Genomic DNA, 57671 nt, shown 5'->3' with positions numbered 1-57671 from the left:
ATCTAAGTGTGCAACAAGACGCCGAAAGGATAAACCTTTCCGCGCCTGATTTTGACTAAAAAAGCATCATTTATTGATGGGGTGTTCGGAACACATTGTGGGCCGGATAAGCGCTAGTACTCGGAGTTAACGATCACTTCTTCGTTAAACGCACCCGCCTGCGGCAGTGGGCGATAGGTTGAGTTAGAGGCGCGCAGGACGCGGATACCGCGGGCTCCCACTTCACGCGCGGCGGTGATATCGTTATCGGAATCACCGTAGAACACCCTGATATTTTTCTCTTTCAGCCACTGGGTCTTCGTGTTCTGACCGGGATGGTCACCGGCAAAAATAACCGGGTTCATGTTCGCCCCGGGGATCAGGAAATCATCCTGCAGGGTCTTCGACACCGTCTCGGTTTTGGTCTGGCTGCGCCCGGTAATGAAATAGATGCTGTCGCCGCGCTTGATGTGCATGGCAATCAGCGAACGGGCGACCTCTTTTGGAATGCTGAACGCATCCCAGCCGTTATTCATTTTTTCCCAGAACTCGGCATTCTTTAAGTAGTCCTGGCTGTCCGGAGAATACGTTTTCTGCCCGCGCCAGAAGCCGGGGCTGGAGAACAGCACGGTATCGTCGATATCAAAGCCGACGGCCATCGGCGGATGGCTCAGCAGACTGTTTTCAATCTGCGCCACGGATACCCAGTGGATTGGCGCCTGTTCAGCCAGTTTCGCCACATCGGTACCGGGGTAAAGCGGAGAAGGTGACGAAGCGTGAGCCGTCACCGTTGAATTCAGTGCAAATAACAAGCAGACGGCACTGAGAGCTTGCGTGATCTTGCGCATGTTTTCCCTTAATTCGTCGAGTCGTTATTGTAATAAAGTGAGTGCTACTTCAAATAAAGCCTCTGGGACCTTACCGTCTGAGGGGGGTGAAAGAAAGGAATTTCTAAGATTAATCCTGAAATAAATAGGGTGATCACATTTTGCTTCTTAAGAATCACTCTGGCTCAGCATAACGTTCCGAACCAGAGTGAGCACTTGCTTACATCACAGCAGCAAAGGCTTTTGCCACGCGCTGGACGTTGCGGCTGTTCAGTCCCGCCACGCACATACGCCCGCTGGCGATCAGGTAAATACCGAACTCATCGCGCAGACGATCGACCTGAGCGGCGCTCAGCCCGGTGTAGCTGAACATCCCACGCTGCTTAAGCAGGTAATCGAAATTACCGTTCGGCATCTCTTGTTTCAGCACGTTCACCAGCGCCTGGCGCATGTCGAGAATGCGCGTACGCATGCTTTCGACTTCCGCCAACCAGTTTGCCTTCAATTGCTCGTCGCCGAGCACCGCGGCAACCACCTGCGCACCAAAGTTTGGCGGGCTGGAGTAGTTGCGGCGGACGGTAGCTTTTAGCTGGCCCAGCACGCGCAGCGCCGTTTCGCTGTCGTCGCAGATAACCGAGAGGCCGCCAACGCGCTCGCCGTAAAGGGAGAAGATTTTTGAGAACGAGTTGCTGACCAGCGCCGGCAGGCCCGCATCGGCAATTGCGCGAATAGCATACGCGTCGTCGTCCATCCCCGCACCAAAGCCCTGGTAGGCAATATCAAGGAACGGAATCAGGTCGCGCGCCTTCAGCACGTCAACCACGCCGTCCCATTGCGCAGGGGTGAGATCCGCGCCGGTTGGGTTATGGCAGCACGGATGCAGCAGCACGATGCTGCGCGGCGGCAGCGCATTCAGCGCCTCCAGCAGCGCATCGTAGCGTACGCCGTTGGTCTCGTTGTCGAACCACGGATAGGTGCCAACGGTGAAGCCTGCCCCCTCAAAAATAGCGATGTGGTTTTCCCACGTCGGATCGCTGACCCAGACGCCGGAGTCCGGGAAATAGCGTTTGAGGAAGTCTGCGCCAATCTTCAGCGCGCCGGAGCCGCCGAGGGTTTGAATGGTGGCCACGCGCTGTTGCTGAAGAACCGGGTGCTCCGCGCCAAACAGCAGCGGTGCCACGGTGTGACGATAGCTGTTCAGCCCTTCCATCGGCAGGTACAGCGAAGCGCCGTGCGGCTGCGCGTTAAGGTGCGCTTCGGCATCCGCTACCGCCTGTAGCTGCGGAATGATGCCATCTTCGTTGTAATACAAGCCGATGCTGAGGTTAACTTTGTCGCTGCGCGGATCCTCTTTAAAACGTTCCATTAAAGAAAGGATAGGGTCGCCCGCATAGGCGTCAACTTTTTGAAACACGCGATGGTTCTCCAGGTTTACAGAAGGCAGGAAATAACACAATAAACCGGATAGGAAGGAAGGTCGAGCGGTTGTTGCGGTTGATGAAAAGATTGCCGGATGGCGGCGTAAACGCCTTATCCGGCCTACGACCTCTGCGCGATGGAGGCCAAATAAACTCAGCCACCACCCGGCCCACGAGCCATGCGCGATGTAGGCCGGATAAGCGCAAGCGCCATCCGGCACCCTACAGCACTAATCGATATACTTCATCGCCACCCGAGACGTCAGGCGCGTAATAAGTTCGTAAGCACTCACTTTCGTGATTTCGGCAATGCGTTCAACCGGCAGGCCCTCGCCCCACAGCGTCACCGGATCGCCGGCTTTGTCCCGCGCTTGCGGACCTAAATCGACGCAAATCATATCCATGGCGACGCGGCCAACCAGCGGCACTTCGCGGCCGTTGACCAGCACCGGCGTACCGGACGGCGCAGCGCGCGGGTAACCATCGCCGTAGCCCATCGCCACCACGCCAAGACGGGTATCGCGTTCGCTGATCCAGGTACCGCCGTAGCCGACAGGTTCGCCCGCTTTATGCTCGCGTACCGCAATCAGGCTTGAGGTCAGTGACATGACTGGCTGCATACCGAAATCCGGCCCCCAGGGCTTTTGCTCCAGCGGCGACACGCCGTAGAGGATGATGCCCGGGCGCGCCCAGTCAAAGTGCGATTGCGGCCACAGCAAAATGCCGCCGGAGGCCGCGATGGAACGCAGGCCGGGCTTGCCGTCGGTAAAGGCGGTGAAAATCGCGAGCTGCTTTTCGGTCGCGCCGCATTCCGGTTCGTCGGCACGAGCAAAGTGGCTGACGACGTTCACCGGCTGGCGCACGTTTTTGCAGGCGCTCAGGCGCTGGTAGAAGGCCTCGGCGTCTTCCGGGCGTACGCCCAGACGGTGCATGCCGGTGTCGAGCTTCATCCAGACGGCGACCGGTTCGCTCAGTTCGGCGCTTTCCAGCGCCTCAAGCTGTTCCATGTTATGCACGGCGGTATGCAGATGCTGTGCGGCAATCGTCGGCAGGTCGGTCGCGTTAAAGAAGCCTTCCAGCAGCAGAATCGGCTGGGTGATGCCGCCCTCACGCAGGCGCAGCGCCTCTTCCAGGCGGGCAACGCCAAAAGCATCGGCGTCGGGGAGCGTTCGCGCGGTCTCGAGGAGGCCGTGTCCGTAAGCGTTCGCTTTCACCACCGCAACCAGCTTGCTGGCAGGCGCCAGTTCGCGCAGACGTTGCAGGTTGTGTCGCAGAGCGCGGCGGTTAATGACTACAGTAGCCGCTTGCATTTTTATTCCTTGATAAGTATTTGCTTGAGTCACCAGATTCAGCGTTGTTATTCGTCGTCGTACTGCGGGCCAGCGTAGTTATCGAAGCGCGACCACTGGCCGTTAAACGTCAGGCGCACCGTGCCGATCGGGCCGTTACGCTGTTTACCGATGATAATCTCAGCGATGCCTTTTAAGTCACTGTTTTCGTGATAAACCTCATCACGATAGATAAACATGATTAAGTCAGCATCCTGCTCGATGGAGCCGGATTCACGCAGGTCGGAGTTGACCGGGCGCTTGTCCGCGCGCTGTTCCAGAGAGCGGTTAAGCTGCGACAGCGCCACCACCGGCACATGTAATTCTTTCGCTAACGCTTTGAGTGAACGTGATATTTCGGCGATTTCCAGCGTACGGTTGTCAGAGAGCGACGGCACGCGCATCAGCTGGAGGTAGTCGATCATGATAAGCCCGATGCCGCCGTGCTCACGAGCGATACGGCGCGCGCGGGAGCGCACTTCCGTCGGCGTCAGGCCGGAAGAGTCGTCAATGTAAATATTGCGTTTTTCCAGCAGTATCCCCATGGTGCCAGAGATGCGCGCCCAGTCTTCATCATCGAGCTGGCCGGTACGGATTTTGGTCTGGTCCACCCGAGACAGCGAGGCCAGAGAACGCATCATAATCTGTTCCGATGGCATCTCAAGAGAGAAGATAAGGACCGGTTTATCCTGCAACATCGCCGCATTTTCGACGAGGTTCATTGCAAATGTCGTTTTACCCATCGAGGGACGAGCAGCGACGATAATCAGATCCGACGGCTGTAAACCAGCGGTTTTCTTGTTGAGATCGTCGTAGCCGGTGTTCACCCCGGTAACGCCGTCGTGCGGCTGCTGGAATAGCTGTTCGATACGCGCGACGGTAGCGTCGAGCACATCGGTAATGTTTTTCGGGCCTTCGTCTTTATTGGCGCGGCTCTCGGCGATTTTAAACACCCGGGATTCAGCGAGATCCAGCAGGTCCTCGCTGGTGCGCCCCTGCGGGTCGAAACCGGCTTCGGCAATTTCATTGGCCACCGAGATCATTTCGCGAACGACTGCACGTTCGCGAACAATGTCGGCATAAGCGCTGATGTTTGCCGCACTTGGCGTATTTTTTGACAATTCCGCCAGATAGGCGAAGCCGCCGACGCTGTCCAGTTGCCCCTGTCGCTCCAGCGATTCCGCGAGCGTAATCAGGTCTATCGGGCTGCCGCCTTCCTGTAAACGCCCCATCTCCGTAAAGATATGGCGGTGCGGACGGGTGTAGAAATCCTCCGCAACCACGCGTTCAGCGACGTCGTCCCAGCGCTCGTTATCCAGCATCAAACCGCCCAACACCGACTGTTCCGCTTCAATCGAGTGCGGCGGTACTTTCAGCCCTGCCACCTGCGGATCGCGGTCGCGAGCTTCGGCTTGAGGTTTGTTGAAGGGTTTATTTGCTGCCATAGTGAATGGTATTACCGAGATAAAGAGTGGGTCGAAAGATTACCACATAATTGTTCAGGAGGAAGCATGGCAACCCGTATTGAATTTAGCAAACATGGCGGCCCGGACGTGCTCAACGCCGTTGAATTCACCCCTAACGCCCCTGCCGAGAACGAAGTGCAGGTAGAAAACAAAGCTATCGGCATCAACTACATTGATACCTATATTCGCAGCGGGCTCTATCCGCCGCCATCGCTGCCGAGTGGCCTGGGTACCGAAGCCGCTGGCGTAGTCAGCCAGGTGGGCAGCAACGTTAAGCATATCAAGATAGGCGATCGCGTGGTCTACGCGCAGTCGGGCCTTGGCGCTTACAGCTCGGTGCACAACGTCGCGGCGGATAAAGTGGCTCTGCTTCCGGCAGCCATCTCCTATGAACAGGCTGCAGCTTCCTTCCTCAAAGGGCTAACCGTCTACTATCTGCTGCGTAAAACCTATGAAATTAAGCCCGGCGAACCGTTCCTGTTCCACGCTGCGGCGGGCGGCGTGGGGCTGATTGCCTGCCAGTGGGCGAAAGCGCTGGGGGCGAAGCTGATTGGTACCGTCGGCAGCGCAGAGAAAGCGAAGCGCGCGCTGCAGGCAGGTGCCTGGCAGGTGATTAACTACCGTGAAGAGAACATTGCCGAACGCGTCAAAGAAATAACCGGCGGTAAAAAGCTGCCGGTGGTGTACGACTCGGTGGGGAAAGATACCTGGGAGGCCTCGCTCGACTGCCTGCAGCGTCGCGGTCTGATGGTCAGCTTCGGCAATTCATCCGGCCCGGTGACCGGCGTGAATCTGGGGATCCTCAATCAGAAAGGCTCGCTGTTCGTGACCCGTCCTTCCCTCTACGGCTATATCACCACCTACGACGAGCTGAAAGAGGCCAGCCACGAACTGTTCTCACTGATCGCCAGCGGCATTATCAAGGTAGACGTGGCGGAAAGTCAGAAGTACCCGCTGAAGGAAGCGCGTCGCGCGCATGAGATTCTGGAAAGCCGGGTAACGCAAGGCTCAAGCCTGCTGATTCCTTAAGTGTTTTCACTGCACAAAAGACTAGGGCTTCCCGCAGGAAGCCCTTTCTTTTTTTAGTTCGGCTGTATGTAGGGTACAGCGCGATGAATTCGTTATCGGCGGTAATAGTGACAGATTTATTACGCGGATCCTACGGAGATTTATGCAAAAATATCGAGGTTGTGACACACCCCTCAATACCTCCGGTAATTGCTGCGGTACGGTGGATTTTTCGGCCCCTTGATCGCCCGGATAATCCACACCGCTGCCACCGCCAGAATTAACCACGGCAGCAGCTTGATCATCATCGCAAACAATCCGCCGACGAACATCAGTACCGCCGCCACAACAAGTGCGGCGAGAATGCCAAGCAGGGAAATCCCCGTCACCAGCAGCATCACAAAAAAGCCAATCACAAATAACAGTTCCAGCATGGTCGTGCCCCCGGAAAATAGACGTTTCTCTGATGTCACTATTACAAAAACCGTGCCAAAAATAACTTATTGATTATCAAAAAAAACGCCCCGCGACAATGCGCAGGGCGTGGTGAATTTGACCAGATTTTAGCGAAAAATTTAGCGCTTATCGGCCACCAGCTTCAGCGCATGCTCCAGTACGTTAATATCGGCCCCGGCCTTGTGCGCGTTTTCGCTCAGATAGCGACGCCATTGGCGCGCACCGGGGATGCCCTGGAACAGCCCCAGCATGTGACGAGTGATATGTCCAAGATAGGTGCCGTTGCTCAGCTCACGCTCGATGTACGGATACATCGCGCGCACCACCGCCACCGGGTCGGCATCAACGTCGGTGGCGCCGAAGATTTCACGATCGACCGACGCCAGGATACCCGGGTTTTGATAGGCTTCACGGCCCACCATCACGCCGTCCATATGTTCCAGATGCGCCCTGGCCTCTTCCAGCGATTTAATGCCACCGTTGATGGACATCGTCAGATGCGGGAAATCGCGCTTGAGCTGATACACTCGCGGGTAGTCCAGCGGCGGAATTTCGCGATTCTCTTTCGGGCTCAGGCCTGAAAGCCAGGCTTTACGGGCGTGGATGATAAACATCTCACATTCGCCGCGGCCGGAAACCGTGTCGATGAAATCGCAGAGGAATTCATAGCTGTCCTGATCGTCAATACCAATACGGGTTTTCACCGTCACCGGAATGGACACCACGTCGCGCATCGCCTTGACGCAGTCTGCCACCAGCTGCGCGTTGCCCATCAAGCAGGCGCCAAACATACCGTTCTGTACGCGATCGGACGGGCAACCGACGTTAAGGTTGATTTCGTTATAGCCGCGTTCCTGCGCAAGCGCAGCACACTGCGCCAGCGCCGCCGGGTCGCTGCCGCCAAGCTGCAGGGCAACCGGATGCTCTTCTTCGCTATACGCCAGGTAATCGCCCTTACCGTGAATAATTGCCCCGGTCGTCACCATTTCGGTATACAGCAGCGTGTGCCGGGACAGCAGGCGCAAGAAGTAGCGGCAGTGCCTGTCGGTCCAGTCGAGCATCGGCGCGATGGAGAAACGGTGAGCGGGGAAAGTAGCGGTCGAGGATTCTGACAACATGGTGATTATTTAAGCATCCGGAAAAATGGGCGGCTACTATAGCACAAACCTTGAGCGCGGATGTAGCGAATCCCCGGTGGGTAACACGCTGGCAGCTGGGGTAAGCCTGATAAGCACAGCGCCATCAGGCGGTCCAGCGCACGTTGCCGGATGGCGACGTAAACGCCTTATCCGGCCTACAAGATCCGTGGTCAGAACATGACGCTAAGCTGCATCCCTGCCCCCCAGGTTTGCTCTTCGCCGTACAGTCCCATCAGATCGACGTGCACCCGATTAAAGGGCGCAAAGCCGACGCCGCCAGTAAAGACGTTGCTGTCGTTATTTTTTACATCAGCGCGATAACCCGCGCGCACCGCCAGCCAGTCCAGCGGGCGCACTTCTGCGCCAACGCCTACGTACTGCGACGCCTCTTCACTTTTAAAGCCCTTGGTTTGCGTCAAATCACCATCGACGCTTAAGGTCACGAGATCGGTGTGCCAGGCCACCCCAGCGGTCACCAGTGGACGTATCTGGTAGGTATCGCGCACGCCGGCCACTTCTTTGGTATCAATATCGCGCGAGAACAGGTTTTGCCCGCTGAGCCCCACCGTCCAGCTCTCGCCAAAATCGGCAGTCATCCCGGCATCGACGTTAAAGCCCGTATCATCATTGCGATAGCGGCTGCTGTTGATGTCGTCGCTGCTGAAGTTGTAGATAGAGACGGTGTAGTTATAGAGCCAGGTTTGCTGGAGCTTCGGCGTAACGCCCAGTGAAATCGGTACGCCGCCAGGATTAAACTGACGGGCCATCGCCACGCCGTAGTCAGAGACGATCGCTGCGCGGCCAAATCCCTGTGATTTCAGATTGTTGGGATCGACCATCAGCACGCTGGCCGGCACCGCCTGCACGCGGCGCAGCGTGTCGATGTCACCCTGGTCGATATACGAGCTGAGGCGCGCGCGCGCGTTGGCCTTTGCCACAAACGCCACCGCCAGTACATCGTTCGGCACTGCCACCACCATCCCTGCCCCCGCTTTCGCGCTGGCAGTTTTGCCCTTCAGGGATGATAGCCGATCCGCCAGATCCCCCGCCGCACCGGATACCTGACGATAACCCGGGCTGCCGGGGACAAACAGCTGCACAGGATTCACACCGTTGAGCGCTTTACGGTAGCCATTCACATCGTCGCTGATATCGTCGATTTCGCTGCGCAGATCGTCCTTATCGGATATCTGCGCGCCGATCGTCGGAAAAACCAGCGTCACCGCGTCGTCAGGCTGCGACCTGGCCAGCAGCGCGGGGTTAATCAGCGCCCCGCTGGCGTACGGCGCCGAAGCCACCCCCGTGCCACCCATCGCATCGCTTCGGGCCTCAACCCAGCCGTTTGCCGCCTCTGCCTGCCCTGCCATAATGAAAGAGACAGCGATCCCCATCAGCGAAAATTTGTCGTTTTTTTTCACAGTTTGCTCGTCTTATTGTCTGTTATGAAACAATCCCCCCTTCGTTATCACCTGAACGGGGGCGAACTATTGCTGTGAATAACGGGACAAAAAGCGTTCTGTTCCCTTAACTGAAATTTTCTACAAGCTGGTTATTATTAATAAGCACCCTAATCTTTTATAGAAGATAAGATTACTTTCGCCCAGGTTTTCCGTCGTGCGGGCCAAAAAATTGCGGTGGGTGATCCACCCAGCGGTCTTCGCGCGTGACGGCATAAGCAGCGTTCAACGGGTAGTAAATACGGTTATGCTTTTTGTTGGCTTCACCCACCACCAGCAGCCGTACCTCTTCGCTGGTGTTGTTGATGAAGGTATGGCATACGCCGGTTCCGGCCGGAAAACCAACGCTGTCACCCGGTTCAAGTTTCCACAAATAGCCGTTAATCCACGCCTGTGGATAGCCTTCCAGCACGTAGATAAACTCTTCCTCGTCGCTTTCGGCGTGCGGATACGAGGTGCGGCGGCCGGGCGGTAATCGTTCGTGGTGAATGCCGATATGCCTGAGCCCCAGCGCACGGGCCAGCGGCGCACCGATGGCAAAACGCTCGTCGCTGTCGGGGTAAGTGGAGTCGTCGGGTCCTTCAACATCGCGCCAATGGCGAATACAGTCGGATCTTTTCATCATTTTTCATCCTGAGTGTGAAGTTCACCTGCTATAACACACCTATAGCACACCTGTGGAAACTCGGTGTTTCCGGCATAACATGGTAAAGTAGGGGTTTATTTCACCCGTAACCCGAGGACGCCAATGGATAAGACCACCACGCAAGAACTGTTAGCGCAGGCTGAGAAGCTGTGCGCGCAACGCGGCGTGCGCCTGACTCCGCAACGTCTGGAAGTGTTGCGCCTGATGAGCCTGCAGGAAGGGGCGATTAGCGCCTATGACCTGCTGGACCTGCTGCGCGAGAAAGAACCCCAGGCCAAACCGCCAACCGTCTATCGCGCGCTGGAGTTTCTGCTTGAGCAAGGCTTCGTACACAAGGTGGAATCCGCCAACAGCTACGTGCTCTGTCATCTGTTCGATCAGCCGACGCATACCTCCGCGATGTTTATCTGCGATCGCTGCGGCGTGGTGAAAGAAGAGTGTGCAGAAGGGGTGGAAGATATCATGCATACGCTGGCGGCGAAAATGGGCTTTGCCCTACGCCACAACGTCATTGAGGCCCATGGCCTATGCTCTGCCTGCGTCGAGGTTGAAGCCTGCCGCGCGCATGAGCACTGTCATCACGACCATACCATTCAGTTGAAGAAAAAGGCCCGCTAACCGAGCGATTAGCGGGGGGAGTACATCCGTGTACTCCGGGCAGGAGAAGCGCGTTACCAGCGGATATTGTGGCGTTTATCCCAGCTGTCGACCTCTTTTTCCGCCTGATCTTTCGCGTATCCGTAGCGTTCCTGAATTTTACCGACCAGTTGGTCGCGTTTGCCTTCGATCACCGTCATATCATCGTCGGTGAGTTTGCCCCATTGCTCTTTCACTTTACCTTTAACCTGTTTCCAGTTACCGCCGATTTCGTCTTTATTCATCGTCGAATCCTCGATCGTCAGTGAGTGAATAGCGAAAGAGACACGTTCTTTTTCGCTAAGCGTGAGGTTAATTGTAGTCAGTCATTCTGGGTTCATTTCACTATTCGGAATCTTTAACCATTTCTCAGGAAAACCAGCTATTGTTTCGCCAATGGCGACGCCAGATATACGCCAGCGACAGCCCGCGCAGCGCGAGGAATACAGCCAGCGCCAGCCACAGCCCGTGGTTGCCGAGCAGCGGCAGCGCCAGCAGCGTTAGCGCAAAGCCTAAGGCGGCCACCGCCATACTGTTTCGCATTTCAGCGCCGCGCGTTGCGCCGATAAACATCCCGTCCAGCAAATAGCACCACACGCCGATCGCCGGCAGCACAACCTGCCAGAGCACATAGCGATCGGCAAGCTGCTGCAGTTCAGGTAGCGACGTTAACAGCGCGACAATCTGTTGCCCCAGCAGCGCGTACACCAGCGCAAACGCCAGCGCGACCACGCCCGCCTGACGGCATGCGGCGTGCCAGACCTCCAGCAGCTTGCTGCCATCGCGCGCCCCGAAAGCCTGCCCGGAATGGGCCTCCACCGCGTAGGCAAAGCCGTCCAGCGCATAGGCTGTAAACGTCAGCATGGTCATCAGCACCGCGTTTACCGCCACCACGTCGCCGCCGAGGCGCGCACCGAAAACGGTCACCGCACCAAAGCACAGCTGTAACAGCAGGGAACGCAGCATAATGTCGCGGTTCAGCGCCAGCAGACGGCGAATGTTGCCGCGCCAGGCGTTTTTCAGCATCAGCCAACTGATGCCCCGCATCACCAGCACCTTGCGGACCATCACCAGCCCGACCAGCAGCGTGGCGTATTCGGCAAGCGCCGTCGCCAGCGCCGCCCCCTGTACGCTCATGTGCAGCCCCATCACCAGCCATAGGTCGAGCACGATATTCAGGACATTGCCCACCACCAGTAAAACAACCGGCGCACGAGCGTACTGTACGCCCAGCAGCCAGCCCAGCAGCACAAGGTTAGCCAGCGCCGCGGGGGCGCTGAGCCAGCGGATGGTCAGAAAACGCCGCGCCTGCTCCAGCACCTCGCCGCTGCCGCCAACGATGGAGAGCGCCAGATTGATCAGTGGCGTTTTCAGCAGAATAATCAGCAGCCCGGCCCCCAGCGCCAGCATGAGCGGCTGCACCAGCGCGCGAGCCAGCGCCTGCGGATCCTTCGCACCAAACGCCTGTGCCGTCAGACCGGTCGTGCTCATGCGCAAAAACAGCAGCAGCATAAACAGGAAGCTGGTCGCGGTCGCGCCAATCGCCACGCCGCCCAGATAAACAGGGCTATCGAGATGACCAATCACGGCGGTGTCCACCAGCCCGAGCAACGGGACGGTAATGTTGGAGAAAATCATGGGTAGCGCAAGGCGCCACAGGGCCTTATCGGCGGAGGTAAGTAGCGGCATGAGTGTCGACCAGAAAGGAAAAAGACGGCGATACGGGGCGTATCGCCGTCATGAGAAAGCGGGTGTTACAGCCATTCGCCGTTGCGAATAACGCCAACGGCCAGTCCTTCGATCGAGAAATTCTGCTGGCGCAGATCGACCACGATAGGTTTAAATTCGCTGTTTTCCGGCAGCAGTTCGACGACGTTACCCTGTTTTTTCAGGCGTTTCACCGTCACTTCTTCATCAATGCGCGCGACCACAACCTGGCCGTTACGCACGTCCTGCGTTTTATGCACGGCAAGGAGGTCGCCGTCCATAATACCGATGTCTTTCATCGACATGCCGCTGACGCGAAGCAGGAAGTCGGCGCTGGGTTTAAACAGCGAGGGATCGACCTGATAATGACCTTCGATATGCTGCTGCGCCAGCAACGGCTCACCCGCCGCGACGCGGCCCACCAGCGGCAGGCCCTCTTCTTCTTCCACCAGCAGGCGGATACCGCGAGAAGCGCCGGATACAATCTCAATGACACCTTTACGCGCCAGCGCTTTCAGGTGCTCTTCAGCCGCGTTCGGGGAACGGAACCCCAAGCGCTGAGCAATTTCCGCACGCGTCGGCGGCATGCCCGTCTGGCTGATATGATCCCGGATGAGATCAAACACCTCTTGCTGCCTGGTCGTTAACGCTTTCATTCCGCCCCCTGGGTGTATATACAGTTATGCTGTGAGTATATACAGCTAGTGTCTATTTTGAAACCATAAAACGCACGAAATCAGGCAGTTTTCACAGCTTTAGTGGAAATGCGCCCACAGCAGCATGCCCCAGGTGATCAGCGCGACAAAAATCGCCAGCAGCACCGCCGCCGACCCCATGTCTTTTGCCCGTCCGGACAGTTCGTGATACTCCGAGCCAATGCGATCGACTACGGCTTCCAGCGCACTATTGAGAATTTCCACTATCATCACCAACAGGACGGAACCGATAAGCAGCACGCGGGTAATCGCATCGACATCCAACCAGCAGGCGATGATAATCGCCAGCACCGACGCGACGCCCTCCTGGCGGAATGCGGCTTCGTTGATCCACGCCGCGCGAAATCCTTTCCAGGAATAGCCCGCTGCTTTGATGATTCGGGTGAGCCCGGTGGTATTATTGGCCATCTCAAGAACCTTTTTTGTTATTACGTCAATGACAATGCGAGTTATGCAGCGGTAGAACAGAAATTCTGCTGACTTTCTGATATTCTTGCCGCGCATTTGCATGATTAACCAGAGGCTTTACATCGTTTATGTCCGGCTGGCCACGAATTTACTACAAATTACTGAATTTACCATTAAGCGTACTGGTAAAAAGCAAGTCTATTCCGGCAGAACCTGCCCAGGAACTGGGGCTCGATACGTCGCGCCCGATTATGTACGTCCTGCCTTATAACTCTAAGGCCGACTTGCTGACGCTGCGCGCCCAGTGCCTGGCGCATGATTTACCCGATCCGCTTGAACCGTTGGAAATCGACGGCACTCTGCTGCCGCGCTACGTGTTTATTCACGGCGGCCCGCGCGTGTTCACTTACTACACGCCGAAGGAAGAGTCGATCAAGCTGTTCCACGACTATCTCGATCTGCACCGCAGCAATCCGGACCTGGATGTGCAAATGGTGCCGGTTTCCGTGATGTTCGGGCGCTCTCCGGGCCGCGAAAAAGGCGAGGAAAATCCGCCGCTGCGTATGCTCAACGGCTTCCAGAAATTCTTCGCCGTCTCCTGGCTTGGTCGCGATAGCTTCGTGCGCTTCTCGCCGTCTGTGTCGCTGCGCCGCATGGCCGACGAACACGGCACCGATAAAATCATCGCCCAGAAGCTAGCACGCGTTGCCCGCATGCACTTTGCCCGTCAGCGCCTGGCTGCGGTTGGCCCGCGCCTGCCGGCACGTCACGACCTGTTCAAAAAGCTGCTGGCTTCGAAAGCCATTGCGAAAGCGGTCGAAGATGAAGCGCGCAGCAAAAAAATCTCCCATGAAAAAGCACAGCAGAATGCGATTGCGCTAATGGAAGAGATTGCGGCCAACTTCTCCTACGAGATGATTCGCCTGACTGACCGTATCCTCAGCTTCACCTGGAACCGTCTGTACCAGGGCATTAACGTCCATAACGCCGAGCGCGTACGCCAGCTGGCGCACGACGGCCATGAAATTGTCTATGTGCCCTGCCACCGTAGCCACATGGACTACCTGCTGCTCTCTTACGTGCTCTATCATCAGGGCCTGGTGCCGCCGCATATTGCCGCCGGTATCAACCTGAACTTCTGGCCAGCCGGTCCGATTTTCCGTCGTCTGGGCGCGTTCTTTATTCGCCGTACCTTTAAGGGTAACAAGCTTTACTCCACCGTGTTCCGTGAATACCTTGGCGAGCTGTTCAGCCGCGGCTATTCCGTCGAGTACTTCGTGGAAGGCGGGCGCTCGCGTACCGGCCGTCTGCTGGACCCGAAAACCGGCACCCTGTCGATGACCATTCAGGCGATGCTGCGCGGCGGTTCCCGACCTATCACCCTGGTGCCGATTTACATCGGCTACGAGCACGTGATGGAAGTGGGTACCTACGCCAAAGAGCTGCGCGGCGCGACGAAAGAAAAAGAGAGCCTGCCGCAGATGCTGCGCGGGCTGAGCAAGCTGCGCAACCTCGGCCAGGGCTATGTCAACTTCGGCGAACCGATGCCGCTGATGACCTACCTGAACCACCACGTGCCGGAATGGCGCGAGTCTATCGACCCAATCGAAGCCGTGCGTCCGGCATGGCTGACGCCGACCGTCAACAAGCTGGCAGGCGAGCTGATGGTGCGTATTAACAACGCCGGTGCGGCGAACGCGATGAACCTGTGCTGCACCGCGCTGCTGGCCTCGCGCCAGCGTTCGCTCACCCGCGAGCAGCTGACGCAGCAGGTAGAATGCTACCTGGCACTGATGCGCAATGCGCCGTATTCACCGGATGCCACCGCACCAAAAGCCACCGCCAGCGAGCTTATCGACCATGCTCTGCAGATGAATAAGTTCGAAGTCGAGAAAGACACTATCGGCGACATCATTATTCTGCCGCGCGAGCAGGCGGTGCTGATGACCTATTACCGCAACAACATCGCGCACATGCTGATCATGCCGTCGCTGCTGGCGGCCATCATGACCCAGCATCGTGAGATCTCTCGCGAGCAGGTGCTGAGCATCATTGGTACGCTGTACCCGATGCTCAAAGCCGAGCTGTTCCTGCGCTGGGATCGCGAGGCGCTGCCGTCGGTGATGGACACCCTGATTGCCGAAATGGTCCGTCAGGAGCTGATTACCGAGCAGAACGGCAACCTGCGGATTAACGCTTCGCACTCCCGCACGCTGCAACTGCTGGCCGCTGGCGCACGCGAAACGCTGCAGCGCTATGCGATCACCTTCTGGCTGCTGAGCGGCAACCCGTCGATGAACCGCAGCACGCTGGAGAAAGAGAGCCGTACGCTGGCACAGCGTTTGTCGGTGCTGCACGGCATCAACTCGCCGGAGTTCTTTGATAAAGCGGTGTTCTCCTCGCTGGTGCTGACGCTCCGCGATGAGGGTTATATCAGCGACAGCGGTGACGCCGAGCCGGAAGAGACGATGAAGGTTTACCAGATGATGGCGGGCCTGATTACCTCGGACGTGCGCTTGACGATTGAGAGCGTAACGCAGGAAGAGGCGGCGCAGTAAAAACAAAAATCCCCGGTCAGAAAGCCGGGGATTTTTTTATCGCGTGGTGACCGAATGCCACGCCTGATGGCGCTGCGCTTATCAGGCCTACACACGCGAGTGGCAGCGTAGCCCGAATAAGGCGTTTACAGGCCGCATTTAAAACTGCCAGTAGCTCATCGCCAGGCCAATAAACAGCACCAGCCCCACGTAGTTATTGTTCATAAATGCCTGGAAGCACGGGCCGCGTTCGCGGTGGCGAATCAGTTTCTGCTGGTACACAAACAGCGCACCGGCGATCAGTATCGACCAGTAGAACGCCCAGTGCAGGCCGTTGAGCCAGCCAATCGCCACCATCAGCACCAGCACGCATGTCTGCAAAATACCGATAATCAGGCGGTCATTGTCGCCGAACAAAATCGCCGTGGATTTGATGCCGATTTTCACGTCATCGTCACGGTCTACCATCGCGTACTGCGTGTCGTAAGCCACCGCCCACAGAATATTCGCCAGCAGCATCAGCCAGCAGCTCAGCGGCAGCGTCTCGCTCACCGCCGCGAAGGCCATCGGAATCGACCAGCCAAACGCCGCCCCCAGCACCACCTGCGGCAGGTGGGTATAACGCTTCATAAACGGGTAAACCCACGCCAGCGCCAGCGCCGCGATTGACAGTAAAATGGTCATCGCGTTGAGCGTCAGCACCAGCAGGAAGGAAAGCGCCACCAGCACGATAAACAGCGTACGGGCCTCTTTCTCCGTGACCGCCCCGCTCGGCAACGGTCGATTTGCCGTCCGTTTGACGTGACCGTCAAATTTACGATCCGCATAGTCGTTCACTACGCAGCCCGCGGCGCGCATCAGCCATACGCCCGCCACAAAGACCGCCAGGATCCACAGCGGCGGCACACCCGGCGAGGCGACCCACAGCGCCCACAGCGTCGGCCACAGCAGCAGCAGCGCGCCGATCGGTTTGTCCGTGCGCATCAGCCGATGGTAGGCCAGCAGCTTATTCTGCTTCAGACTCCACTCCATTCTTTTTTTCCTCTCAGTACAGCGGCGATGCCGGTAAAAACAGCTCGGTTAACAGCAGCGGTTTACCGCTTAAGCGGAGGCGGGAACGACGCCCCCACAGCGCATCATGACGACCTATCTCAATAAAATCTCGCGTCAGCGTTGACGACGTAAACAGGTAGCGACCCAGCGGCGTTTGCCCCAGGTTTTGCAGCGCCAGCTCCGGCCCGCAGAGGGTCGACTCTGGCACCACGGTGCGCCCGGCAAGCCACGGTTCACCGCCGACGCACAATAATATTTCCCGCAGCCAATAGCGAGCCTCTTCTGGCAGCAGATGCTGCTCAGCCGCCAGCGAGTCGCGGCTGACAAATTCTTCATTTAATAGCGTGACGCTGACGGGTTTCCCGAACTGCTCAAACCGTTTGGTCATGGAATCTTCCAGCATCAGCCAGTCGCGCTGAGCGGGTTCAAGCGGGGGAATGACGTCAAAATAGCGCAGCGCGCGTAGTTGCGTCAGTGCAGAGTGCGACATGCCTGTCTCTCCAATACAAAGCGTTTCGCCATTGTATCGCAGAAAGTCGCGTGAGGGGGTGCAGGAATGGTCAAATACGATCATTAGCGCAACAGCAGTGCAACAGTTTGCGTTGCGCGATAAAAAAGGTGCGCCCACAAGGGCACACCGAAAGGCTTCGCCTAAACATCAGCGCTGCGGGGAGAACTTACCCCTTGCCTTTTACAGCGCCGATAAAGGTGGAACGAGCAGATTTAGAGCCCAGGCGCTCGGCTTCATTCATCAGCTTGAGGGCTTTGTCGATATCCCCTTTCGCTACCGCCTGTTTAATGCCGTTGTTGAAATAGCTTTCCGTATCATCCAGCATCGGTTCCGCCTTCGCCGCTGGCGCTGGCGCAGGTGCTGCGACTGGGGCTGCCGCTGGCGCGCTGTAGGCCGGTGCCGCCGTGTTGCCGACGGTGACCGGCGCCGGGCCGGAAGAGCCGAACAGCGGGCCAACCAGCACGCTGGAGCTGCTGTTGGTTTTCACTTTCAGCTTCACTAAGCCGTCGGTAATGTGTTTGGCTACCGGGTCCGGAATATCCGGTACGGCATTACCGGTGCCTTTCGCGTAGGCTTTTGCCGGGTCCAGCAGAGTCGTGGTCTGCTGGAGATCTTTCTCGGTCGTAAAGACCAGGACATACAGCTTCTGCTGGCCCAGCGCTGGCGTCAGGCGCATCACCCCTTCCAGACGGTCGGCGCTCATCACGCCCGGTGCCTGGTAGGTGAAGTAGCTGCTGGGGAAGAAGGCAGAAGGCGTCATGTTCTGATCGAGAATCAGCACGTTTGGCGCAAATACGTTAGTTTGCTTGTTGACTTCACTGGTCAGGGTCAGCGTCAGTTCACCGATGTTAGCCGGGACGCTGTAGGCCGCCACGTTGCCGGTGATACCAGGAACGTTCAGGCTCTGACCGCCGGTCGCAAGCTGGGTGGACTGCACTTTGGATTGGTCTACCGGCGTCCAGGTCAGCTGCTGAAGCGCAGAGGTTGGAATCGTCGGGGCGGCGCTGGTGTTTTGTGGCACATAGTTGACGTCGGCGAGGCTGATGCCCGGGACGCTCGCCATTAATCCAGCAGATAAGCAGAGAGCAACGAGACTTTTTTTCATTTTCATTATGATGACCTCAGAATGCGGAGTTCTAGCGGTAGCCAGGCAATAGCGCGCTAAACCTCAAGGAACAGAGGGGCTTACGCCCCTCGTCGGTTGTTACGTCAGGTTAGTGCTGAATTACCACCAGATTTCCATCTGAGCACCGAAGGACCACTCATCGCTGTCGCCACGGCTGTAGGTTTTCGCGCTGGTATCTTTGTAAGCAATACCGTTGTCATAACCCCATTTCTCATCCCACTTCGCGTAGGTTGCGAACACGCGGATGGCCGGACGGGACCAGATGCTGTCGCCAGCCTGCCACTGTTGCGCCAGGGTGATTTTGTACTGGTTGTTGGTGTCGCCGGTACGCTGAGACTTCACGTTGTCGTAACCCACTTCCATCAGGGTACTCATGATTGGCGTCCATTTGTACATTGGACGAACGCCGACGGTCCACCACTTGGTGCCGTTACCGTCGTCACGGTCGATATTCTGGTACATACCGACGTACATCAGGTCAACTTTGTCGCCCAGGGAGATTGCGCCGTGGTCGAGGATACGCCACATGTCGCCATCGTTATTGATCTTGTTGTTTACAATACCGATTTCGGTATCTTTGTTGTAATCGTTACCGGTGAAGGAGCCCTGAGACTGGCCTTTACCCTGAGTGGTCATCGAGTCAGTTGCGTACTGAACAACAAACTTGTTGTAGCCTTTCAGCATGCTCTGAGTGTGTTCTGCAGTGAACATCCAGCCGTCTTTTGACGCGCCGTCAGCGAGGCTGTAGCCGTCGGTGTAGTTCGCACGACCGTAGTCAACGCCCAGCTCCAGCACGCCGTCCGGGTTGGTTTCCAGACCGGCTAAACGAACGTCAAACACGTCGTTGGCAGTATCTTTGTAGTTCTTGTAGGTGTTGTTGCTGGTGAAGATGTAAGAACCACCGGCTTCCTGAGAACGGGTCGCTGCCAGAGACAGTTTACCAAAGCCCAGATCGACGTTTTCAATACCTGCACCAGGACCCGAGATATCCCAGTAGTAGAAGTCGATCATGTGAACGTCATGACGCTGGTAGAAACGCTTACCGGCCCAGATGGTGGAGCCTGGCAGCCAGTCAATCAGGTTTTTACCCTGGACGTTCGCTTCACGGAACGCCGGGTCAGTCGCTTCCCAGTCGTTCTGCTGTGCGACGGAGTAAGCCACGTTGGTGTCGAAGTAGAAGCTCTTATCGCCTTCTTTCCACACTTCCTGGCCTAATTTCAATTCGGCATAGGTTTCACATTCGTTACCCAGACGGTATTTACTTTGAGCACCGGTTGCCTGGAAACACTGTTGTTCGCCACCGCTACCCGTCCAGCCGATGCCGGAACGCGCGTAGCCATGAAAATCTACGGCCATTGCCTGAGCAGACATAATGCCTGCTGCGACGGCAACCGCCACGGGGAGTTTGCGCAGAGTAATCATCATTCTATCTCCTGAGATCATTGCTTTTCTTTTTTAACATTTCACCCCGTATCGCCTTATCGCTAGCGACGTGGGGGTTAGATGTTTACTTTTTATGGGGCCTTTAAACGCCGGGCTCTTTATGCAGCCGACGACATGCGGTGCCATCCTCACGGAACAGATGACAGCGCTCTGGCGGCAAGCCAATGGCGAATGTGGCACCCTCTTCTACCAACACCACGTCGTTCTGGCGGTAAACCAGGTTCTGACGAATGGCGGGGATCTGGATATGAATTTGCGTTTCGTTGCCCAGCTGCTCGACAACATGCACCACGCCTTCCAGCGTCACATCGGCGATGTGGCTCGGCATCAGGTGCTCCGGGCGAATGCCCAGCGACATGTTGGCGCCAACCTGCACGTTGTTACTCTCAACCGGCAGCCAGATTTGCTGATGGTTTGGCAGCTCAACCTGGACCTGTTCGATGGCGGTGGCGGTGACTTTGACCGGCAGGAAGTTCATCTTCGGCGAACCAATAAAGCCCGCGACAAAGCGATCGGCCGGATAGTGATACAGCTCAAGCGGTTTACCGACCTGCGCAACGCGACCCGCGTCCAGCACCACGATTTTGTCGGCCAGGGTCATGGCTTCGACCTGATCGTGGGTCACGTAAATCATCGTGCGGCCCAGACGTTTATGCAGACGGGAGATTTCAATACGCATCTGTACGCGCAGCGCGGCGTCCAGGTTAGAAAGGGGTTCATCCAGCAGGAACACGCGCGGCTCGGCCACCAGCGTACGGCCGATAGCGACACGCTGACGCTGACCGCCGGACAGGGCCTTCGGTTTACGTTCCAACAGATGGGCTAATTGCAGAACTTCAGAAACCTGATTAACGCGCTGGTTGATCACTTCTTTTTTAGCGCCGGCCAGCTTCAGGCCAAAAGACATGTTCTCGGCAACGGATAAATGGGGGTACAGCGCATAAGACTGGAACACCATCCCCACGCCGCGTTCGGCGGGCGGAACATCGTTCATGCGGGTTTCACCGATGAACAGATCGCCGCTGGTGATGGTTTCGAGACCCGCGATCATACGCAGCAACGTCGATTTGCCGCAGCCGGACGGCCCGACAAACACCACGAACTCCCCTTCCTGGATATCGAGGTTGATATCTTTTGATACCACCACGTCGCCCCAGGCTTTCGTTACATTGCGTAGCTGTACGTTCGCCATGCCCTTCTCCCTCGTTACAACTTGTCACCAAACGACACATTCAAGATGAACCTGACTATGCAACACACATCATTGAGGTGAATCCTCCACCCCCCCTGTTTTTTATGGGGGAGGAGACGGGAGGATGAGAAGGCGCGCTCTGCCCCCGGCGGCGCAGCCTCCGAACGAAAATCGTGACGGGGCCGACAAAAAACGGCGCTTTTTTTTGTGCGCTGGGACTCATAACCGGGGTTTATGTTACAGCGATCACATTAATCACCCTCGGGGCGTAGAGGTCAGGAGGATGGAAAGGGGTTGCTAAAAAAGGAAACTCAACGACGTTAAACCACCTCTGTGTATCCACGAGTACATCACCTAGAAAGGACGGGATATATGAAAATCAAAACTGGCGCTCGCATCCTCGCGCTGTCCGCATTGACCACGATGATGTTTTCCGCCTCTGCTTTGGCAAAAATTGATGAGGGAAAGCTGGTTATCTGGATCAACGGCGACAAGGGCTATAACGGCCTGGCCGAGGTAGGTAAGAAATTCGAGAAAGATACGGGCATTAAAGTGACCGTAGAACATCCGGATAAGCTGGAAGAAAAATTCCCACAGGTTGCCGCAACCGGCGACGGCCCGGATATCATCTTCTGGGCGCATGACCGCTTTGGCGGCTACGCGCAGTCTGGTCTGCTGGCCGAAGTCACCCCGGACAAAGCCTTCCAGGACAAACTCTATCCGTTCACCTGGGACGCCGTACGCTACAACGGCAAGCTGATTGCTTACCCGATTGCAGTAGAAGCGCTCTCCCTGATTTACAACAAAGACCTCGTGCCTAACCCGCCGAAAACCTGGGAAGAAATTCCTGCGCTGGATAAAGCGCTGAAGGCGAAAGGTAAATCTGCGCTGATGTTTAACCTGCAAGAACCGTACTTCACCTGGCCGCTGATTGCCGCCGACGGTGGCTACGCGTTCAAATTTGAGAACGGCAAGTACGACGTCAAAGACGTGGGCGTGGACAACGCTGGCGCGAAAGCGGGCCTGACCTTCCTGGTTGACCTGATCAAAAACAAACACATGAACGCCGATACCGATTACTCCATCGCTGAAGCCGCCTTCAACAAAGGCGATACCGCGATGACCATCAACGGTCCGTGGGCGTGGTCAAACATCGACAAGAGCAAAATCAACTACGGCGTGACGCTGCTGCCAACCTTCAAAGGCAAGCCGTCTAAACCGTTCGTCGGTGTTCTGAGCGCCGGTATCAACGCCGCGAGCCCGAACAAAGAGCTGGCGAAAGAGTTCCTCGAAAACTACCTGCTGACCGATCAGGGCCTGGCAGAAGTGAACAAGGACAAGCCGCTGGGCGCCGTTGCGCTGAAATCCTTCCAGGATCAGTTAGCCAAAGACCCGCGTATCGCGGCCACTATGGATAACGCCCAGAAAGGCGAAATCATGCCGAACATCCCGCAGATGTCTGCATTCTGGTATGCCGTTCGTACCGCCGTCATCAACGCCGCCAGCGGTCGTCAGACCGTCGATGCTGCACTGAAAGACGCACAGGGTCGTATCACCAAGTAATGCTGTCGATGTGCCTGATGGCGCTTCGCTTATCAGGCCTACGGAGGATTGTAGGCCGGATAAGGCATTTATGCCGCCATCCGGCACTTCTCCGGCCAGGAAGTTTCACCGTTGTAGAGGAAGATCCCCATGGATGTCATTAAAAAGAATCATTGGTGGCAAAGCGACACGCTGAAATGGTCAGTGATTGGTCTGCTGGGCCTGCTGGTGGGTTACCTTGTAGTTTTAATGTACGCACAAGGGGAGTACCTGTTCGCCATCATGACGCTGATTTTAAGCTCAGCGGGCCTGTATATTTTTGCCAACCGTAAAACCTACGCCTGGCGCTACGTTTACCCTGGCATGGCCGGGATGGGGCTGTTCGTCCTGTTCCCGCTGATTTGTACCATCGCCATCGCCTTTACCAACTACAGCAGCACCAACCAGCTCACCTTCGAGCGCGCCCAGCAGGTGCTGATGGACCGTTCTTATCAGGCGGGCAAAACCTATAACTTCACCCTCTTCCCGGCGGGCGATGAGTGGCAGCTGGCCCTCACCGACGGCGAAAGTGGTAAAAATTATCTGTCCGACGCTTTTAAAATTGGCGGCGAGCAGAAGCTGCAGTTAAAAGAAACCGACGCCCTGCCAACCGGCGAGCACGCGCCGCTGCGCGTCGTTACCCAGAACCGCCAGGCGCTGAATCAGCTCACCGCGGTACTGCCGGATGAAAGCAAAGTGACCATGAGCTCACTGCGCCAGTTCTCTGGCACCCAGCCGCTGTATACGCTGGCCGACGACGGCCTGCTGACCAACAACCAGAGCGGCGTCAAATATCGCCCTAACAGCGATATTGGTTTCTATCAGAGCGTTAACGCCGACGGCAGCTGGGGCAGCGAACAGCTGAGCCCGGGCTACACCGTCAGCATCGGCTGGGACAACTTCACCCGCGTCTTTACCGACGAGGGCATCCAGAAGCCGTTCTTCGCTATCTTCGTCTGGACCATCGTCTTCTCGGTGCTGACCGTTATTCTGACCGTGGCCGTTGGCATGGTGCTGGCCTGTCTGGTGCAATGGGAAGCGCTGAAGGGCAAAGCTATTTACCGCGTGCTGCTGATTCTGCCGTACGCCGTGCCGTCCTTTATCTCGATTCTTATTTTCAAAGGGCTGTTCAACCAGAGCTTTGGTGAAATCAACATGATGCTGAGCGCGCTGTTCGGTATCAAACCGGCCTGGTTCAGCGATCCGACCACCGCCCGCTCGATGATTGTTATCGTCAACACCTGGCTGGGTTACCCGTACATGATGATTCTGTGCATGGGCCTGCTGAAAGCGATTCCGGACGACCTGTACGAAGCCTCGGCAATGGATGGCGCCGGTCCGTTCCAGAACTTCTTTAAAATTACGTTCCCGATGCTGATTAAGCCGCTGACGCCGCTGATGATTGCCAGCTTCGCCTTTAACTTTAACAACTTCGTGCTGATTCAGCTGTTGACCAACGGCGGTCCGGATAGACTCGGCACCACCACACCGGCCGGCTATACCGACCTGCTCGTGAGCTACACCTACCGTATCGCCTTCGAAGGCGGCGGCGGTCAGGACTTCGGCCTGGCGGCGGCGATTGCCACGCTGATCTTCTTGCTGGTAGGGGCACTGGCTATCGTGAACCTGAAAGCCACGCGCATGAAGTTTGATTAAGGGAGACAACGAACATGGCTATGGTACAACCCAAATCTCAGAAACTGCGTCTCTTTACCACGCACCTGCTGCTGCTGATTTTCATCGCGGCGATTATGTTCCCGCTGCTGATGGTTATTGCTATCTCGCTGCGCGAAGGGAACTTCGCCACCGGCAGCCTGATTCCGGAAAAAATCTCCTGGGAGCACTGGAAACTGGCGCTGGGCTTCAGCGTTGAGCACGCCGACGGTCGCGTCACGCCGCCACCGTTCCCGGTGCTGCTGTGGCTGTGGAACTCGGTGAAAATCGCCGGCATCACCGCCATCGGTATCGTGACGCTGTCCACGACCTGCGCCTACGCCTTTGCCCGTATGCGCTTCCCGGGCAAAGCGACGCTGCTGAAAGGCATGCTGATTTTCCAGATGTTCCCGGCGGTGCTGTCGCTGGTTGCCCTGTACGCGTTGTTTGACCGTCTGGGTCAGTACATTCCGTTTATCGGTCTGAACACCCACGGTGGCGTGATCTTCGCCTACCTCGGCGGTATTGCGCTGCACGTGTGGACGATTAAAGGCTATTTCGAAACGATCGACAGTTCGCTGGAAGAAGCAGCCTCACTGGACGGCGCGACGCCGTGGCAGGCTTTCCGCCTGGTACTGCTGCCGCTCTCCGTACCTATTCTGGCGGTGGTGTTTATCCTGTCGTTTATCGCCGCCATTACCGAAGTACCGGTTGCATCGCTCTTGCTGCGTGATGTGAACAGCTACACCCTGGCCGTGGGTATGCAGCAATACCTCAACCCACAAAACTATCTGTGGGGCGACTTTGCCGCAGCGGCTGTCCTTTCCGCCATCCCTATTACCGTCGTCTTCCTGCTCGCGCAGCGTTGGCTGGTAAACGGCCTCACGGCCGGCGGCGTGAAGGGCTAAGTTTCATCGTTAATGCCACTGTTATCATCCTCAACTTGTACGAACCCTAACTTGTGACTGTTTGGCGCTCTTCGGAGCGCCTCTTTTTTTGCCTGTCTATCGGAAGCTGGTCGGATACTTCAACGCCCCCGTCCGGCAACCTGCGCGATATTGCCCGATGGCGCTGCGCTTATCAGGCCTACTCGCGTTTGAGGCGCTTCGAGTTACACAGCCACAGCGTAATCACCAGCAGCAGAATGGCGGCAGAATAAATCAGCACATCCAGCGGAGACTTATGGTCGACGATAATCAGCCGCACAATCGCGGTGATGCCAATGTAGACAAAATAGCGCAGGGGAAAATGGAAGCCTGACTGAAAGTACTTCACAATCAGCGCGATAAATTCGAAATAGAGGAAGTAGACCACCAGCCCCTCCACCAGTTCGTACTTGCTGGTGCGCTCCGGCGCAAACAGTACATCGGCCAGATGTACCGTCTCTTTACCAAGAAAAACAATCAGGATCAGGCCCAGGCTGAGCAAGCCCAGGTTCAGGACGGTCTGCAAAATTGTGGAGATAAACTCTACGCGTGGGCGAGTCAGTGACGTCATAGCAAGCACCTCTTTCGCTGGGCCGAGATCTTTGTATAGCGCAAAAGTGTGATACAGATCTAGTTTTTCTGGTCAACTTTTCACCGCCATGCGGCCCGTCGTATCCGGTTATTCAAGCCCGGATCGGGTATCGGAGGCGGTACCTTGGTGCATTTTTGCGTGATAAACGGCTTAAAGAGAATAATTTTCTTTATATTGCCTCTGGCAAGGAAAAATAGAGTAAGTTTTTCCTCATAAAAGCACCTAAATTAACCTTATAAATAACAGGTTTATTTGGGGGCATCACCGCATGCGTTACGTCTCTCCTTCCCTTTTTATCCAGTGGCTCAAGCAAGAAGTTACGCCTGCATTAGGCTGCACCGAACCGGTGGCTATCGCATTTACCGCAGCCTATGCCGCCCGCTATCTGCCCGGCCCCTGCGAGCGCATCAGCGGATTTATTTCCGCCAATCTGTATAAAAACGCCATGGGCGTCACCATTCCTGGCACGACCGTTTCGGGCGTAAGCCTGGCCGCCGCCATTGGCGCCTTTGGCGGTCATGCTGATAAAGGCTTACGTGCGCTGGAAGGGATTACCGAGCACCACGTTGAATTAGCCAACGCGTTAATCAACACAGGCAACGTCACGATTAACGTGGAGGACACGTCCGATTTTATTCACCTCGACCTGACGCTGCTCGCCGCCGGGCAGTCCTGCCGCGTGGTGGTCAAAGGCACCCACACGAACGTGGTGGCGCTCTATCTGAACGATGAACCGCTGGCGCTGGAACAGCCTGACGAGAAGGCCGCGAACCCTCACGCGCTGCCAACCTTCAGCCTGCGGGACGCATTCGATTTTATTACCGCAGCACCCGCGGAAGAGATCGCGTTTATCCTCGAAGCAGGCCGCCTGAACTCGGCGCTGTCGCAGGAAGGTAAACGCAAAAAATACGGTCTGAATATTAACGGCGCGTTCGCCGATGCGGTAAATAAAGGGCTGATGAGCAACGATCTGATGAGCAAAGTGATCATTGATACCGTTGCCGCCTCCGATGCCCGCATGGGCGGCGCACCGGTCATTGCGATGTCTAACTTCGGCTCCGGCAACCAGGGGATAACCGCGACGATGCCAGTCGTGACCGTCGCAAACCATCTCAATGCCGATGAAGACACTCTGGCGCGCGCGCTGGCCCTATCGCACCTGACGGCCATCTCCATCCACTCGCGCTATACCCGTCTGTCCGCGCTTTGCGCCGCCTCGACGGCGGCCATGGGCTCGGCGGCAGGCATGGCCTGGCTGTTCACCCGCGATCCCGATGTCATCAACGCCGCGATTACCAACATGGTTAGCGACATTACCGGCATGATTTGCGACGGCGCGTCTAATAGCTGTGCGATGAAAGTGTCTTCGGTGGTTTCCAGCGCCTTCAAAGCGGTGCTGATGGCAATGCAGAACAGCTGCGCCAGCGCTAACGACGGCATTGTATGCCGCGACGTAGAGCAAACCATCAATAATTTGTGCCGGCTGGTGGTTCACCCGATGACGCATACCGACAAAGAGATTATCAGCATTATGGTGGACAAGTCGTTTCCACGCGACGCCGTGCTCGTCGACAGCGTCGCGCATTGAACCCACGAGGCAGTCGTCAGCGGAAGTTCTGGCTCTTATCGCCGGTCATGTTGTACAGCTCGAACTGACGTCCCAGCATCTGACCACCGTCGCGCGTCAGCGGCGTCCAGCCAACAACCGCGCGGCTGCGGGTTGGGCCGGAGGTGAAGAGATCCATCGGGATATTCACATAGACCCCTTTGGTGAACTGCCCTTCGCCATACTCATCCGCAGAGACGTTGGTAATGGTGGCGTATGCGCCAACCACAATGCCGCTGTCGAAGTGTTTCGAGATATCCAGCGTGCCGCCTTTATCTCCCGCCAGATACTGCCCGACGCTGGCTTTCACCAGCACATCCTGAGCAAACGACGGCGTCCAGTAGGCGGTCAGGTGCCCGGTCTTCACGCTGTAGTCGGTAAACTTCATCATGTCCTGCGCGCTGCGCCAGTCACGCTGCTTCACGTAGTTGGCGTTCAGGCCAAAGGCCCAGTTGCTGTCCACCGGACGATAGAGCACTTCCGCCCCCGCGCCGCCGTACATGGTTTCCAGATAGCCGCCGTAGACCTGGCCGTAGAAATCATTGCCCAGATACTGGAAGTAGTTGGCCTGCAGGTTATTTACGTAGACATCGTTTTCCACGTATTCGCGGATGTGCGTACGCACGCGCGGCAGCGCCGAATCCTTCGGCGGGTTGGTGTAATTAAACTTGCCGTAGTTATTGGCGAGGTTAGCGAACAGGCTACCGCTGGTCAGCAGGTGGTCAGTCACCCACCAGTCAGCCGAGCCCATGACGCCGACCTGGTACATATAGAAACTTTCCGGCCCGCCGATCGACTGGCTCAGCACCGGATCGATATGGAAATCAAAGCGCGATTTGTCGATATACCAGCCCTGCTCGGTTTTATCCGGCACGATCGGCGCGACGCGTTTTTGCACCAGCGGCGTCTCCTGCCCCAGCGGCTCCCCGGCGAGATGCCGTTGCAGGCTTGCTACATCGGTTTCCGTGGTCACTTCCGGCAGATTCAGCCGCGTCTCGGTAATGCGGATCGTGCGGATCCCTTCCGGAAGATCGTTGGCGATGATCCGATTGGCGCGTTCGATCCCTTCCCGCGAATCACGATACTTCACCTGCTCACCGGTGACGTACAGCGTGTCGCCCTGCACCTGAATTTTCGGCGCCGCAAAGCCCGCGTTGTACTTAAGCTGGGTCAACTGGTTTGCCACTACCGAATGCTGGAGGATAGGGTCCTGCGGCTGAGGTCGATAGGTCGGGCGCGCGTTGTCGTTATAGGACGGACGCAGATCGTTAAAGTTGGTGCGCAGGGTAAAGCCGAACATCACCGTATTGCCACGTTCGTAGCTGAGGTTCACATCGGCCCAGTCGGTAACGCGATAAATAGCGCCGACGTTAATTTTGCTCTTCTGATCGAGCTTGCCAGCAAAGTCCTGCTGGTAGTTGTTACCTTCATACTCCAGCTTCAGACGCAGCGGCTGCCACGGCGTCTGGTACTCAATACCGCCAAAGTAAGCCGCCGGGCCATGGAACATCTGGCTGCCATCAACCGAGCCCGCTTTACGATAGCGATTATCGCGGTAGCAGTATTTGTCGCTGTAGGAGCAGAACGGGTTGGTGGCGTTACCGCTGGTGCCGAGATAACCCCAGCCTAAGCCGAGAGTAAAGTCGAACGGCCCCCAGGCTTTGCTGGCAACAATATATTCCGAGTCAAACAGGCCGGTACCGCCGATATCGCGCGCGCCGACCGCCACCTGCGGCATCCAGTCGCTCTCTTCCCACAGGCGCAGCTTCACGTCGAAGGCTTTATCTTTGTAGGTTTGCGAGCCGGAGAAGGCATCCACGCTGCTGTAGTCTTTGGTGCGCACATCGGTATAGCGCAGCGTGGTTTCCAGCCACGGGAAAAGCTGGGCAGAGGCGGAGTAATAGCGGTACTGATCGTTATCGCGATAGTTCAGGCTGAACTCGCCGTCGCGCGCCATGCGTGCCGTTGGGGTTTGCAGCAGGCCTACGCCGCCAAAGTCTGACTGCGAGGGGCCGATAGGGGCGGGAAACGTTTCCGCATGGCACGCCGCGCTAACCGACAGGGCCAGCAGGCTGTAAAGACAAGCTTTTTTCATTATTCAGGTCTCCGCTGCGACAGGGAGCGAAGGATTTCAGCGTTCAGCGCTTCGTATTTTTTCGTCCACCGTGAGTCGGCAAAGCCGACAAACAGAATGCTGCCGGGCATCGGTTCAACGTGCCGCTTATTCCAGTACGCCACCGGCGCTTTTTGCGTGCGCCCGTCCGGATAAAGCACCCAGGCGTAGCTGCGATCCGCGCCGCTGAGCAGGCTGATATCATCGAGGTAGCTGGCCGCGTCGCGCCCCGGCGTGAAAGGGATTTTTCCCGGTTTATCCACCAGACCCACCAGCGTGATGGTAGAGGGTTCGCGCCCCAGCCACAGGGTGTAATGGCCTTCGAGCGGCGGGTTATTTTTACTGCGGACCCGCACGGTGTCAGGGTCCAGCGGCACTAATAAACGCCCGGTCACCGGGATGGCCTGCAGTTGGTTGCGCAGGGCATTTATCGCCCCCGCCTCGCTGCCGCCCTCATCCGCCGCAAGCGCGGCCAGTTCTGCCAGCAGCGCCTGATGTTCACGCTCGGCTTGCGCAGTTGCCAGCGGAGAGGCGATCGCCGCGCCGGGCCACCAGCTTCCCGCCAGCCTCGGTTGCCCGACCAGGTCGGCCAGTCGTTCGGCGTGGGTTAAGGTCAGCGGCTTTTCAACGCCCGCCATATGAACCTCGACGGTACCTGCCGCCTGAGCGGCAAAGGAGATAGCGCTGAGCATGGCGGCGATAATTAACGGTTTTTTCATGATTTCGCCGCCTTGATAAGCATGGTTTTTACCGGGAAGGTTCCTGCGCCGAGATATTGTTCCGACTGGCGAATTTGCCCTTCGCTGTCGACCCAGTAGCGGTTGCGCCAGCTCGCTTCAGAAGTGCTCACCTCTTCTTCCAGCACACGTACGGCGGTGTCCTGGCCCGACAGGGTCAGCGTGTCGTTGCCATCCCAGTGGAAGGTGGACGTGGCGGTGGCATAGCGCACCTGCTGATGCTCGGTCCAGCCCATGGTCCGCGTCCAGCGCGCGCCGTCGGTTATCTGGTTCGGGCGGGCCAGCGGGTCGTTGTCGAGGTTATTCACCGTGAGCAGGTTGTCGCCCGCCAGCTTGGTTTTTACCAGGCGTCCATGCTGTGTCACCAGCATTGCCCGGTCCTGCGTCAGCCATTTCTGCTGACCCTCTTCGGAATACGCCAGCACCACGAAGATCTGCGGTCCGCCGTTAAGCTGCATATATTGGCTGGCGTATGGCATGGTCTGGATTTCATCGTCGGTAAGCTGTACGCCCGACTCACCGGATACGCTTTGCCAAAGCGATTTCCCCAGTCCCTTGGTGCTGGGTGAACACGCCTGAAGCAACAGGCAAATAAGGGGAATAACAAGTCGCTTCACGACGCTTCTCCAGGGGCAAAATAACCACACCGAAGTGTGGTTAGGATTAACGTACCGTTTTTTATTGAGTACGGGTGGTGGTTGTCGTACTGGTCGTGGTGGTGGTCCCGGTGTTGGAACCATCACCGCCAGCCGCTGCCAGCGCCATACCGACCGCAGAACCTACGGTGCTGGCGCTGGTGGCGGTTGAACTCCCGGCCGACACTGACGTTGCTGCTGCACCAGCTGCTTCACCTGTTTCAATCGGTGCCGCGCTGGCGCTTGCCGCAGCAAACGCCGATATGGCAAAAATGCCATAGAGGATTTTCTTCATACGTATTCCCTTCATTAGATGAATGGATATGTACCTGAGAATATTCAGGCGTCATCGAGTATACACAACCAAATGCACGGAATTCGGTGATGGGAAATAAGGGGAGGTTTTTTCGGAAAATATGAAAATGAAAGATAAGAAAATAAAATACCAATAAATAACAGCGTGTTATATATTAATTTAAGAATGGCAATATACGGTTAATCCGAAACATACATCTGGGATAGATGATATTTAGGATTATGCTCAATATCAATATAATTCAGAAAATGAGGATATACGGAATTATCTGACAAAAAAATGCCGGCATTACGCCGGCATTGAGAATATATAACCTTACGCGCGCCAGGATTTATAACGGTTGATCAGACCGTTGGTGGAGCTATCGTGGCTGTCGATGGCGTTATCATCGTTCAGCTCCGGCAGGATGCGGTTAGCCAGCTGTTTACCCAGCTCTACGCCCCATTGGTCGAAGGTGAAGATGTTCAGGATAGCGCCCTGGGTGAAGATTTTGTGCTCGTACAGGGCAATCAGCGCACCCAGGCTGTACGGGGTAATTTCGCGCAGCAGGATGGAGTTGGTTGGACGGTTGCCTTCGAACACTTTGAACGGTACCACGTAGTCCAGGGTTGCTGGGTCTTTACCCTGGTCACGGTATTCCTGCTCAACCACTTCGCGAGATTTACCAAACGCCAGCGCTTCGGTCTGGGCAAAGAAGTTAGACAGCAGCTTAGGATGATGGTCAGTCAGCGGGTTGTGGCTGATGGCCGGGGCGATGAAATCGCACGGAACGATTTTGGTCCCCTGGTGAATCAGCTGATAGAACGCGTGCTGGCCGTTGGTGCCCGGCTCGCCCCAGATGATTGGGCCAGTCTGGTGTTCAACCTTGTTGCCGTTACGGTCAACGTACTTACCGTTGGACTCCATGTTGCCCTGCTGGAAGTACGCGGCAAAGCGGTGCATGTACTGGTCGTACGGCAGAATCGCTTCAGTTTCGGTACCGTAAAAATTGTTGTACCAGATGCCGATCAGCGCCAGCAGTACCGGCAGGTTTTTCTCCGCCGGCGTGGTGGAGAAGTGCTTGTCCATCGCGTGCGCGCCGGAGAGCAGCTCAACGAAGTTGTCGTAACCCACGGACAGAATGATAGACAGACCAATCGCGGACCACAGAGAGTAGCGGCCGCCAACCCAGTCCCAGAACTCGAACATGTTGGCCGTATCGATACCGAATTCAGACACCGCTTTACCGTTGGTAGACAGCGCGGCGAAGTGTTTTGCCACGTGCTTCTGGTCGCCTGCGCTTGCCAGGAACCAGTCGCGCGCGCTGTGGGCGTTGGTCATGGTTTCCTGAGTGGTGAAGGTTTTAGACGCCACCAGGAACAGCGTGGTTTCCGGATTCAGGTTTTTCAGCGCTTCGGCGATGTGGGTACCATCGACGTTAGAGACGAAGTGCATGTTCAGGTGATTTTTGTACGGGCGCAGCGCTTCGGTCACCATGAAGGGGCCGAGGTCGGAGCCGCCGATACCGATGTTCACCACGTCAGTGATGGATTTGCCGGTGTAGCCTTTCCACTGACCGGAGATGATCGCTTCAGAGAAAGCTTTCATCTTCTCCAGCACGGCGTTCACTTCCGGCATCACGTCTTTGCCATCAACGATAATCGGGGTATTGCTACGGTTACGCAGCGCCACGTGCAGCACGGCACGGTCTTCGGTGCGGTTGATCTTTTCGCCAGAGAACATGGACTTGATGGCACCGCTCAGATCGGTCTCTTTGGCCAGATCCAGCAGCTTAGCCAGGGTCTCTTCGGTGATGCGGTTTTTGGAGAAATCGACCAGCATCTGATCGTCGAAGGTGGCGGAAAACTTGCTGAAACGGTCGCCATCTTCGGCGAACAGTTGCGCAATGGTAACGTCCTTCATTTCATCGAAGTGTTTCTGTAGTGCCTGCCACGCAGCGGTCTGCGTTGGGTTAATGTTTTTCATTAGCAATACCCTTCTGATTTAAAAATCGTAACTGTCCTCGATTGTAGCGCCTGTCACAAAAAATTGTGATGGTTTTAATGTCATCCCCCTAAGGGATGAGAAAATTGCGCATAAAACAGACAAAAGTATAGCCTTCATAAGCCGCATTACTGTGGGGCTATGGCGCATGAAAAATCCGCATAACCCCAGCGTTGACAAGCGACCCGCTAACCCTTTATTTATAAATGTACTACCTGCGCATGCGCAGGCCAGAAGAGGCGCGTTGCCCAGGTATACGGTGTTGGAGGAACCCATCCTGTGAAAACACCTGAAGGGGAGCAACGCCGAGATGGCTGAACAACAGGTTACGTTCAACATCGGCTACAGGGGCTGAATCCCCTGGGTTGTCACCAGAAGCGTTCGCAGTCGGGCGTTTCGCAAGTGGTGGAGCACTTCTGGGTGAAATCGTAGTTGTTTATCGCTCTGCGCCCACCCGTCTTTCGCTCTTCCCTTGTGCCAAGGCTGAATAATAAAAATCCCCTGACACGAGGTTCATATGACAGCAGCAGTAGTCGTCGCCAAGTTTGGCGGTACCAGCGTAGCCGATTTTGACGCTATGAATCGCAGCGCCGATGTGGTGCTTTCCGACGCCAACGTGCGTCTCGTCGTGCTGTCTGCCTCCGCAGGCGTCACCAACCTGCTGGTTGCGCTGGCCGAAGGGCTGGAGCCAGCCGAACGCGTGGCTAAGCTGGACGCCATTCGCGCCATTCAGTACGCCGTGCTGGAACGGCTGGCAAACCCTGCCGTCATTCGCGATGAAATTGAACGCCTGCTGGAAAATCTCGCGACGCTGGCGGAAGCCGCCTGCGCAGAAACGTCTACCGCGCTGACCGACGAACTGGTGAGCCACGGCGAGCTGATGTCGACCTTATTATTCGTTGAAATTCTGCGTGAACGTCAGGTTCAGGCGCAGTGGTTCGACGTGCGTAAAGTCATGCGCACCAGCGACCGCTTTGGCCGCGCCGAGCCGGACGTGGCCGCGCTGGCCGAACTGGCCGCGCAGCAGTTAGCGCCACGTCTTGAAGAAGGCCTGGTGATCACTCAGGGCTTTATCGGCAGCGAAAGCAAGGGTCGTACCACCACGCTGGGCCGCGGCGGCAGCGATTACACTGCCGCCCTGCTTGGCGAAGCGCTGCACGCCACCCGCGTCGATATCTGGACCGATGTTCCCGGTATCTACACCACCGATCCGCGCGTGGTGCCTGCGGCGAAACGTATTGATGAAATTGCCTTTGAAGAGGCCGCCGAGCTGGCGACCTTCGGCGCGAAGGTTCTGCATCCGGCCACGTTGCTGCCAGCCGTACGCAGCGACATTCCTGTGTTTGTCGGCTCCAGTAAAGATCCCAAAGCGGGCGGCACGCTGGTGTGCAACGAAACCGCCAATCCGCCGCTGTTCCGCGCGCTGGCGCTGCGCCGTAAGCAAACGCTGCTGACGCTGCACAGCCTCAACATGCTGCACTCACGCGGCTTCCTCGCGGAGGTATTCGGCATCCTCGCACGCCATAATATTTCGGTGGATCTGATCACCACCTCAGAGGTCAGCGTCGCGCTGACGCTCGACACGACCGGCTCAACGTCAACCGGCGACACCCTGCTGACGCAGTCGCTGCTGATGGAACTGTCGGCGCTGTGCCGTGTGGAAGTCGAAGAAGGCCTGGCGCTGGTGGCGTTGATTGGCAACGACCTGTCCAAAGCCTGCGGCGTGGGTAAAGAGGTGTTCGGCGTACTGGAGCCGTTCAACATTCGAATGATTTGCTACGGCGCGTCCAGCCATAACCTGTGCTTCCTGGTGCCGGGTGCGGAAGCCGAGCAGGTGGTACAGAAGCTGCACCATAATTTGTTTGAGTGAGTAGACGTCAACGCCCGATGGTTCTTAGGCCATCGGGCATTTTCAGCGCATCACCGTATCATATAACAGTCTGTCCAGCGCCCGGACATCCCCTTCCCGGCTGTCTGGTAAGGTCGGTGGGATTTCTCCTCTCTCCAGTTCGCCGCGGATAAACGCATGTAACAATGGACGACGCGGACCATACTCAGCCTCACCTGACCGCTGTTTGCGCGCCAGCAATTCGTCGATTTCCTGACGCAATGGCGCATCCAGTTCACTTCCCGCCAGCAGCTCGGCAAAACGCATTGGCGGCACGCCCTTGCCCGCTTCCACCCAACGCACCGCCAACAGGGGTCGCAGAACGTAGAAGTACTTCTTCAATCGCACGTCGTCACCCTGCAAATAACCACGGAAGTTTTTCCGCGCCATCGAGTAGTAGTGCCAGCGGGCACGTAGCGGAGAAAACCATTTGGGCACCAACGCTTTCAGCACCGACACGGTCGCGTCATCCTGCTGATAGACCACCGGCGAATCCAGCCACTCGATAAGCGTCGGGTTTGCGCCTTTGAGTAACCCCAGCGCCTTGCGCCATTCCCAGCCGCACACGTCCAGCTCATCATCTATCGGCAGCTCGATAACATCGCGTGGCGCTTCGACCCGCAGATACCATTCAGGGGGATGAACATAGAGAAATCGCACGTCGTAGTCGCTGTCCGGCGAGGCAAATCCCCAGCCACGGCTGCCGGATTCACAGGCATACAGCACCCTGACGCCATAGCGCTGCTCAACCTCTTTTAGCTGGCGCAATACCCGTTCGCGCATTGCGCCGTCCACTGTGTTGTCGCTCATTATTCTTATCCTTTTATGTTCACAAGACCGTGCAGCACCTGATCCAGGCCCCCGAACACCGAGATTTTATCGATGCGCTCAGCAACTCTTTCGAGGGTTTCCAGTTCTTTTAAGCGCAGCGCTACCGGGTTGTTTTCCATCACTTTTGCCGTATTTAACAGCGATCGCGTGGCGGCAGTCTCTTCACGACGTCGGATCACGTTGGCCTGGGCGGATTTTTCCGCTTCAACCAGTTGCGATAAAATAGCCTTCATATCGCCGGGCAGGACAATATCCTTCACCCCCAGTGAAGCCACCTCAATACCAAACGGCGTCATACGGGCTTTCACCTGCGCGCTCACCACTTCATCGATCACCTGCTTATCTTCCAGCAATTCGTCCAGCGTGCGCGTTCCCACCGCTTCACGCAGCGCAAACTGCAATTCACGGTAAAGGTGATCCAGCGGTTTAGTCAGTTGACCAAATGCCAGCAACACATCGCTATAACGCCAGTTCGCCGCCAGGTTTAAACGCAGGTTGACCTTATCTTTGGTCAGTATCTCCTGGCCGCCAACCTCCAGCACCTGCAAACGGGTATCCACCACTTCCGCTTCAATCAGATGGTTTACCTTCCAGTATGCGGTTAGCCCCGGCGGCAACAGCGCCCGGGTTTCGCCATCAATTTTCAGTACACCGACGTGCCACGCCGGGATCTGCACCGTTAAGATAGCTTCGCGACCTTTCACCGCACCGCTGCGACGGGGCTGTAACACCGCGTTCATCACGTCAACAGGAACCAAAACCTGACGTGTATCCATCCGTACCAGCTTCAGCGCTTCATCGGCCTGCCAGTACAGACGGCGCGTTGCCGGTGGCAAAATTTCCTGCAAGACGCCGTTCACATACAGCGCACCTGCTTCAGTATCGGTTAAATCAGCTACCACACAGTACTGCTCCACCCATGTAGGCTGGAAGCGACGTAAATACTCCGCGAGCGCTTCCGGAATTTCGCTGCCATCGGTATTGATTACCAGAACGTCCGGAGTGTTAAACCATGGCAAACGGTGTTCACCTGCATCCAGTACCTGATAGTAATCACCCTGTCGGGATAACAGGCCAAGCTGGCCTTTACGAATAGTGATTTTTTTCATCATTTTTTATTCCTTATTGTGAGTCAGGCGCGGGTGCAGGGGCGAAGCGACAGGGGAATTCCCTTTTGCCTGTCACACGGCATCATTACCGGCAGCCTGTTCTGGAGCGTGCTAACTGCACATCGCTCCGCTTTATTTCTATGATTAACAACCCGTTTTCATTCGGGGATGAAATTGGGAATCGAACCCACTGTGTGTCATCGGCTGACGGAACGCGCCCGGAAAACAGCCTGTACCGTTCCTGACGTGCCGGCGGGGTTTAACCCCCTGCGCTTTCAGCGTGATTGACGTAAGAGTTATTGCCAGAAGCGTGCCAGGAATTAAAACAGGCATATTTAATTTTTAATTAATTGATTTTTATAATTTTAATTATTAACGCCAATAATGGCGGTTGTCTCGACGGGTTAATTTTTTTATCTTTTATTCTCTTATTTATCTTTTTGGATAAACCATGAAGAAGCGACGGGTAGTGATTGGCGTATTGGGAACGGTGCTCGATAAGCGCGGCAAGCGGGCCAATCGGTTTAAGAAGTGGCGACCCACGGTTGGGCTATGCCAACAACCCGATTTCCCTGTCGACAGGCTGGAACTCCTCCACCAGCCACGCGATGAGAGCATGGCGCAAAGGTTGATTGAAGACGTCGCGCTGCTTTCGCCGCACACCCATGTTCGCCCGCATGCCGTCACCATTAACGATCCGTGGGACTTTGAAGAGGTCTACGCCGCGTTTCTCGACTTTGCCACGCATTATGAATTTGATACGGAAAACGAAGAGTATCTGGTGCACATCACCACCGGCACTCACGTGGCACAAATCTGCTGGTTTTTGCTGACGGAAGCGCGCTACCTGCCCGCCAGCCTGCTGCAAACCGGCCCGGCGCCACGCGGTTCATCAGATGAGGCCGTCGCCGCTGGCGTCTGCTCGGTTATCGATCTCGATTTAAGCCGCTACGCCACGCTCACCAGTCGTTTTCAGCGCGAACAGCAGCAGTCGGTCTCTTTTCTGAAAGCCGGGATTGATACGCACAACGCCACCTTCAATAAACTGATCGATCGCATTGAGCGGGTCGCTCTGCGTTCGACCGACCCGATCCTGCTCACCGGCCCTACCGGCGCGGGCAAATCCTTCCTCGCGAAACGTATTTTTCAGCTACGCCAGTCGCGGCATCTGGTGGCGGGAAAACTGGTGGCGGTTAACTGCGCAACCCTGCGCGGCGACAATGCGATGTCCACGCTGTTTGGTCACGTGAAGGGAGCCTTTACCGGTGCGCTCACGGCGCGTAGCGGGTTGCTGCGAGAGGCCGATGGTGGCGTGCTGTTTCTCGATGAGATCGCCGAATTGGGGCTGGACGAGCAGGCCATGCTACTCAAAGCAATTGAAGAAAAAACCTTTTTCCCGTTTGGGTCAGACAAAGAAGTACGCAGCGATTTTCAGCTGATTGCTGGCACCCATCGAGACATGCGGCAATGGGTATCTGAAGGCCGTTTTCGCGAGGATCTCTACGCGCGTATCAATATGTGGAGCTTCGCCCTGCCCGGTCTGGCGCAGCGGCGGGAAGATATCGCGCCGAACGTCGAGTATGAGCTGCAACGTTTCTCCAGCAGCAAACAGACGCAAATCCGTTTCGATAAAGAAGCCCGCGCTTACTATCTGGCATTTGCCTGTTCCTCACAGGCACAGTGGCGTGGCAATTTTCGCGAGCTAAGTTCATCCATCGCGCGTATGGCGACGCTTGCCGAACAAGGTCGCATCACCTTATCCCTTGTCGAAGAAGAGATTGCGCTGCTAAAGGAGAGTTGGCAGATAGCCACTCCGCAGCCTGAACTGAATATGGACATTGACCTGTTCGATCGCCGCCAGTTAGAAACGGTACTGGAAGTGTGCCGCCGCTGCGCGTCGCTGTCGGAAGCCGGACGCGAACTGTTTGCCGTCTCGCGGCAGAAAAAAGCCAATCCCAACGATGCAGACCGCCTGCGCAAATATCTCGCTCGTTTCGGGCTAAGCTGGGAAAACCTCCGCAGCGCAACATGAACATAATTTGTTTGAATAATATTCCATCACGCGATAAACAATAACTATAGTCGGGCTCGAACCCGGCTTTTTTATAACAACACAACATCTTTAAATCGCAAGGAATACAACATGCTCGCCGTTCTCACCCGGCTGTTCCCGCTTTGGGCGCTGCTGCTCTCCGTTATCGCTTATTTCACCCCCACGACCTTCACGCCGATTGGCCCGCTGGTCCCCTCGCTGCTGATGCTGATTATGTTCGGCATGGGCGTGCACCTGAAGATTGACGATTTCAAACGTGTGTTATCGCGTCCGGCGCCGGTGGCAGCGGGGATATTTCTGCATTACCTGGTGATGCCGCTTGCCGCCTGGCTGCTGGCGCTGATTTTCCATATGCCGCCGGAGCTTTCTGCCGGGATGGTGCTGGTCGGCAGCGTCGCCAGCGGCACGGCATCTAACGTGATGATCTATCTGGCGAAAGGTGACGTGGCGTTGTCCGTTACCATCTCGTCAGTCTCCACGCTGGTCGGCGTGATCGCGACGCCGCTGCTGACACGCCTGTACGTTGATGCGCATATTCAGGTCGACGTGATGGGAATGCTGTTGAGTATATTGCAGATTGTGGTCATTCCGATTGCGCTGGGCCTGGTCATTCACCATCTGTTCCCCCGCGTGGTCAAAGCGGTCGAGCCTTTCCTGCCCGCCTTTTCCATGGTGTGCATTCTGGCCATCATCAGCGCCGTGGTAGCCGGTTCTGCTGCGCATATCGCATCGGTAGGGTTTGTGGTGATTATCGCGGTCATTCTGCATAACACAATCGGTCTGCTCGGCGGCTATTGGGGCGGACGGCTGTTCGGCTTTGATGAGTCGACCTGCCGCACGCTGGCGATTGAAGTCGGCATGCAAAACTCTGGCCTCGCGGCAGCGCTGGGTAAAATCTACTTCGGCCCGCTGGCCGCACTGCCTGGCGCGCTGTTCTCAGTGTGGCATAACCTGTCGGGATCGCTGCTGGCGGGATACTGGTCAGGAAAGCCAATCGAAGATAAAAAAGACAAATAACGCTCGAGAGTCGGCCCGATAAGCGGAGCGCCATCGGGCTAAATAACGCACCTTGCCGGATGGCGGCGTCAACGCCTTATCCGGCCTACAAAGATTTGCCCCTTTGCCGTACACTGGGTTAACTATCCGATTGAGGGCACTCCCTATGGCACTCCCCCGCATTACGCAAAAAGAGATGACCGAGCGCGAACAGCGCGAGCTGAAAACCCTGCTCGACCGCGCGCGCATCGCACGTGGCCGCCCGTTGACGAACGCGGAAACTAACGGCGTGAAAAAGGAGTACATCGATAAGCTGATGGTACAGCGCGAAGCGGAAGCGAAAAAAGCCCGCCAGTTAAAGAAACAGCAGGCTTATAAACCGGATACCGAGAGTTCATTTTCCTGGTCGGCGAACACGCCGACACGCGGCAGGCGTTAACGCCCTTTCTTTTTCCGCCCCGGTGCGGTGAAACGTTTACCGTTGCCCGCCGGGCGCGCCGGTTTCTCGCTGGTTTTTTCCATCTTCACCACCGGGCGTTTGATCCCCGCGGTTTTCGGCTTGGCCTTGGCTTTTGGTTTCGCCTCGGAAGAGGAGTTCTCAATCAGCTTAAACAGGTCAATCAGCTCATCGTCCGTCAGATCGCGCCACTCGCCCAGCGGGATACCCGTGAGGCTCACGTTCATAATGCGCGTACGCTCAAGCTTCGTGACTTCATAGCCAAAGTGTTCACACATGCGGCGAATCTGGCGATTCAGCCCCTGCACGAGGGTAATACGGAAGACAAACGGCGCTTCTTTCTTCACTTTGCACTTTTTGGTCACGGTGCCGAGAATCGGTACGCCCGCGCCCATGCCGCGAATAAACTCATCGGTGACCGGCTTATCAACCGTGACCAGATACTCTTTTTCGTGGTCGTTGCCGGCGCGCAGAATCTTATTCACCAGATCGCCGTGGTTGGTGAGAAAAATCAGCCCCTGGGAGTCTTTGTCCAGACGGCCTATCGGGAAGACGCGTTTGCTGTGGTTAACAAAATCCACAATGTTATCGCGCTCGCCGTCTTCGGTCGTGCTGACGATGCCGACAGGTTTATTCAGCGCAATCAGCACTAAATCATCCGCTTCACGCGGCTCAATCAACCGACCGTTGACCTTCACAACGTCGCCCGGCATAACCTGGTCGCCAATGGTGGCGCGTTTACCGTTGATAAAGACGTTGCCCTGTTCGATAAAGCGATCCGCTTCGCGACGCGAACAGATACCGCTTTCGCTGATGTATTTATTTAATCGGGTTGATGAGTCTGGCAGCATAAATTCTCCTTTGGCAGCGGAATATACCTTACCTTACGGGTGAGAAAAAATAGTCCGTCGCAAATCGTTGTACATATCACGCCAGATTTGCACAAACGTGCAATTACCCAACCGAGCATATCGAGCAAATACGCTTGAACTCCTTATACAGCGGCGCTATACCAGATCCATACCCTGACCACGACGTTTTGCACATATGTGCAGGAGCCCCTTCGATGGAAAACAGCGACGATATCCGTCTTATCGTGAAAATTGCTCAGCTCTACTATGAACAGGAGATGACGCAGGCGCAAATTGCGCAGTCGCTGGGGATTTATCGCACCACCATCAGCCGCCTGCTCAAACGCGGGCGCGAGCTGGGGGTGGTGACTATCGCCATTAACTATGACTACAACGACAGCCTGTGGTTAGAAGAGCAGCTTAAACAGATATTTGGCCTGAAGGAGGCCGCCGTCGCCCCGCAGGAAGCCGAGCTCGGAGCCTATGGCGCACCGCTGGTGGAGCGCCTGCTCTCGGCTAACGCCATCATTGGCTTCGGCTGGGGTCGCGCGGTCAGCATGCTGGTCGAGTCCCTCCCCACCGCCAGCCAGCCGCGCCAACATGTCTGTGTTCCGATCGTCGGAGGACCGTCGGGCAAGCTGCCGAGCCGTTACCACGTCAACACGCTCACCTACGCTGCAGCTGAACGTCTGAAGGCGGAGTCTTACCTCGCGGACTTTCCGGCCCTGCTGGATAACCCGACGATTCGCAACGGCATCATGCAGTCACAGCATTATCAAACGCTGGCGGGCTACTGGCAGAAGCTCGACGTCGCGCTGGTGGGCATCGGCTCGCCGGCGATTCGTCATGGTGCCAACTGGCAGGCATTTTACGGTAACGCACAAAGCGATGAACTGATTGCCCGCGGGGTGGCTGGCGACATCTGCTCACGCTTTTTCGATAGCGATGGCGCAACGGTGCTCACCGACATGCACGAGAAAACGCTTTCTATCCCGCTCTCCACGCTACGCCAGGCACGTGACATCGTTGGCATTGCGGCCGGAGAAGAGAAGTACGACGCCATTCTTGGCGCGCTGCGCGGTAAACACATCAACACACTGGTGACCGACCGGGCCACCGCTGACTATTTAGTACGAGGACACGCTCATGATTAACCGTGATACCCAACTGTGCATGTCGCTGGCCGGACGCCCCGGCAACTTCGGCACCCGTTTCCATAATTTTCTGTATGAAAAGCTAGCGCTTAACTTTATCTATAAGGCGTTTACCACCCAGGATATTGAAGCCGCAGTGAAAGGCGTTCGCGCCCTGGGTATTCGTGGCTGCGCGGTCTCTATGCCGTTTAAAGAGAGCTGCATGCCGTTTCTGGATGCTATCGATCCGTCGGCAAACGTCATCGACTCAGTGAATACTATCGTCAATGACGATGGCCACCTGACCGGATTCAATACCGACTACATCGCGGTGAAAAGCCTGATCGCCAGCCATCGTCTGGATACCTCTGCCCGGGTAATGATTCAGGGCAGTGGCGGCATGGGCAAAGCGGTGATTGCCGCTTTCCGCGACGCGGGATTTAGCGATGTCATTATTGCGGCTCGTAATGAGGTTAACGGCACGGCGTTAGCAAAACAGTACGGCTTCCGGTGGCAGCCACGGCCGGAAGCTGAGGGTATCGACATTCTGGTTAACGTCACGCCTATCGGTATGGCGGGCGGCAAAGAGAGCACGCAGCTTGCTTACAGTGAAGCCATGGTGACACGCGCCAGCGTGGTCTTTGACGTAGTGGCTTTGCCCGCAGAAACGCCGGTGATTCAACTCGCCCAACGCCTGGGGAAAAAGACGATTAGCGGTGCTGAAGTGATTGCCCTCCAGGCGGTGGAGCAGTTTGTCATGTATACCGGCGTGCGCCCGGACGATGCGCTGATTGCAGAGGCAGCGGCGTTTGCCAGAGCGGGGTAACGCGCATCAAAGAGCGTCTGCCGGAGGCGTAGCCAAAGCTCACTTTCAGCACACCGCCTGCAACACCGTGAACTGCATCAGTAAGCTGACCGGTACAGGATGATAACATGCCGCCCTGATTGATAGTTTTCTGATTAATAGGAGAAATGATGGATTTACTTCTGCTGAGTAACTCAACGCTGCCGGGCAAGGCCTGGCTGGAACACGCGCTGCCGTTAATTGAGGCACGGCTGAACGGCCGCCGCCGCGCGGTGTTTATTCCCTTTGCTGGCGTCACGCAGACCTGGGATGAGTACACGGCAAAAACCGCTGCCGTGCTGGCTCCGCTGGGCGTGTCGGTCACCGGCATTCATACCGTGGCGGACCCGGTATCGGCAATTGAAAACGCCGAACTGATCATTGTCGGCGGCGGCAATACCTTCCAGTTGCTTAAAGAGAGCCGTCAACGCGGCCTGCTGGCGCCAATTGTTGACGTGGTCAAACGCGGCGCGCTGTATATCGGTTGGAGCGCAGGGGCGAATCTGGCCTGCCCGACCATTCGGACCACCAACGATATGCCCATTGTCGATCCGCAGGGCTTTGATGCACTGGGCCTGTTCCCGCTGCAGATTAACCCCCACTTCACCAACGCGCTGCCTGAAGGTCATAAGGGTGAAACCCGTGAACAGCGTATTCGCGAGCTGCTGGTCGTCGCGCCAGAATTAACGGTGATTGGGCTGCCGGAGGGCAACTGGATTGAGGTCGCGCAGGGTCATGCCACGCTCGGCGGGCCAAACACCACCTACGTGTTTACCGCCGGAGAAGACGCGATCGCGCTGGAAGCCGGCCACCGCTTCTAAACGCGATTGCCGGATAGCGGCGCGATAACCTTATCCGGCCTGCAGTGAACGCGACCTGCAGGGCGGATAAGCGCAGCGCTATCCGGCGCGGATTCCGTTAGTAATCATCGCGCTCGTCGTCTTCGTCCGGCTGCTCCAGCACGCTGTAGGCCACCGAACAGAACAGCGAGTTCAGCCGCTGCATATCCCCCAGCAGCGCCAGATGCAGGGTACTGGTCTCAATACTCTGCACGTTCTGCTGATGCAGTCGATCGACGTGCGCATGCGCATAGCGGCGGTTCATGATACGGAAACGGTGCTTGCTGCGGCGCAGACGGCGGGCGCTGGTCATGTCGCCGGAGAAGAAGACCGACATTGCCAGCTGCAGGTTACCGAGCAGCAGTTCGTACAGCGCGTCCAGTTCTTTAAGGCCTTCTACGGAAAACGCGCGGCGCGCAGCCAGCGATTTATCGGCAATTTCGCTGCCCATTCGCTCAATAATATCCGACGCCTGCTCCAGGTTGAGCGACATCTCGATAATCTCCGCCCAGCGGCGAGACTCCTCTTCCGCCAGTTCATCCTTCGGCATTCGCGCCAGATAGAGCTTGATGGCGGTGTAGAGCACGTTGATATCGTCCGCCTGCTTGCGCAGGTTTTTCTCTTCGCGCGGCTCGCCGTTCATCACCTTTTTGAGCCCTTCCAGCATCTGCTCGGTGGCATCGCCGATGCGCAGGGTTTCGCGCGCGGCATTGGCCAGCGCCAGCGTAGGGGTGTCGAGCGCGGTCACGTCCAGATGCTTCGGCTTCAGGCTGCCCTCCAGCTCTGGTTCATCGCGGATCATACGTTTACACAAACGCGCCATCGGTTCGGCGAACGGTACCATCGCCACGCAGCGAATCAGGTTGTAGAAGACGTGGAAATAGATAACCAGCTCTGATTCCGCCAGCGGAAGCTTGTGCAGCGTGTCGGCCAGCACGTGAACGAACGGCAGAATCAGCAGGCTGCCCACCAGCTTAAACAGCAGGCTTCCCAGCGCCACACGGCGCGCGGCGGCGTTGGCGGCGCTGTTGTTGAGCATCGCCAGCAGGCCGGAACCGAGGTTGGCGCCAATCACCAGACACAGCGCAACCGGGAAGGAAATCACACCAGCGGTGGTCAATGTCGCGGTCAGCAGCACGGCGGCCAGGCTGGAATAACTGATGATGGCGAACACCGCGCCAATCAGCGCATCCAGCAGAATATCGCCGGTCAGCGAGGCGAAGATCACCTGCACGCCGTTGGCCTGGGTGATCGGCGTGACCGCCTGAACGATCAGCTCCAGCGCCAGTAGTATCAGGCCAAGGCCGATGCCGACGCGGCCAAGCTGGCCTTCTCGGGTTTGTTTACGACCCAGGAAGAAGGTCACGCCGATAAAAATCAGCAGCGGCGACAGCCACGAAAGATCGAATGTCAGGATTCGCGCCATCAGCGCGGTCCCGACGTCGGCCCCGAGCACGATAACCAATGCTGGCGTCAGCGCGACAAGGTCCTGAGCAACAAACGACGTCACCAGCATGGTGGTGGCGTTGCTGCTCTGCACCAGCGCCGTCACGCCAATACCCGCGCAGAAAGCGAGCGGCTTTTTCTCTACGCTACGGCTCAGTACGGTACGCAGGCGCGCGCCGAAGACGCGCATCACGCCGGTACGGACGATATGGGTTCCCCACACCAGCAGGGCGACGGCGGAAAGCAGGTGTAGCAGCGTTAACACGGAATCGGGTTCTCCTTATTGTTATAGGTTCCAGAGGCAAGCGGTGTTGGCATCATGCCTGATGGCGCTGCGCTTATCAGGCCGACAGAATTTCCCCGTAGGCCGGATAAGGCGTTTACGCCGCCATCCGGCAAGCCGCGCAGGCGAGCCTCCTTTCAGTATAAGGGTTTACGCGCCAGAAAGAGACAGGGCGCTCATTGAGCGCCCTGTTTGTTGTAAGGAAAGATGACGATTTTGTGAATTAATCGGCATCGTAGCCGAGGTTTGGCGCCAGCCAGCGTTCCACTTCCGCCACGCTCATTCCTTTACGCTGCGCGTAGTCTTCCACCTGATCGCGTTGAATTTGCGCCACGGCGTAGTACTTGCTGTCCGGATGACTGAAGTACCAGCCAGAGACGGACGCTCCGGGCCACATGGCGAAGGATTCCGTCAGCTTCATGCCGGTGTGTTTTTCGACATCCAGCAATTCCCAGATAGTGCCCTTCTCGGTGTGCTCCGGGCAGGCCGGGTAGCCCGGCGCCGGGCGAATCCCCTGGTAGTTTTCACGGATCAGCTCGTCGTTACTCAGGTTTTCGTTCGGTGCATAGCCCCAGTAAACCTTACGCACGCGCTCATGCAGATACTCGGCAAAGGCTTCCGCCAGACGGTCGGCAATCGCTTTCACCATGATCTTGTTGTAGTCGTCGTGCTGCGCTTCAAACGCCTCGGCCAGCGCATCTTCTTCCAGGCCGCCGGTCACGGCGAAAGCACCAATATAGTCGGCTTTGCCCGAGGTTTTCGGCGCCACAAAGTCAGACAGGCAGTAGTTAGCAAAGCCGACTTTCTCGGTCTGCTGGCGCAGATGGCGGCTGACGGTCAGCACATGGGTACGCGTTTCGTCGCGATAGATTTCCACGTCATCGCCCACGCGGTTGGCCGGGAACAACCCGACGACACCACGAGGGTTGAGGGTTTTCTCGGCGCTGAGCTGATCCAGCATGTCGTTCGCGTCTTTGAACAGGCGCTTCGCCTCTTCACCCACAACTTCGTCTTCAAGGATGCGCGGGAACTTGCCGGCCAGCGACCAGGTCATAAAGAACGGCGTCCAGTCGATGTAGTTGCGCAGGGTTTCAATGCTGGCTTCCACTTCCTGCACGCCCAAACGGTGCGCCACCGGCGGCGTGTAGCTGTCCCAGTCAAACGCCAGATCGTTTTCACGCGCGGCAGCCAGCGTCACCGGCGGGGTACGCGGTTTCTTACGCCCGTGTTGGATACGCACGGTTTCGTACTCTTTACGCGTGCGCGCGACAAAGTCATCGTGCTGGGTGTCAGAGAGCAGCGCGGCGACGACGCCAACGGTACGCGAGGCGTTCTGCACGTAAACCGTCGGGCCGCTGTAGTTCTGCTCAATTTTCACCGCCGTGTGCGCTTTCGAGGTCGTCGCGCCGCCAATCAGCAGTGGAATGGTAAAGCCCTGGCGCTCCATCTCTTTCGCCACGTTAACCATTTCGTCCAGCGACGGAGTAATCAGCCCGGACAGGCCAATCAAATCCGCATTGACCTCTTTGGCGGTTTTGAGAATTTTTTCCGCCGGCACCATCACGCCAAGGTCGATGATTTCGTAGTTATTACACTGCAACACCACGCCGACGATGTTTTTGCCGATGTCGTGCACATCGCCTTTCACCGTCGCGATGACCATTTTGCCGTTGCTGGAGCCTTTCTCTTTGCTGGCCTCAATGTACGGCTCAAGATAGGCCACCGCCTGTTTCATCACGCGGGCGGATTTCACCACCTGCGGCAGGAACATTTTGCCCTCGCCGAACAGGTCGCCGACCACGTTCATGCCATCCATTAGCGGCCCTTCAATCACCTCGATAGGGCGCGCGGCCTGCTGGCGAGCCTCTTCGGTATCCAGCTCAATAAATTCGGTTATGCCTTTCACCAGCGAGTATTCGAGGCGTTTTTTCACGTCCCAACTGCGCCATTCGGCCTGCTGTGCGTTTGCGCTGTCGTCGGTTTTGCTGCCGCGATATTTCTCGGCCAGCTCCAGCAGACGTTCGGTGCCATCGTCACGACGGTTAAGGATCACATCTTCAACCGCATCGCGCAGCTCGGCGGGCAGGTCGTCATAGATAGCCAGCTGCCCGGCGTTGACGATACCCATATCCATGCCGTTGCGAATGGCGTAGTAGAGGAACACCGCGTGAATGGCTTCACGAACCGGATCGTTACCACGGAACGAGAACGACACATTGGAGACGCCACCGGAGATCAGCGCGTGCGGCAGTTCGCGTTTGATGTCTTCACAGGCACCGATAAAGTCCTGCGCGTAGTTGTTGTGCTCTTCAATGCCGGTTGCCACGGCAAAGATGTTCGGGTCGAAGATGATGTCTTCCGGCGGGAAGCCGACTTCTTCGGTCAGAATTTTGTACGCCCGGCGGCAAATCTCAATTTTACGCGCGCGGGTATCGGCCTGGCCGACTTCATCAAAGGCCATCACCACCACTGCCGCACCGTAGCGACGTACTTTTTTCGCATGCTCGATAAACGGTTCAATGCCCTCTTTCATCGAGATGGAGTTGACGATGCCTTTGCCCTGAATGCACTTCAGCCCTTTTTCGATGACGTCCCATTTTGAGGAGTCGATCATAATCGGCACGCGGGCAATGTCCGGCTCACCGGCAATCAGGTTAAGGAAACGCACCATCGCCGCTTCGGCGTCGAGCATCCCCTCATCCATGTTGATATCGATAATCTGTGCGCCGCTTTCCACCTGCTGGCGGGCGACGTCCAGCGCTTCGCTGTATTTCTCTTCTTTGATCAGGCGCTTAAACTTCGCGGAGCCGGTAACGTTGGTCCGTTCGCCGACGTTCACAAACAGGCTGTCATCGCCAATGTTCAGCGGTTCGAGGCCAGACAGGCGGCAGGCCACCGGGATTTCCGGCAGTTTGCGCGGCGGCAAGCCATCAACCGCGCGGCTCATCGCGGCGATGTGTTCCGGCGTGGTGCCGCAGCAGCCGCCGACCACGTTGAGGAAGCCTGCTTCCGCCCATTCGCGAATTTGTGTCGCCATGGTGTCGGCATCGAGATCGTATTCGCCAAAGGCGTTCGGCAGCCCGGCGTTCGGGTGCGCGGTAACGTAGCATTCGGCAATGCGCGACAGCTCCTGCACATACTGGCGCAGCTCGTCCGGGCCTAAAGCGCAGTTCAGACCAAAAGTCAGTGCATCGGCGTGGCGCAGCGAGTTGTAAAACGCTTCGGTGGTTTGACCGGAGAGCGTGCGGCCAGAGGCGTCGGTGATGGTGCCGGAAATCATGATCGGCAGGTCGACGCCCAGCGCTTCAAACTCTTCTTTAACGGCAAACACCGCCGCTTTGGCGTTGAGGGTGTCAAAGACGGTTTCAATCAGGATCAGGTCGCTACCGCCTTCCACCAGCGCTTTGGTGGATTCGCGATACGCTGCCACCAGTTGATCGAAGGTGATGTTACGGTAGGCCGGATCGTTGACGTCCGGTGAAATAGAAGCCGTGCGGTTAGTCGGGCCAAGCACGCCCGCAACGTAGCGCGGTTTATTCGGCGTACGTGCGGTCCATTCGTCTGCCGCCGCGCGCGCCAGCTTCGCCGCCGCAAAGTTGATTTCCGCCGACAGGGATTCCATCTGGTAATCCGCCATGGCGATGGTCGTCGAGTTAAAGGTATTGGTTTCGATGATATCCGCACCCGCCTCGAAGTAGGCGTTGTGGATAGCCGAAATCACCTCCGGCTTGCTGAGTACCAGCAGGTCGTTGTTACCCTTCAGGTCGCAGGGCCAGTCGGCAAAGCGTTCACCGCGAAAATCCTGCTCGCTTAAACGATAGCCCTGGATCATGGTGCCCATGCCCCCGTCCAGAACCAGGATACGTTCATTTAACTGCCGACGTAATTGTTCAACTTTGCTGCTCACACGCACTCCCGACCACGCTCAACGAAACCCAGAAAAAAGGTAATAAAGCATACTGGCATAAACTGGGGTGGCGGAAAAGGAAACAACCGTCTACATGAGACATGTTCAGCATGACTCATCGGAGCAGTAGAATCGGAGGTTGTATTATAATCAATAAAAACGAAAACTATTTCCACGATACAGAAAGGAGTTGCGATGGTCGCCAACGTTCCTGCTAAACGCGGTAGAAAACCCGCCCCTGCTACCGCCGCCGCCGCAACAGGCCAGGTGCAGTCGCTGACGCGCGGCCTGAAGCTGCTGGAGTGGATTGCCGAATCACACAGCAGCGTGGCGCTGACCGAACTGGCGCAGCAGGCCGGGCTTCCCAATTCCACTACCCACCGTCTGCTGACGACCATGCAGCAGCTTGGCTTCGTGCGTCAGGTCGGCGAACTGGGCCACTGGGCGGTAGGCGCGCACGCCTTTATCGTCGGCAGCAGTTTTCTGCAAAGCCGCAACCTGCTGGCGATTGTCCACCCCATTCTGCGTCAGCTGATGGAAGATTCCGGCGAGACGGTTAACCTGGCGGTACTCGATAAGAGCGACCATCAGGCCATCATTATCGATCAGGTGCAGTGTACGCAGCTGATGCGGATGTCCGCGCCGATTGGCGGTAAGCTGCCGATGCACGCCTCCGGCGCGGGTAAAGCGTTTTTATCCCAGCTGAGTGAAGAGCAGGTCACCGGGCTGCTGCACCGTAAAGGCCTGCACGCCTACACCCACGCCACGCTGGTGTCGCCGGTACATCTGAAGGACGACCTGGCCCAGACGCGCAAGCGTGGCTATTCGTTTGATGATGAAGAACATGCGCTGGGGCTGCGCTGCGTGGCGTCTTGCATTTACGACGAGCACCGCGAACCGTTTGCGGCCATCTCCATTTCCGGGCCGATTTCGCGCATTACCGACGACCGGGTCACCGAGTTTGGCGCAATGGTGATTAAGGCGGCGAAAGAGGTGACGCTGGCGTACGGCGGCATTAAATAAACAAAATGCCCCAGAGGGGGCATTTTCGGCAGGCCTGATAAGCGTAGCGCCATCAGGCAGAACGGCGCGCATTGCCGGATGGTGGCGCAAGCGCCTTATCCGACCGACGGTCGAGTTCATAACGCACGCTAAACCGCTGGCGGCGGCGGTAGGCGTAAACGTCCTCTACATGCCCATTCTTGATACGCGTCTGCAGGCCACGCCAATAGTCAGCGCTGAATAGTTCGGCGTGCATCTCTTCAAACAGCGGCCCGATACGCGGGTCGGCGCACAGCCAGTGGCGAAACTCTTCCGGGAAGACATCGCCCGGCGAGACGCTGTACCACGGTTCGCTGGCCAGTTCGTCTTCCGGGTAGCGCGGCGGCGGGATCGTGCGGAAATTTACCTCTGTCATATAGCAAATTTCATCGTAGTCGTAGAACACCACGCGCCCGTGCCGGGTGACGCCGAAGTTCTTAAACAGCATGTCACCGGGAAAAATATTGGCCGCAGCGAGCTGGCGAATGGCATTGCCGTACTCTTCAATTGCATCGCGCAGCAGCTGCCCTTCAACCTGCTCCAGCCAGAGATTAAGCGGCACCATCCGCCGCTCAATATACAGATGGCTGATCGCGATTTTATCCCCCATATCGACGATTTTCGCCGGTGCTTCCTGCAATAACAGCGCCATCAGCGCCGGATCTATCTGCCGCTTATCCAGCACGAAGTTTTCAAACTCCTGGGTATCCGCCATCCGCCCCACGCGGTCATGCTCTTTGACCAACTGGTAGCAGGCGCGGACGTGCGCGGCGGTCATCTCTTTTTGCGGCGCAAAACGGTCTTTAATGACTTTAAACACGCGATCAAAACCCGGCAGCGTGAACACCAGCATCACCATACCGCGAATGCCCGGCGCTTCAATAAACCGCTCGTCGGTGCTGGCGATATAGGTCAGGTATTCGCGATAGCTTTCGGTTTTGGCATGTTTCTGACAGCCAATGGCCATATACAGCTCGGCGGTGGTTTTGCCAGGCAGGATTTCACGCAGCCACTCCACCAGTGCGGCGGGCAGCGGTGCGTAAACCATAAAATAGGAGCGCGCGAAGCCGAAGACAATACTGGCCTCTTCGGTCGTCGTCAGGCAGGTATCAACAAACAGCTCCCCTTCATCGGTACGATGAATGGGGATCAGGAACGGTAGCGTGCCAGAGGGGGTAATGAGCTTACCGATAAGCCAGGCCGCTTTGTTACGATAAAACAGCTCGTTCGCAATGTGCAGGTGGGACTGACGCAGGGTTTCTGCGTCCAGCGTTTCGCCAAGGTGCGCCATGATATACCCGACGTCGCGAGATTTATTCTGCCACGGCAGGCGCAGCGGCAGATCGCTCAGCATTTTGAAAATCACCGCCTCCCAACCGGCGTCGGGAAAGAAGTCTTTCGCCAGCGGCCGGGGGATCGCCCGAAAGCGGCGCTCCGGCTGCGAACTGAAAATAAATAACCGCTCGGGACTTAACGAGCGGTGGTCAAATAACCGGCAATACACGGAGTTAAAAAAGCTCTCCGCAATCTCGAAGCGCGGGTAATCCGGTAGCAAACGGGTGTACTGCGCCTTGACGCGAAGCAGGACATCCGCGTCGGTACTTTTGCCATCGGTGATGCAGCGCAGCTGTTCGACCACCAACCCCACGTGATGGTCATACAGATGAATTCGGCTTTTCATCGCCTGCTGTACGGCGTGCCAGTCGGCCTGTTCAAAACGCTGCTGTGCGCCGGAGGTCACTTCCAGAAAACGCCCGTACTGGGCATCAAATCCCTGCAAAATGGTCTGCGCAATCAGTAATTCCAGGCCTCGCGTCATCATTGTTCCCCATCCGGCATAGAGTCATGCCGGATGGCGCATTCGCTTATCCGGCCTACATATCGTTGTAGGCCCGGTAAGCGCTGCGCCACCGGGCATTAATCAGAACTGCGACTCTTCGGTCGAACCGGTCAGCGCGGTCACCGAGGAGGTTCCGCCCTGAATAATGGTGGTGACATTATCGAAGTAGCCGGTGCCCACCTCCTGCTGGTGAGAAACAAAGGTGTAGCCATCTTTCGCCGCCGCGAACTCTGCCTGCTGAACCTTTTCAACGTAGTGCTTCATCCCTTCGCCCTGCGCGTAGGCGTGCGCCAGGTCGAACATGTTGAACCACATGCTGTGGATGCCGGCCAGGGTAATGAACTGGTATTTGTAGCCCATCTCAGACAACTGCTGCTGGAAGCTGGCGATGGTCTTATCATCCAGTTTTTTCTGCCAGTTAAACGATGGCGAGCAGTTGTAGGCCAGCAGCTTGCCCGGGTACTTCGCGTGGATGGCATCCGCGAAGCGTTTGGCCAGCTCAAGATCCGGCGTCGAGGTTTCGCACCACACCAGGTCAGCGTACGGCGCGTAGGCCAGACCACGGCTAATGGCCTGCTCAATACCCGCCTGGGTACGGTAGAAACCTTCGCTGGTCCGTTCGCCGGTGATGAAACCGCTGTCGTACGGGTCGCAGTCGGAGGTAATCAAATCCGCCGCATCAGCATCGGTACGCGCAATCAGCAGCGTCGGAACCCCCATCACGTCGGCGGCCAGGCGCGCGGCCACCAGTTTCTGAATCGCTTCCTGCGTGGGGACCAGCACCTTGCCGCCCATATGACCGCATTTCTTCACTGACGCCAGCTGATCTTCGAAGTGCACTGCCGCTGCACCGGCCGCAATCATCGATTTCATCAGTTCAAAGGCGTTCAGCACGCCGCCAAAACCCGCTTCTGCATCGGCGACGATCGGCAGGAAGTAATCCACATAGCGCGGATCGTTCGGCTCAATACCGTTTGCCCACTGGATCTGATCCGCACGACGAAAAGTGTTATTGATCCGATCGACCACCGCGGGCACCGAGTTGGCCGGGTAGAGCGATTGATCCGGGTACATGCTGGAGGCGAGGTTCGCATCTGCCGCCACCTGCCAGCCGGAAAGATACACGGCTTCAATACCGGCCTTCGCCTGCTGTAAGGCCTGACCACCGGTCAGCGCGCCGAGGCTGTTCACATAGCCTTTCTTCGATTCACCGTGCAGCAGACGCCACATTCTGGCCGCGCCCAGCTGTGCCAGCGTACATTCCGGATTAACGGAACCGCGCAGCTTCACCACTTCTTCTGCGCTGTACGGGCGCTTGATGCCTTCCCAACGCGGCTGTGTCCATTCTTGTTGTAATTCTTCGATTTGTTGAGTACGGGTTTTCATGTGCAGATGCTCCATATTGTTATGTGGTGAATGAGTTACGCCAGCAGGCGGTAGCCCGGCAGAGTTAAGAAGTCGATGAGTTCATCAGAGGTGGTGATCTGCTCCATCAGGCGCGCCGCATCGTCGAAGCGTCCGCCGTTGAAGCGGGCTTCGCCCAGTTCGTCTTTAATCACCTGCAGTTCTTCCGCCAGCATCTGGCGGAACAGCGGCTTGGTCACCGGTTTACCGTTGCTGAGCGTTTTCTGATGATGGATCCACTGCCAGATGGAGGTACGCGAGATTTCAGCGGTCGCCGCATCTTCCATCAGGCCATAAATCGGTACGCAGCCGTTGCCGGAAATCCACGCTTCGATGTACTGCACCGCAACGCGAATATTGGCGCGCATCCCCTCTTCGGTTCGCTCACCGTCGCACGGCGCTAGCAGCTGTTCAGCGGTTATCGGCGCATCATCGGCGCGGGAAACGCTGAGCTGATTTTGACGATTGCCCAGCACCTCGTTAAACACGGCCATGGCGGTATCCGCCAGCCCCGGGTGGGCCACCCAGGTGCCGTCGTGACCGTTGTTGGCCTCCAGCGCTTTATCGGCTTTGACTTTATTCAGCACCAGCGCATTACGTTCAGCGTCTTTGTTCGGGATAAACGCCGCCATGCCGCCCATCGCAAACGCGCCGCGCTTGTGGCAGGTTTTAATCAGCAGTCGTGAATAGGCGCTGAGGAAGGGTTTATCCATCGTGACCACCTGGCGGTCCGGCAGCACGCGATCCGGGTGGTTCTTCAGCGTTTTGATGTAGCTGAAGATGTAGTCCCAGCGCCCGCAGTTCAGACCAACAATATGGTCACGCAGGGCGTGCAGAATTTCGTCCATCTGGAAGACGGCAGGCAGCGTTTCAATCAGCAGCGTAGCCTTGATGGTGCCGCGCGGCAGGTTGAAACGGTCTTCGGTATAGCAGAAGACATCATTCCACCAGGCGGCTTCCTGCCAGGCCTGCGTTTTCGGCAGGTAGAAATAAGGGCCGCTGCCTTTTGCCAGCAGCGCTTTGTGGTTGTGGAAGAAATACAGCGCAAAATCGAACAGGCTGCCTGGGATCGCTTCGCCGCGCCAGGTCACGTGCTTTTCGGGCAGGTGAAGGCCACGCACGCGGCAAACCAGCACCGCCGGGTTCGGTTGAAGCTGATAGATTTTGCCCGCTTCGTTGGTATAGCTGATGGTGCCGTTGACGGCGTCGCGCAGGTTGATCTGCCCTTCAATCACCTTGTTCCAGTCCGGAGCCAGCGAGTCTTCAAAATCAGCCATGAACACTTTCACGTTGGCGTTCAGGGCATTGATCACCATTTTGCGTTCAACGGGCCCGGTAATTTCAACGCGACGATCCTGCAGGTCGGCAGGAATGCCGCGCACCTGCCAGCTACCTTCACGAATGGAAGCCGTTTCCGAAATAAAATCAGGAAGTTTGCCGTCGTCAATATCCTGCTGCTGCTGAATACGTGCGGCCAGCAGTTTATTGCGCTTTGGCGTAAATCGGGTCACCAGTTCGGTCAGAAACTCCACCGCTTCCGCCGTCAAAACCTGCTTTTCCTGCTCGCCAGAAGGCTTCAGAAAAGCCAGTTCATCGGTTGTTGTGGCCTGTTGTGTCATGGTGCAGCTCCTCATTAGTGATCCGAATAGTTTCCCCGACTGATGAACGGACGATCGTTGCGTCGTTTTCGCTCAATGTTTTTAAGCCTAATCGCAAAAAATAAAAAATCAAAAACGATTTCCATTTTTAATTAAAATTAATCGCAACATATTGATTGGATTGAATTTAAAAATTCATATTTATGTGGGGTAGTTTTCGAAAACAAAAAAGGCACCCGAAGGTGCCTGTTTAAGAATGCTGAAACGCTTTAGGATCGTGAAGAGTAGCGGATCAATCCAGCGTGGGGTTCATATTCCGCAGATCGTACGGTGTGATCTGGTAGACGTAGTAGTTGAGCCAGTTCGCAAACAGCAAATTGCCATGGCTGCGCCAGGTGGCATGCGGTTTGTTTTGCGGGTCATCTTTCGGGAAGTAGTTATAGGGGACCTGTGGGTCCAGACCCGCATCCACGTCGCGGAAAAACTCGCTCGCCAGCGTATGCGCGTCGTACTCCGGATGACCGGTGACGAAGGCAATACGTTTATCTTTACTGGCAAACAGGTAAGCATCACCCTCCGCAGTTTCTGCAAGAATTTCCAGGTCGGTAAAGTCGCGAATCAGTTTCGCCGGGAAGTCCGCGTAGCGAGAATGCGGCGCCAGGAAAGTATCATCAAATCCGCGAGTCAGCAGGGCATGTGGATGAAGAATATGATGCTCATAGACGCCGGAAAGTTTATCGTCGCGAGTTTGCTTTGGTATTCCGTAGAGAATATTGAGTGCGGCCTGTACCGCCCAACAGACAAAGAGCGTCGAGGTGACGTGATCTTTTGCCCACTCCAGCACCTGCTGGATCTGCGGCCAGTAGGCGACGTCGTTAAACTCAACCAGGCCGAGCGGCGCGCCGGTGACGATCAGACCATCGAAATTCTGGTCGCGAATGTCGTCGAAATTACAGTAAAAGTTGTTCAAATGCTCGGTTGGCGTATTACGCGATTCACGCGCATCGATGCGCAGCAGCTGGATGTCCAACTGTAGCGGCGAGTTTGATAGCAAGCGTAAGAACTGGTTTTCTGTCTCTATCTTCTTCGGCATCAGGTTCAGGATCAGCACCTTCAGAGGACGAATTTCCTGACCTGTAGCACGCGATGTCGTCATTACAAAGACGTTCTCATCACGCAAGAAATTGACGGCTGGTAGCTCGTCCTGCACCCGAATCGGCATAACCTTATTACCTCACAGCATACGTATAAACGTTTAGACATCCAGATAGCTAACGATACCCAGAATTCAACAAAATGTCGAGCCTGCATGTTCAAGGTGAGAAAGTTTCAATTACCCTGCGGTAGAATGCGGAAACGATTCTGAGAGGGATATTAAAGTGATTATACGACGTTCAGTGCACCATGAAGGCGAACAGCTGATCGCGATCTGGTGCCGTTCGGTTGATGCCACGCATCATTTTCTTTCCGCGCAGGACAGAACGGCGATTGAAACACAGGTACGCGCGTTTTTGCCCGGTGCCCCGCTATGGGTGGCTGCGAATGCTAATGATACGCCGGTAGCATTTATGCTGCTGTCAGAGCATCACCTGGAGGCGCTGTTTGTCGATCCTGATGTGCGTGGTAGCGGTGTTGGGCGTCAACTGATTGAACATGCGCTGTCGCTGATTGCCGATTTAACGACGGATGTGAACGAGCAGAATGCGCAGGCCTTAGGGTTCTATCAGAGGATGGGATTTGATGTTACCGGGCGATCGGAGACGGATGACCATGGCCGGCCTTATCCGCTACTGCATTTGCGTCACAAACTGTAGGTCCGTAGGCCGGATAAGGCGAGGCCGCCGTCCGGCAATGTGCACAATGCCGCATCCCACAAAACGCAGACGCAAAAAAGCCCATCTGTCAGGATGGGCTTCTTCACTTAATTGATGCCTGGCAGTTCCCTACTCTCGCATG

At 56.7% G+C, this 57671-nt stretch carries 48 protein-coding genes, 2 pseudogenes and 1 riboswitch; of the genes and pseudogenes, 18 read left to right on the top strand and 32 right to left on the bottom strand.

Annotated elements, in window-relative coordinates:
• Nucleotides 1-113: 113 nt before the first annotated feature.
• The 4 genes from aphA to dnaB all read right to left on the bottom strand — a co-directional run bounded on the left by aphA (nucleotide 114) and on the right by dnaB (nucleotide 4997).
• Complete coding sequence (gene aphA / locus V6942_RS18670) at nucleotides 114-827, bottom strand: acid phosphatase AphA (protein WP_182928430.1); 714 nt, start codon at nucleotides 825-827, stop codon at nucleotides 114-116.
• 199 nt (nucleotides 828-1026) lie between these two features.
• Nucleotides 1027-2220, bottom strand: coding sequence for an aromatic amino acid transaminase (gene tyrB / locus V6942_RS18665; RefSeq protein WP_106928566.1), 1194 nt, complete (start codon nucleotides 2218-2220; stop codon nucleotides 1027-1029).
• Between the two features lie 234 nt (nucleotides 2221-2454).
• Nucleotides 2455-3534: an alanine racemase gene (gene alr, locus V6942_RS18660; protein WP_182929637.1), complete on the bottom strand. Its 1080-nt coding sequence runs from the start codon at nucleotides 3532-3534 to the stop codon at nucleotides 2455-2457.
• Between the two features lie 47 nt (nucleotides 3535-3581).
• On the bottom strand, nucleotides 3582-4997 hold the full coding sequence (dnaB, locus tag V6942_RS18655) for a replicative DNA helicase (protein ID WP_182929638.1): 1416 nt from the start codon (nucleotides 4995-4997) through the stop codon (nucleotides 3582-3584).
• Nucleotides 4998-5063: 66 nt separating this feature from the next.
• On the opposite strand from dnaB, the gene V6942_RS18650 reads away from it, so the two are divergent.
• On the top strand, nucleotides 5064-6047 hold the full coding sequence (locus V6942_RS18650) for a quinone oxidoreductase (RefSeq protein ID WP_182929639.1): 984 nt from the start codon (nucleotides 5064-5066) through the stop codon (nucleotides 6045-6047).
• 173 nt (nucleotides 6048-6220) lie between these two features.
• Here V6942_RS18650 and pspG read toward each other — a convergent pair whose 3' ends face one another.
• The 4 genes from pspG to V6942_RS18630 form a co-directional block, all read right to left on the bottom strand.
• Nucleotides 6221-6460 carry an envelope stress response protein PspG gene (gene pspG / locus V6942_RS18645; RefSeq protein ID WP_182929640.1) on the bottom strand — a complete coding sequence of 80 codons (240 nt, stop codon included), beginning with the start codon at nucleotides 6458-6460 and terminating at the stop codon, nucleotides 6221-6223.
• A 141-nt stretch (nucleotides 6461-6601) separates the two neighbouring features.
• Entirely contained in the window at nucleotides 6602-7600 is a 999-nt protein-coding gene (gene dusA, locus V6942_RS18640) for a tRNA dihydrouridine(20/20a) synthase DusA (RefSeq protein WP_182966493.1), read from the bottom strand.
• Nucleotides 7601-7791: 191 nt separating this feature from the next.
• Nucleotides 7792-9039, bottom strand: a complete 1248-nt coding sequence (locus V6942_RS18635) for a conjugal transfer protein TraF (protein WP_333501646.1) — start codon at nucleotides 9037-9039, stop codon at nucleotides 7792-7794.
• Between the two features lie 172 nt (nucleotides 9040-9211).
• Entirely contained in the window at nucleotides 9212-9700 is a 489-nt protein-coding gene (locus V6942_RS18630; protein ID WP_333501663.1) for a cupin domain-containing protein, read from the bottom strand.
• Nucleotides 9701-9826: 126 nt separating this feature from the next.
• Between V6942_RS18630 and zur the strand changes: the two genes are divergently transcribed.
• On the top strand, nucleotides 9827-10342 hold the full coding sequence (zur, locus tag V6942_RS18625; protein ID WP_106928580.1) for a zinc uptake transcriptional repressor Zur: 516 nt from the start codon (nucleotides 9827-9829) through the stop codon (nucleotides 10340-10342).
• A gap of 53 nt (nucleotides 10343-10395) precedes the next feature.
• Here zur and V6942_RS18620 read toward each other — a convergent pair whose 3' ends face one another.
• The 4 genes from V6942_RS18620 to V6942_RS18605 form a co-directional block, all read right to left on the bottom strand.
• Nucleotides 10396-10605: a CsbD family protein gene (locus tag V6942_RS18620; RefSeq protein ID WP_106928582.1), complete on the bottom strand. Its 210-nt coding sequence runs from the start codon at nucleotides 10603-10605 to the stop codon at nucleotides 10396-10398.
• Nucleotides 10606-10729: 124 nt separating this feature from the next.
• Complete coding sequence (dinF, locus tag V6942_RS18615; RefSeq protein WP_106928584.1) at nucleotides 10730-12049, bottom strand: MATE family efflux transporter DinF; 1320 nt, start codon at nucleotides 12047-12049, stop codon at nucleotides 10730-10732.
• Between the two features lie 65 nt (nucleotides 12050-12114).
• Complete coding sequence (gene lexA, locus V6942_RS18610; protein WP_064546646.1) at nucleotides 12115-12723, bottom strand: transcriptional repressor LexA; 609 nt, start codon at nucleotides 12721-12723, stop codon at nucleotides 12115-12117.
• Between the two features lie 99 nt (nucleotides 12724-12822).
• Complete coding sequence (locus tag V6942_RS18605; protein ID WP_106928585.1) at nucleotides 12823-13191, bottom strand: diacylglycerol kinase; 369 nt, start codon at nucleotides 13189-13191, stop codon at nucleotides 12823-12825.
• 128 nt (nucleotides 13192-13319) lie between these two features.
• On the opposite strand from V6942_RS18605, the gene plsB reads away from it, so the two are divergent.
• The gene (plsB, locus tag V6942_RS18600) at nucleotides 13320-15749 is read left to right on the top strand and encodes a glycerol-3-phosphate 1-O-acyltransferase PlsB (RefSeq protein ID WP_106928587.1); all 2430 of its coding nucleotides are present in this window, start codon (nucleotides 13320-13322) and stop codon (nucleotides 15747-15749) included.
• 138 nt (nucleotides 15750-15887) lie between these two features.
• Here plsB and ubiA read toward each other — a convergent pair whose 3' ends face one another.
• From ubiA to malK, 5 genes are all read right to left on the bottom strand, one after another.
• A complete protein-coding gene (ubiA, locus tag V6942_RS18595) occupies nucleotides 15888-16760 on the bottom strand; it encodes a 4-hydroxybenzoate octaprenyltransferase (RefSeq protein ID WP_333501645.1) in 873 nt (290 codons plus the stop codon).
• Between the two features lie 13 nt (nucleotides 16761-16773).
• Nucleotides 16774-17271 (bottom strand): chorismate lyase, encoded by a 498-nt coding sequence (gene ubiC / locus V6942_RS18590; RefSeq protein ID WP_106928591.1) that lies wholly within the window; start codon nucleotides 17269-17271, stop codon nucleotides 16774-16776.
• A gap of 187 nt (nucleotides 17272-17458) precedes the next feature.
• On the bottom strand, nucleotides 17459-18403 hold the full coding sequence (malM, locus tag V6942_RS18585) for a maltose operon protein MalM (RefSeq protein WP_182929645.1): 945 nt from the start codon (nucleotides 18401-18403) through the stop codon (nucleotides 17459-17461).
• 114 nt (nucleotides 18404-18517) lie between these two features.
• Nucleotides 18518-19843, bottom strand: coding sequence for a maltoporin (locus V6942_RS18580; protein ID WP_106928595.1), 1326 nt, complete (start codon nucleotides 19841-19843; stop codon nucleotides 18518-18520).
• Between the two features lie 100 nt (nucleotides 19844-19943).
• Complete coding sequence (gene malK, locus V6942_RS18575) at nucleotides 19944-21053, bottom strand: maltose/maltodextrin ABC transporter ATP-binding protein MalK (protein ID WP_106928597.1); 1110 nt, start codon at nucleotides 21051-21053, stop codon at nucleotides 19944-19946.
• A gap of 372 nt (nucleotides 21054-21425) precedes the next feature.
• On the opposite strand from malK, the gene malE reads away from it, so the two are divergent.
• From malE to malG, 4 genes and pseudogenes are all read left to right on the top strand, one after another.
• Nucleotides 21426-22616, top strand: coding sequence for a maltose/maltodextrin ABC transporter substrate-binding protein MalE (gene malE, locus V6942_RS18570; RefSeq protein ID WP_106928598.1), 1191 nt, complete (start codon nucleotides 21426-21428; stop codon nucleotides 22614-22616).
• Between the two features lie 10 nt (nucleotides 22617-22626).
• Nucleotides 22627-22791, top strand: a pseudogene (locus V6942_RS23490) (hypothetical protein); the annotation flags it as partial.
• Nucleotides 22746-24290 carry a maltose ABC transporter permease MalF gene (gene malF, locus V6942_RS18565; protein ID WP_106928600.1) on the top strand — a complete coding sequence of 515 codons (1545 nt, stop codon included), beginning with the start codon at nucleotides 22746-22748 and terminating at the stop codon, nucleotides 24288-24290. The pseudogene V6942_RS23490 and the gene malF, both read left to right, overlap by 46 nt.
• A 14-nt stretch (nucleotides 24291-24304) precedes the next feature.
• Nucleotides 24305-25195: a maltose ABC transporter permease MalG gene (gene malG, locus V6942_RS18560; RefSeq protein WP_106928603.1), complete on the top strand. Its 891-nt coding sequence runs from the start codon at nucleotides 24305-24307 to the stop codon at nucleotides 25193-25195.
• A gap of 178 nt (nucleotides 25196-25373) precedes the next feature.
• Here the strand turns inward: malG and psiE are convergent, their stop codons facing one another.
• The gene (gene psiE / locus V6942_RS18555; protein WP_064546622.1) at nucleotides 25374-25784 is read right to left on the bottom strand and encodes a phosphate-starvation-inducible protein PsiE; all 411 of its coding nucleotides are present in this window, start codon (nucleotides 25782-25784) and stop codon (nucleotides 25374-25376) included.
• A 289-nt stretch (nucleotides 25785-26073) separates the two neighbouring features.
• On the opposite strand from psiE, the gene V6942_RS18550 reads away from it, so the two are divergent.
• Entirely contained in the window at nucleotides 26074-27393 is a 1320-nt protein-coding gene (locus V6942_RS18550; RefSeq protein ID WP_333501644.1) for a serine dehydratase subunit alpha family protein, read from the top strand.
• Between the two features lie 16 nt (nucleotides 27394-27409).
• Here V6942_RS18550 and V6942_RS18545 read toward each other — a convergent pair whose 3' ends face one another.
• The 5 genes from V6942_RS18545 to pgi all read right to left on the bottom strand — a co-directional run bounded on the left by V6942_RS18545 (nucleotide 27410) and on the right by pgi (nucleotide 33177).
• Nucleotides 27410-29506, bottom strand: a complete 2097-nt coding sequence (locus V6942_RS18545; RefSeq protein WP_333501643.1) for a YjbH domain-containing protein — start codon at nucleotides 29504-29506, stop codon at nucleotides 27410-27412.
• On the bottom strand, nucleotides 29506-30243 hold the full coding sequence (locus V6942_RS18540) for a capsule biosynthesis GfcC D2 domain-containing protein (RefSeq protein WP_333501642.1): 738 nt from the start codon (nucleotides 30241-30243) through the stop codon (nucleotides 29506-29508). Before V6942_RS18540 ends, V6942_RS18545 begins: the two co-directional genes overlap by 1 nt.
• Nucleotides 30240-30878, bottom strand: coding sequence for a YjbF family lipoprotein (locus tag V6942_RS18535; RefSeq protein ID WP_333501641.1), 639 nt, complete (start codon nucleotides 30876-30878; stop codon nucleotides 30240-30242). The genes V6942_RS18540 and V6942_RS18535 overlap by 4 nt, the downstream gene beginning before the upstream one ends.
• Before the next feature lie 61 nt (nucleotides 30879-30939).
• On the bottom strand, nucleotides 30940-31191 hold the full coding sequence (gene yjbE / locus V6942_RS18530) for an exopolysaccharide production protein YjbE (protein ID WP_035895200.1): 252 nt from the start codon (nucleotides 31189-31191) through the stop codon (nucleotides 30940-30942).
• Between the two features lie 336 nt (nucleotides 31192-31527).
• Entirely contained in the window at nucleotides 31528-33177 is a 1650-nt protein-coding gene (gene pgi, locus V6942_RS18525) for a glucose-6-phosphate isomerase (RefSeq protein WP_182929652.1), read from the bottom strand.
• A 244-nt stretch (nucleotides 33178-33421) separates the two neighbouring features.
• Nucleotides 33422-33619, top strand: a riboswitch (Lysine riboswitch).
• A gap of 93 nt (nucleotides 33620-33712) precedes the next feature.
• On the opposite strand from pgi, the gene lysC reads away from it, so the two are divergent.
• Nucleotides 33713-35065 (top strand): lysine-sensitive aspartokinase 3, encoded by a 1353-nt coding sequence (gene lysC / locus V6942_RS18520; RefSeq protein ID WP_106928615.1) that lies wholly within the window; start codon nucleotides 33713-33715, stop codon nucleotides 35063-35065.
• A gap of 42 nt (nucleotides 35066-35107) precedes the next feature.
• Here the strand turns inward: lysC and V6942_RS18515 are convergent, their stop codons facing one another.
• Together V6942_RS18515 and V6942_RS18510 are read right to left on the bottom strand one after the other, a co-directional pair.
• Entirely contained in the window at nucleotides 35108-35893 is a 786-nt protein-coding gene (locus tag V6942_RS18515) for a nucleotidyltransferase domain-containing protein (protein ID WP_333501640.1), read from the bottom strand.
• A 5-nt stretch (nucleotides 35894-35898) separates the two neighbouring features.
• Nucleotides 35899-37026 (bottom strand): slipin family protein, encoded by a 1128-nt coding sequence (locus V6942_RS18510; RefSeq protein WP_333501639.1) that lies wholly within the window; start codon nucleotides 37024-37026, stop codon nucleotides 35899-35901.
• 448 nt (nucleotides 37027-37474) lie between these two features.
• Between V6942_RS18510 and rtcR the strand changes: the two genes are divergently transcribed.
• The 3 genes from rtcR (at nucleotide 37475) to V6942_RS18495 (ending at nucleotide 40511) form a co-directional block, all read left to right on the top strand.
• On the top strand, nucleotides 37475-39055 hold the full coding sequence (gene rtcR / locus V6942_RS18505; RefSeq protein WP_333501638.1) for an RNA repair transcriptional activator RtcR: 1581 nt from the start codon (nucleotides 37475-37477) through the stop codon (nucleotides 39053-39055).
• A gap of 111 nt (nucleotides 39056-39166) precedes the next feature.
• Nucleotides 39167-40093, top strand: coding sequence for a ketopantoate/pantoate/pantothenate transporter PanS (panS, locus tag V6942_RS18500; protein ID WP_106928623.1), 927 nt, complete (start codon nucleotides 39167-39169; stop codon nucleotides 40091-40093).
• A 145-nt stretch (nucleotides 40094-40238) separates the two neighbouring features.
• Nucleotides 40239-40511 carry a DUF3811 domain-containing protein gene (locus V6942_RS18495; RefSeq protein WP_333501637.1) on the top strand — a complete coding sequence of 91 codons (273 nt, stop codon included), beginning with the start codon at nucleotides 40239-40241 and terminating at the stop codon, nucleotides 40509-40511.
• Here V6942_RS18495 and rluF read toward each other — a convergent pair.
• Nucleotides 40508-41380, bottom strand: coding sequence for a 23S rRNA pseudouridine(2604) synthase RluF (rluF, locus tag V6942_RS18490; protein WP_182929657.1), 873 nt, complete (start codon nucleotides 41378-41380; stop codon nucleotides 40508-40510). The genes V6942_RS18495 and rluF overlap by 4 nt on opposite strands.
• Nucleotides 41381-41595: 215 nt before the next feature.
• Here rluF and V6942_RS18485 point away from each other — a divergent pair, with 215 nt between their 5' ends.
• The 3 genes from V6942_RS18485 (at nucleotide 41596) to pepE (ending at nucleotide 44178) form a co-directional block, all read left to right on the top strand.
• Nucleotides 41596-42534: a sugar-binding transcriptional regulator gene (locus V6942_RS18485; protein WP_106928629.1), complete on the top strand. Its 939-nt coding sequence runs from the start codon at nucleotides 41596-41598 to the stop codon at nucleotides 42532-42534.
• Entirely contained in the window at nucleotides 42527-43339 is an 813-nt protein-coding gene (locus V6942_RS18480) for a shikimate 5-dehydrogenase (RefSeq protein ID WP_106928631.1), read from the top strand. The genes V6942_RS18485 and V6942_RS18480 overlap by 8 nt, the downstream gene beginning before the upstream one ends.
• A 149-nt stretch (nucleotides 43340-43488) precedes the next feature.
• A complete protein-coding gene (gene pepE / locus V6942_RS18475; RefSeq protein WP_182930680.1) occupies nucleotides 43489-44178 on the top strand; it encodes a dipeptidase PepE in 690 nt (229 codons plus the stop codon).
• Nucleotides 44179-44275: 97 nt separating this feature from the next.
• On the opposite strand, the gene V6942_RS18470 is transcribed toward pepE, so the two are convergent.
• Nucleotides 44276-45907 carry a Na/Pi cotransporter family protein gene (locus tag V6942_RS18470; RefSeq protein WP_106928635.1) on the bottom strand — a complete coding sequence of 544 codons (1632 nt, stop codon included), beginning with the start codon at nucleotides 45905-45907 and terminating at the stop codon, nucleotides 44276-44278.
• 51 nt (nucleotides 45908-45958) lie between these two features.
• On the opposite strand from V6942_RS18470, the pseudogene V6942_RS23485 reads away from it, so the two are divergent.
• Nucleotides 45959-46108: pseudogene (locus V6942_RS23485) on the top strand (hypothetical protein); the annotation flags it as partial.
• A 40-nt stretch (nucleotides 46109-46148) separates the two neighbouring features.
• On the opposite strand, the gene metH reads toward V6942_RS23485, so the two are convergent.
• Complete coding sequence (gene metH / locus V6942_RS18465) at nucleotides 46149-49832, bottom strand: methionine synthase (RefSeq protein ID WP_333501636.1); 3684 nt, start codon at nucleotides 49830-49832, stop codon at nucleotides 46149-46151.
• A 195-nt stretch (nucleotides 49833-50027) separates the two neighbouring features.
• Here metH and iclR point away from each other — a divergent pair, with 195 nt between their 5' ends.
• Nucleotides 50028-50855, top strand: coding sequence for a glyoxylate bypass operon transcriptional repressor IclR (gene iclR / locus V6942_RS18460; protein ID WP_182929660.1), 828 nt, complete (start codon nucleotides 50028-50030; stop codon nucleotides 50853-50855).
• Nucleotides 50856-50907: 52 nt separating this feature from the next.
• Here iclR and aceK read toward each other — a convergent pair whose 3' ends face one another.
• From aceK to metA, 4 genes are all read right to left on the bottom strand, one after another.
• Nucleotides 50908-52692, bottom strand: coding sequence for a bifunctional isocitrate dehydrogenase kinase/phosphatase (gene aceK / locus V6942_RS18455; RefSeq protein WP_333501662.1), 1785 nt, complete (start codon nucleotides 52690-52692; stop codon nucleotides 50908-50910).
• Nucleotides 52693-52794: 102 nt separating this feature from the next.
• Entirely contained in the window at nucleotides 52795-54099 is a 1305-nt protein-coding gene (gene aceA, locus V6942_RS18450) for an isocitrate lyase (RefSeq protein WP_182966514.1), read from the bottom strand.
• A 35-nt stretch (nucleotides 54100-54134) separates the two neighbouring features.
• Nucleotides 54135-55736 (bottom strand): malate synthase A, encoded by a 1602-nt coding sequence (aceB, locus tag V6942_RS18445; protein WP_333501635.1) that lies wholly within the window; start codon nucleotides 55734-55736, stop codon nucleotides 54135-54137.
• A 271-nt stretch (nucleotides 55737-56007) separates the two neighbouring features.
• Nucleotides 56008-56937, bottom strand: coding sequence for a homoserine O-acetyltransferase MetA (gene metA, locus V6942_RS18440; RefSeq protein ID WP_106928645.1), 930 nt, complete (start codon nucleotides 56935-56937; stop codon nucleotides 56008-56010).
• Nucleotides 56938-57088: 151 nt separating this feature from the next.
• Between metA and V6942_RS18435 the strand changes: the two genes are divergently transcribed.
• Nucleotides 57089-57529: an acetyltransferase gene (locus V6942_RS18435; protein WP_333501661.1), complete on the top strand. Its 441-nt coding sequence runs from the start codon at nucleotides 57089-57091 to the stop codon at nucleotides 57527-57529.
• Nucleotides 57530-57671: the final 142 nt, after the last annotated feature.

This window comes from Kluyvera genomosp. 2, from assembly GCF_036759865.1.
Taxonomy (GTDB): domain Bacteria; phylum Pseudomonadota; class Gammaproteobacteria; order Enterobacterales; family Enterobacteriaceae; genus Kluyvera; species Kluyvera ascorbata_B.
This window is presented reverse-complemented; position numbering and strand designations above follow the sequence as displayed.

Excerpts from the sequence above, each read along its gene's own strand:
- aphA (WP_182928430.1), bottom strand. The coding sequence starts at position 827 with ATGCGCAAGATCACGCAAGCTCTCAGTGCCGTCTGCTTGTTATTTGCA.
- alr (WP_182929637.1), bottom strand. The coding sequence starts at position 3,534 with ATGCAAGCGGCTACTGTAGTCATTAACCGCCGCGCTCTGCGACACAAC.
- dnaB (WP_182929638.1), bottom strand. The coding sequence starts at position 4,997 with ATGGCAGCAAATAAACCCTTCAACAAACCTCAAGCCGAAGCTCGCGAC.
- V6942_RS18650 (WP_182929639.1), top strand. The coding sequence starts at position 5,064 with ATGGCAACCCGTATTGAATTTAGCAAACATGGCGGCCCGGACGTGCTC.
- pspG (WP_182929640.1), bottom strand. The coding sequence starts at position 6,460 with ATGCTGGAACTGTTATTTGTGATTGGCTTTTTTGTGATGCTGCTGGTG.
- dusA (WP_182966493.1), bottom strand. The coding sequence starts at position 7,600 with ATGTTGTCAGAATCCTCGACCGCTACTTTCCCCGCTCACCGTTTCTCC.
- V6942_RS18630 (WP_333501663.1), bottom strand. The coding sequence starts at position 9,700 with ATGAAAAGATCCGACTGTATTCGCCATTGGCGCGATGTTGAAGGACCC.
- zur (WP_106928580.1), top strand. The coding sequence starts at position 9,827 with ATGGATAAGACCACCACGCAAGAACTGTTAGCGCAGGCTGAGAAGCTG.
- V6942_RS18620 (WP_106928582.1), bottom strand. The coding sequence starts at position 10,605 with ATGAATAAAGACGAAATCGGCGGTAACTGGAAACAGGTTAAAGGTAAA.
- dinF (WP_106928584.1), bottom strand. The coding sequence starts at position 12,049 with ATGCCGCTACTTACCTCCGCCGATAAGGCCCTGTGGCGCCTTGCGCTA.
- lexA (WP_064546646.1), bottom strand. The coding sequence starts at position 12,723 with ATGAAAGCGTTAACGACCAGGCAGCAAGAGGTGTTTGATCTCATCCGG.
- V6942_RS18605 (WP_106928585.1), bottom strand. The coding sequence starts at position 13,191 with ATGGCCAATAATACCACCGGGCTCACCCGAATCATCAAAGCAGCGGGC.
- plsB (WP_106928587.1), top strand. The coding sequence starts at position 13,320 with ATGTCCGGCTGGCCACGAATTTACTACAAATTACTGAATTTACCATTA.
- ubiA (WP_333501645.1), bottom strand. The coding sequence starts at position 16,760 with ATGGAGTGGAGTCTGAAGCAGAATAAGCTGCTGGCCTACCATCGGCTG.
- ubiC (WP_106928591.1), bottom strand. The coding sequence starts at position 17,271 with ATGTCGCACTCTGCACTGACGCAACTACGCGCGCTGCGCTATTTTGAC.
- malM (WP_182929645.1), bottom strand. The coding sequence starts at position 18,403 with ATGAAAATGAAAAAAAGTCTCGTTGCTCTCTGCTTATCTGCTGGATTA.
- V6942_RS18580 (WP_106928595.1), bottom strand. The coding sequence starts at position 19,843 with ATGATGATTACTCTGCGCAAACTCCCCGTGGCGGTTGCCGTCGCAGCA.
- malK (WP_106928597.1), bottom strand. The coding sequence starts at position 21,053 with ATGGCGAACGTACAGCTACGCAATGTAACGAAAGCCTGGGGCGACGTG.
- malE (WP_106928598.1), top strand. The coding sequence starts at position 21,426 with ATGAAAATCAAAACTGGCGCTCGCATCCTCGCGCTGTCCGCATTGACC.
- malF (WP_106928600.1), top strand. The coding sequence starts at position 22,746 with ATGGATGTCATTAAAAAGAATCATTGGTGGCAAAGCGACACGCTGAAA.
- malG (WP_106928603.1), top strand. The coding sequence starts at position 24,305 with ATGGCTATGGTACAACCCAAATCTCAGAAACTGCGTCTCTTTACCACG.
- psiE (WP_064546622.1), bottom strand. The coding sequence starts at position 25,784 with ATGACGTCACTGACTCGCCCACGCGTAGAGTTTATCTCCACAATTTTG.
- V6942_RS18550 (WP_333501644.1), top strand. The coding sequence starts at position 26,074 with ATGCGTTACGTCTCTCCTTCCCTTTTTATCCAGTGGCTCAAGCAAGAA.
- V6942_RS18545 (WP_333501643.1), bottom strand. The coding sequence starts at position 29,506 with ATGAAAAAAGCTTGTCTTTACAGCCTGCTGGCCCTGTCGGTTAGCGCG.
- V6942_RS18540 (WP_333501642.1), bottom strand. The coding sequence starts at position 30,243 with ATGAAAAAACCGTTAATTATCGCCGCCATGCTCAGCGCTATCTCCTTT.
- yjbE (WP_035895200.1), bottom strand. The coding sequence starts at position 31,191 with ATGAAGAAAATCCTCTATGGCATTTTTGCCATATCGGCGTTTGCTGCG.
- pgi (WP_182929652.1), bottom strand. The coding sequence starts at position 33,177 with ATGAAAAACATTAACCCAACGCAGACCGCTGCGTGGCAGGCACTACAG.
- lysC (WP_106928615.1), top strand. The coding sequence starts at position 33,713 with ATGACAGCAGCAGTAGTCGTCGCCAAGTTTGGCGGTACCAGCGTAGCC.
- V6942_RS18515 (WP_333501640.1), bottom strand. The coding sequence starts at position 35,893 with ATGAGCGACAACACAGTGGACGGCGCAATGCGCGAACGGGTATTGCGC.
- V6942_RS18510 (WP_333501639.1), bottom strand. The coding sequence starts at position 37,026 with ATGATGAAAAAAATCACTATTCGTAAAGGCCAGCTTGGCCTGTTATCC.
- rtcR (WP_333501638.1), top strand. The coding sequence starts at position 37,475 with ATGAAGAAGCGACGGGTAGTGATTGGCGTATTGGGAACGGTGCTCGAT.
- panS (WP_106928623.1), top strand. The coding sequence starts at position 39,167 with ATGCTCGCCGTTCTCACCCGGCTGTTCCCGCTTTGGGCGCTGCTGCTC.
- V6942_RS18495 (WP_333501637.1), top strand. The coding sequence starts at position 40,239 with ATGGCACTCCCCCGCATTACGCAAAAAGAGATGACCGAGCGCGAACAG.
- rluF (WP_182929657.1), bottom strand. The coding sequence starts at position 41,380 with ATGCTGCCAGACTCATCAACCCGATTAAATAAATACATCAGCGAAAGC.
- V6942_RS18485 (WP_106928629.1), top strand. The coding sequence starts at position 41,596 with ATGGAAAACAGCGACGATATCCGTCTTATCGTGAAAATTGCTCAGCTC.
- V6942_RS18480 (WP_106928631.1), top strand. The coding sequence starts at position 42,527 with ATGATTAACCGTGATACCCAACTGTGCATGTCGCTGGCCGGACGCCCC.
- pepE (WP_182930680.1), top strand. The coding sequence starts at position 43,489 with ATGGATTTACTTCTGCTGAGTAACTCAACGCTGCCGGGCAAGGCCTGG.
- iclR (WP_182929660.1), top strand. The coding sequence starts at position 50,028 with ATGGTCGCCAACGTTCCTGCTAAACGCGGTAGAAAACCCGCCCCTGCT.
- aceK (WP_333501662.1), bottom strand. The coding sequence starts at position 52,692 with ATGACGCGAGGCCTGGAATTACTGATTGCGCAGACCATTTTGCAGGGA.
- aceA (WP_182966514.1), bottom strand. The coding sequence starts at position 54,099 with ATGAAAACCCGTACTCAACAAATCGAAGAATTACAACAAGAATGGACA.
- aceB (WP_333501635.1), bottom strand. The coding sequence starts at position 55,736 with ATGACACAACAGGCCACAACAACCGATGAACTGGCTTTTCTGAAGCCT.
- metA (WP_106928645.1), bottom strand. The coding sequence starts at position 56,937 with ATGCCGATTCGGGTGCAGGACGAGCTACCAGCCGTCAATTTCTTGCGT.